Source organism: Lentzea alba (assembly GCF_011067745.1).
Taxonomy (GTDB): Bacteria; Actinomycetota; Actinomycetes; order Mycobacteriales; family Pseudonocardiaceae; genus Lentzea; species Lentzea alba.
In genome coordinates, this window is sequence record NZ_JAAMPJ010000003.1 from 565567 (window position 1) to 623237 (window position 57671).

The following is a 57671-nucleotide window of genomic DNA, read 5'->3' on the forward strand; positions in this document are numbered from 1 at the left end:
CCGCGTGGAACCGTTCCGCCACCCGCACGGCGTCGGCGTGCAGCAAGTCCAGCTGCCGCACCAGTTCCGCGCCCGAACCGCGCGCGGCGGCGTACCACCACGGCAGGTTCAGGTAGGTCTGGACGGACAGCGGCAGGTCGGTGCCGACGAGCCGGGTGACGGCGTGCAGGGCGTCCGGGTCGGCGCGCAGCTCGCGCGGGCGGTCCAGCATGCCGCGCAGGACCTCGGCGATCTCCGCGAGCTTCGGCGGGACCTCGGTGGGCACGTTGAGGCCGCGGACCCGCAGGACGAGCGCGTCCAGTTCGGTGCGGAGCAGGCTGGCTTCCTCCTCCGGGGCGGTCACCAGGATGATCCGCTCGGGCGACGCGGCGAGGGCGCCCACGCCGTAGAGGCCGACCACCACCAGCAGCCAGTAGGAACCGGCGAACCCGGCGAAGTGCAGCAGCAGGCCGATCAGCCCGCCGGTGCAGCCCGCCAGGTTCTTCCAGGACGCCAGGTAGCGCAGCACCGGGTTACTGGTAGCCACGGATCTCCTTGAAGGCAGCGGTGAGCGAGCGGCTGCGGGCGTCGAACACCTTGCCACCGCTCATCTTCGCCAGCTGTTCCATCTCGGTGGTCGCGCTCTCGCCGAACAGCACCGGGAAGATCGGGATGCCCTTGAGGTTCTGCGGCAGGCCCTGATGGAACACCTGGAAGTTGCCGATGTCCTCGCTGCCGGTGTTCTCACCGTCGGTCATCAGGACGATCGACGTGAACCGGTCCGGGTCCGCGCTGATCTGCTCGCGCAACACGTCGTACCCGCCGCGCAGGCTGCTGTAGATCGCCGTGCCGCCGGACGCGTTCAGCGAGGTCGCGGTGGTGCGGATCTGGTCGAGGATCGGGCGCGGGTCGTTCGTCGGCACCTCGTACTTCAACGCCGGTTGCGCGCTGCTGTTGAACGGCAGCAGCGTCACCTGCTCACGGCCGTGGAACCGGTTGAACTTGCCCGCGAGCGACTCGTCAGCGCCCGTCAGGCCCACCAGTGCCTGTCGAAGCCCTTCGATCCGGTCGCCCTGCATCGAACCGGACGTGTCGAGCACGTACAGCGTGCGGGACGGGCGGCGCAGCTGGTCGAAGTAGGAGGTGATCAGACCGTCCACAGCGGACTGGCTGCCGGGGAACGGCAGTTCGACGAGGTCCTTCACGGCGAACTTCGGGTCCAGCGGCACCTGCGGCACGACCGGGCGGCGGTGGGTGGTGTCCATGATCTTGCGCTGGACGTCCGCGTTCTTCAGGTGGTCGGAGAGTTTCCGGTGCGCCTCACGGGCTTCCGAGGTCGCGGACGTGAGCAGGGTGAGCGGGTAGTCCGCGGTCACCACGCCGTCGCTCGGGTAGACCAGCGTCAACGGCTCGGGCTGGTTCTGCGACAACAACACCGACTCGTAGTTGACCAGACCGTCCACTTTGGCGCCGGGGTCCTCGCCCCTGGCCCTGCGCTGGTACGCCTCGGACAGCCAGCCGGACGAGCCCGCGGACAGCGTCTGGGCCGAGAAGAACTGCTTGAGCTGCGGCGCGACCGCGTCGATCCTCGCCGCGTCGAGCGCCGAGCCCGAGCTGGACAGCGCCGCCGCGACCCCGACCAGCGCCGAGAAGCCCGAGTTGGACGCGGACGGGTCGGTCATGCCGTAGGTGAACTTCCGGGCGCCCGCGGCCGCGGCGATCTCCGCCCAGCCGACGCGCTTGGTGTCCCAGCCGAGCTCTTTGACCTTGGCCGCGGGCAGGCCCAGCACGACGGGGGAGGACATGACCTTGGTCGGGGTGCCGAGTCGTTTCTGGGCCTCGGGCACCAGCTCCAGGTAGCGGTTCGACGAGAACCAGACCGCGTCGAAACCCTGTTCGGCGGCGCCGCTCGCGACCTTCTCGGCGCCCTCGATGGTGCCGGTGAAGCTGAACTTCACGGAGACACCGGTGGCTTTGGCTGCGTCGTCGAGGACGGGCTGGAGGTCGGCGAGCTCGCTGCCGGCCAGAACGCGGAGAACTCCGGGGGTGGCGTCGCCGACGGGTCTGGACGGGTCGGCTTCGTCGGAACATCCCGCGAGCAGCGCCAGGACGGCGAGCGCGGGGACGAGGCGGCGGGTCATGGTTGCTCCTCAGCGCCGCGCACGCGGCTCAGGTGGTCGTGGGCGCGCCGGATCTCGGCGTCCAGCGCGGTGACCGTGCTGGACATCGAGTCGGCCGCGCGGGCCTTGTAGGTGTCGATCGCGTCGATCGCCGCGTAGATCTGGTCGAACGAGGTGCGAACCGCTTCGATGCCGACCGCCGGGGTCGAGGCGATGCGCTGGATGTCCTGGCCCTGCAACGACATCAGCGTCGCGTTCGACTTCAGGATCGAGTCGGTGAGGCCGCGCACGGCGTCGACCTGGTCGATCACCTCGCGCTGGCCGGCCAAGGCCGCCGCCACCGCCACGCCGATGCGCAGCGCCGTGACGGTGGTGCTGACGGCGCGTTCGATGCCCTTGATCAGCTCGTCGTTGTTGCGGCGCACCACGTCGAGCGCCAGGTACCCCTGCGCGCACACGGCCAGTTGGGTGAGCAGGTCCTGATGACGTTGCCGCAGACCGAACAGCACGTCGGCGCGCAACGCCTGAGCGCGGGCGGGATCGGACAGGTCGAGGATCGCCACCTGCCGTTGCACCGCCTCGTCCATCTCGGCGGCGAGCGCGGCGTCCCGGGACAGCTTGGTCATCAGGTCCCACAGCCGCTGCCGCTCGCCCTTGATGGCCGCGTTGTCGCGTTTCAGCGCGTCCTGGCCGGACCGGAGCTTCAGCACGATCCGGTTCACCGGCTCGTCGGCCGCCCGCAGCCGGGCCAGCAGTCCCTTGGCCGCGTTTCCTCCCGGGAGGAACCCGAGAATCTTGCGGCCGGTCAGCTTGGTGAGGTCCTGCGGGTCCAGTTCGCGCACCGAACGCCGCAACTCCGCCAAACTCGTCGACACCTGCGCCCCATGAGGTGACGAGACCGAGGCGAGCGTGCGGTCCAGCAGCCGGCCCGCGATCTGGGCCGCCACCCGCATCTCCGCCTCGCCGAGCACCAGCGCCTCGTCGACGATCCGGCTGAAGTCCGGCGACTGCGGGTCGACGGCGTTCAGCGCCTCGATGAACGCCACGGCCTGCGACGAAAGCTCGACCCTGGACTCGTCGGTGACCGGGATCAGCCCGGCCGCGCGGTCGACGAGCACGGGCTCGACCGGGTCCGGTGGCGTGAGCACGAAGTCGGTCATCGTCAGTACTGCTTCGCGATCGCTTCGAGCATCCGCTCCAGCGTCTCGTGCGCGGGCGGTTCGACGACGTCCACGATCGTCTGCGGCACGGCCAGGTTCTTCTCCTTGACGATGTCGTTGAAGTGCTTGGGATCGGCGGTCCGGAACCCGAACGTCGCCGCGAGCCTCCCCAGTTCGGCGTCGCTCGACAGCAACTGCCCGATCCGGTCGCCGGGCTCGCGCAACGGCACCAGCGTGTGCTTGGACAGCACGGTCGGCGCCGGGTAGAGCAGCTTCATGTCCGGCCGGATCGTCGAGTCACCGCGCGCCACCCGGTCGACGAACTGCGCCTCGTACGCCAGCACCAGCGGCGTCTTGCCCATCCCCGCGGACAGGTAGTCCTCGAACGGCCCCTCGCTGCTGCTCTGCGTGTAACCCTGGTCCAGGAACAGCTTCGACACCGCCGGCAGCACCTTGGCCTCGCCGTCGGGCGTGCTGACCACTCCGCCGTTCGCCACGAACGACGTGATCGCCAGGTACATCGCCGCCGAATTCGAGTCACGCGGGTCGGTCGTGGTGACCAGCAGGTTCTTGCGCGCCGCATAGGAGGTGTTGCCCGGCAACTGGTCCCAGCGCGTGCCTCTGGCCGCGAGGTCCAGGTACGCCTGCACGTCGAACGTCTGGTAGCCCGGCCCCGCCTTGACCACGCCGGCCTTGGTGAGCAGGTCGACGATCGGGTCGAACGTCGCGATCACCATCGGCGACGAGAACGGCGCGTACGTCCGCGCCGCCTTGCGGTCGCGCTGGATCTTCTCGGCCGCGGGCGCGCTCGACGGGAACGCGAAGTCGTACGAGCTCAGGTCGGTCGCCGTCGCGATCTGCCGCGACCCGGCCGGATCCACCTCGACCTTGAGCCCGTGCTTCGCGAACACGTCCTTGACCCGCTGATCGGCGAAGAAGGCGAGCTTCTCCGAACCGATCACGCCGCGCACCGTCTGCAGCTGGGCCGGCTCGCCGCCGCCCTGCCCGAGCACGACGGCCGTCACCACACCCACCAGCAGCACGACCGCAAGGCCGATGCCGAGCGTTCTCTTCACTGTCCACCTCTGCGGAAAGCCCTGTCGGAGAAGAGATCTTTCGTCACTTCGACGCAGTTTCGAGGTGGGTCGTGGCAATCGTGAGATGAACAGTCGATGAACGGGCCGATGAGTTCGCGGCGCTGCCCGAGTCGGTGTTGCTGAAGAGTCCGAGTCGAGGAGGTTCAGCGATGAAGTTCGTGACGATCGGGTACGGCGAACGCGAGGGCTACGACCGCACGGACCAGGCTGTCCGCGACGAAGCGCACGCCCACGACGAGCGTTTGCGCGAGGCCGGGGTCGAGATGGGCATCGCCGGGTCGCCCGTGCAGGTGCGCAACCCGGACAACGCCGGGACGACGGTGGAGGAAGGCGCGTTCCTGCGATCCGCCCTGCCGGTCGCCGGATTCGCGATCATCGAGGCGGCGTCCCTGGACGAGGCCGTCAAGCTGGTGGCGAACACTCCGTGCGCGGTCGCTCACGGAGTGGTGGAGGTGTGGCCGTTAGCGCAGGGGTGACCTGTCGCCCACAGACCACTTGTGGCCGAACGGATCCGTGAAACCGCCCTGGCGGTGCGTGCCCCACGGCATCTGGTGCTCGACGACTGCCGAGCCCTGGACAGCTCCGGCAGCGAGTGCACGTCCCACGAGCCCGTCGGGGTCGTCGCAGAACAGTTCGACGCGGACGCTCGTGACGCCGGCGGGACTGCTCTCCGCGGGGTTCGACGGGTTGACCTGGTGGACGAAGAAGGCCGCGCCACCGATCGACAGACCGGCGACGCCGCCCAGGTCCCACAGCTCCGTGGCGCCGAGGGCGGCCTTGTACCAGGTGATGGCCGCGTCCGCGTCCGGGACGATCAGCATCACCGAGATCATCGGAGGTTCGGTCATGTCGCACAGCCTGCCGGATCCGGCCGCTGATCGCCCGGCGGTCGACCAAGACTGTCCATTGTGGACTGAAGGCGACCGTTGACAGCCAAATGATGTCTCCGCTTTACTGGCAGGGCTTCAGCTGACCGCAAGACGGGCCACGGGGGACCGTTCTCGTCGGCTGGCATTCACGAGCCTGGGGGCTTGATGAAACTGATCAAGATCGTGCTGTCCGCGGTGCTCGCCACCGCCGCGCTGACCTCGGCGGGCACCTTCACCGCGGGAGCCGCCGAAGAGCCGGCGAGCATCATGACGAAGATCGAGCGGCAGATCGAGGACCAGCTCAAGGCCGGCGCGGCCGTGGCCGACTCGGACTGGTTCTACCTGCGGGTGGTGGGGCGTCCCGGCTACTGCCTGGACAACTTCGCCAGCGGCGGTGGTGCCAACAACTCCAAGGTCGGCCTGTGGACCTGCAACGGCGGCATCACCGAGAGATGGCGGCTCCGCGCCTGGAACAGCGGCACGTTCTACGGCTTGAACCTGGTGAGCGAGGCCAGCGGCCGGTGCCTGGACTACCCGGCCTCCGCGGGCAACAACATCGGCTGGCAGATCAACGTGTACGACTGCCTCAACGGGGGATCGGCAGGTCAGAACTTCCACCGCACCATCTGGACCGACACCGGAACCTGGACGTTGCAGTGGCAGGCCACGAGCTCGGTGGTCGCACTGGACGCTTTCGCCGACCACTGGGTCGGCAACGGCAGCCCGGTCGGGCTGTGGACGTACTCCAGCCCTGGCAACTCGCTGCAGCACTGGTACCCGACCGGGTCCTGAGACGTTGGACGGGAGCCGGACCCGACCGGCTCCCGTTCAGCCCAGCAACCAGGCGACGTCGCGGACCAGCGCGTGCCGCCACCCGACCCGGTCGTGCCCGGCAGGCGACCGGTTCACCCGCACGGTCGCACCTGCTGCGGCGGTGAGCTCTTCGACGGCCGCGCAGTGCCGATGCATGGCCGGTTCGTGTTCACCGACGTCGAACGCCACTCGCAGCCCGGAGAGGTCACGGCCGGCGAGACGAACCGCCGTGTCGCCACCGGCTGGGCCGTCCAGCGCGATCCCGTGGCCCGGCAGGTCGCGGGCGTACCAGAACGACCCCGACTGGCAGGCGACCCTCGACACCAGCGAAGGGAAGTCCAGCGCCGCCTGGAACGCGCTCAGCCCGCCCAGACTCTGCCCGGCGACCACGAACCGCGAGAGGTCCACGGGCACGCCGTTCTCCGCCAACAACGGCAGCAGCTCGTCCCGGATCGCCTCCCACAGCGCGGGAGAGCTGTACTCGGCATCTCGATCACGCGGCGTGGGCAGGAAAACCAGCGTGGCGGGCGGCATCTCGCCGTTCTTCACCGCCGACTCGAACGCGGCCACGGCGGGGTGCACGTACATCCAGTCGTCACCGTCGAGCAGCAGCACCACCGGCTCGCCGCCCTGGTGCACGCGAACGGTCTTGCGCCCCAACGATCCGTTCCACCGGATGCGCAGCGAAGGCACGTCCAGGACCTCGTCCGGCCCGACGACCGGCCAGTGCGGCTGCGGCTCCAGGCCGGGGGCCGAGTAGATCGACCTGTTCGGCCCCGCGCCCTCGGGGTTGAGCGGGTCGGCGTGCTCCTCGCCGTCGCAGAGGAAGTGATAGGTCACGCGAAGCCGGTCGGGCATGTCGACCTCGGCGACCCAGACGTCGCCTCGGCGTTGCAGCTCGACGGGTTCCAGCACGCTCTCGAACCGCAGGGTCGCCGGGCCACCACTCCACTGGAACAACGTCATCGGGCCACCGCCAACTGGTACGAGGAGTCACGGCCGAGCAGTTCGCGGTGCGTGCCCTCACCGGTCACCGCGCCGTCGGACAGCACGATCACGCGGTCGGCCACGTCGAGCAGCGCCGGGCTGCTGGTGATCACGATCGTGGTGCGGCCGCGGCGCAAGGCCGCGACGTTGCGGGCGATGAGCTGTTCGGTCACCGCGTCGACGGCCGTAGTCGGGTCGTGCAGCACCAGGATGTCCGGGTCGGCGGCCAGCGCGCGGGCCAGGGACAGGCGCTGTCGTTGCCCGCCGGAGAGGTTCGCGCCGCGGTCGCGCACGGCGTAGTCGAGGCCGTCGGAGTGCAACGCCACCACGTCGGTCAGCATCGCGGCGGCCACGGCTTCGTCCACCAACGCGCTGGAACCGGACGGATCCACGTTGTCCCGCAACGTTCCCGCGAACACCTCGTGGTGCGACGGGTTCACCAGCAGGCAGGCCCGCACGCTCTCGATGGACAGCGACGCGATCTCCTGCTTGCCCACCCGGACGACACCCGAGTACGCGGAAGGCGGCACGGCAACGGAAAGCAGGGAGGTCAGCTCGGCCGCCGCCTGGGGCTGGTAGGCCGCCACAGCCACGAACTCGCCCGGCCGCACCGAGAACGTCAAGTCCCGCAACGTTCCGCAAGAGACACCCGAGACCTCGAGACCGCTCGACGGTCCGGGCTCTTCGACCCCCGGAGTCATCAGGGGCGGAGCCGCGAGGATCAACGCCATCCGTTCGGCGGAGGCCCGCGCGATCATGACGTACTTCGGCATCTCCGAGAACATCTTCAGCGGCTCGATCAGGAACTGGGCCAGGCCGACGGCCATCACCAGCTGACCGACCGTGATCTCGCCCCGGAACGTCAGAAGTCCCGCCCACAACGTCACCGCCGCGGCCAGCAACGAGTTCAGCGCCAACGCCAGACCGGCGTAGACGCCGTTGACCCGCGCCACCACGATCGACTGCTTCTTGGCCTCGGTGCTCACCCGCCGGTACGCCTGGAAGGCCGCGTAGCTGCCGCCGAACCCGTGCAGTGGCCGCAGTCCCGCGATCAGGTCGGACACCTTCGCGCCGGCCCGCGCGACCTTCGCCTGCTGCACCTGGGTGTTCGCGCCGATCCTCCGTGACATCACGCTGAGCACGCTCAGGATCGCCGCCGTGCCGACGAACACCAGCACACCCAGCGGCACGCTGATCACCGCCAGCACCACGCCCGTGATCACCACCGACACCAGGGAGCTGATCAGCAGCGGCACCACCTCGATGATGTCCGCGGTCTGGTCGGCGTCCTCGGTGGCGATGGCGAGCACCTCGCCGGACTTCAGGTCGACGTCACGCGCCACCGGCTGCAGGCCGTGGTCCGCGACCGCGACCCGCCACCGGTGCGCTTCCGTCGTGTTCGCCTTCTGCAGGATCCGCATGCCGAACCGCCACGAGTACGACACCGTGGCCATCACGAGCCCGAGCGCCAGCAGCGCCAGGCCCAGCGAGCTGAGCTGACCGCCGCGCAACGCGAACTCGACGATCACGCCGAGCAGGATCGGCACCGCGGTCTCGGCGGCCTGGTACGAGCCCATCAGCAGGGTGCCGGAGGTCATGGCGCCGACGTTGCGGCGCAACGCGACCCCCAGGATCTCCCGGCCGGTGCGGACTTCAGTGTTCGTCAACGTGGCGCGCAATCGCTTCGGGGGTGGAAAGGGACAGCAGGTCGCGGATCGTGACCACGGGACCGAACTCGCGGCGGAGCAGGCCGATGAGCCGGACCGCGAGCATCGAGTGCCCGCCCAGGTCGGTGAAGCCGCTCGTCATGCCCACCTCGTCCTCGTCGAGGTCGAGCGCCTCGGCGAACATCTCCCTGACCACGGTCTCGGTCTCGGTCAGCTCCCGGACCTCCTGCTCGACCAGGGTGCCGAGCGGGCGGGCCTCGGGCAAGGCCGAGGTGTCGGCCTTGCCGTTGACCGTCAACGGGATCGCGTCCACCTCGGCGTAGTGCGAGGGCCGCAGGTAGTCCGGCATCCCGGCACCGACCTCCGCCGCGATCGACGGGATGTCCGCGCCCGGTTCCAGCACGAGGTAGGCCGCGAGCCGGTACGCGCCGTCGACCTGCGGGTCGGCCTGCGCGACGGCGGCGACGAACCGGACGCCCTCGTGCGCGGCGAACCTCGCCTCGACCTCGCCCAGCTCCACGCGGTGACCGCGGATCTTGACCTGCTTGTCCGTGCGGCCCAGGTAGAGCAGGTTGCCGTCGGGACGCCTGATCACCAGATCGCCCGTCCGGTACATCCGTTCACCGGGCACCCACGGGCACGCCACGAACCGTTCGGCGGACTGCCCCGGCTGACCGAGATACCCGCGCGCGATGCCCACGCCCGACACGTACAGCTCACCGGGAACGCCGTCCGGCACGTGCCGCAGCCACGGGTCGAGCACGTACACGTCGGTGTTGTCGATCGCCACGCCGACCACCGGGTCGACGCAGTCGAACGTGCCGACGCCCAGCGTGTTGATCGTGTACTCCGTTGGCCCGTAAAGGTTGTAGCCGATCGTGCCGGGAGTGTCGGCCAGCTGCTGCCAGAGCGTCGGCGTCACGGCCTCTCCGCCCAGCAACACCAGCGCCGGCTTGTGCTCCGCGCTCAGCAGCCCTTCCGCGACCAACTGCTGCGCGTAGGTCGGCGTCACGTTGATGACGTCGATCTCGTGCTGGAGGCAGTACTCGACCAGCCCGGTCGCGTCGCGGCGCAGTTCCTCGTCGCAGACGTGCACCTCGTGGCCGTCGGCGAGCCACAGCAGCTCCTCCCACGACATGTCGAACGCGAACGACACGGTGTGCGCGATCCGGAACGTCCGGTGCCCGTGCTCGGCCAGCACCGGCTCGAAGATCCGCCGCTGGTGGTTGACCAGCATGTTGGTCAGACCGGCGTACTCGGTCACCACGCCCTTGGGCTTGCCGGTCGAACCGGAGGTGTAGATCGTGTAGGCCGCGTGCTTGAGCCGGTTCGGGTCGGCGGCCGCGAACGTGATCACCGGCTCGGCGTCCGGCCACGGCGCGTCGAGCTCGAACACGTCGCCCTGGATCCTCGGCGCGACCGCGCTGGTCGTGATGATCAACGACGGCCGGGCGTCGTCGATGATCGCGGCGATCCGCTCGTCCGGGTGGTCCAGCTCCAACGGCACGTACGCCGCGCCACAGCGCAGGATTCCGAACAGCGCGACGACCCAGTCCATCGAGCGCGGCACCGCGATGGCGACCGACGTCTCGACGCCGATGCCCTTGTCGGACAGCACGCCCGCGAGGTGACGGCTGCGGTCGCGCAGTTCCGCGAACGTCATCGTCTTGCCGTGCGCGACCAATGCGATCCGGTCCGGGTTGCGGTCGGCCGCGGTGTCGAACAGGTCGACGACGGTCTGGTTGCCGAAGTCGTTGGCGGGGTTGAGCTCCGGCACCGGTCCGGTGCCGAGGATCGCCCCGACCGGGCCGTCGGTCGTGGTGAGGTCGGCGAGCACCCGCAGGTAGTCGTCGAACAGCCGCTCGGCCAGCGCGGGGTCGGTGACCTCCGGCCGGTACTCCAGCTTGACCGTGAGCTGCCTGCCCGGCGTCACGACCCAGGTGAACGGGTAGTGCGTCGAGTCCTCCGACTCGTGGTCGATGATCCCGTTCGCCGCGTTGAGCTCGTCGAACGTGCTGTCGTCCAGGAAGTTCTGCAGCACGAACAGGTTGTCGAACAGCTGGTCGTGACCGCTCGCGCGCTGGATCTCGCCGAGCCCGACGTGCTCGTGCTCCATCGCGTCGACCCGCGACGCCTGCACGTTCGCGAGGAACGTCGCCGCCGTGTCGCCCGGCCGGGCGGTGATCCGCATCGGCACGGTGTTCAGCAGCACGCCGACGATCCCGTCCGTGCCCTCTTCCTCACGACCGGACACCGTGACGCCGAAGGTCGCGTCGCCGCGGCCGGTCTCGCTGCCGAGCAACAACCCGAGCGCGCCGGTGACGACCGAGTTCAGCGTGACGCCGTGCTTGCGCGCGGCCTCCTTGACCCGATCGGAGTCCTCTGTGGACAGCGTCCGGACGATCTTGGCCGGCAAACTGTCCGAAGTGGACCCGTCGCCGAGCAGTGTCGGACCGGGCAGATCCGCGAGGTACCCGGCCCAGAACCGTTCCGCCGCTTGAGCGTCCTTGGCCTGGAGGGCACGGGTGTAGCTCTCGAAGCTCGGCGTGGCGGGGGAGGAGTCGACCGGCTCGTTCTGGAGGAACGCCCGGTAGGCGCCGAACAGGTCGCGCAGCACGATCTCGCGCGACCAGCCGTCCCACAGCAGCAGGTGGTAGCTGAACAGCAACGCGTCCCGGCCGTCGGGCAGTCGCAGCACGGTGAGCCGCACGAGCGGCGGCGCGCCGAGGTCGAAGCCCGTGCCGCGGTCCTCGACGCGCAGCGCCTCGACGGCGTCCTGGTTCAGCACGTCGACCGCGCGGACCTCGACCTCGCCGCTCGTGCCGAGGACCTGGACGGGCGACCCGTCCTCGTCCTCGAAGCCCGCGCCGACCACCGGGTGCCGGGCGATGACGTGCTGCAGGGCTTTGGCCAGCGCGGCGGTGTCGAGACGGCGGTCGAACGTGAAGTAGCTCTGCGCGACGTAATGCCCGGCCGCGCCCGCCAGTTCGGCTTGGAAGTACAGCCCGCGCTGCAACGGCGAAACGGGTGCGGTGCGACGAGCGTTCACCGAGGCGTCCGCGATCCGTTCCAGCGCGAGCAGCCACCGTGCGGCGATCTCGTCGGACACGTCCTCGCTCAGCGCGAACGTCGCCCGCAGACTGCCGGTCGACGTGTCGACCCACGAGTTGACCTCGACCGCGTACGGACTGGGCTGCGAGCCGGCGTCGACGTCGATCGCCTGCGACTCGCTGCCGCGGCCGAGGTAGTTGAACAGCACCTGCGGCCGGGGCAGGGCCGCCAGCACCGGCGCGGTCTGCGGGTTGAGGTACCGCAACTGGCCGAAACCGACGTGCTGCTGCTCGTCCGGCTGACGCTGGGCGAGTTCCCGCGCCGCCTGGACCGGATCGGTGTGCGGGCTGAGTTTCACCGGCGCGATGGACGTGAACCAGCCGACCGTGCGGGTGTAGTCGTGATCGTCTCGTACCGGCACGCGGCCGTGCCGTTCCAGCTCGATCACCAGATCCGTCGGCGTGCCCTGGATCTCCGTCAACGCCGTGCGGAGCGCACCGCAGAGGAGTTCGGTCAGGCCGACGCCGAGCGCGACCGGTGCGGCGTGCACGACGCGGTCGGTGATGTCGGCGGACAGGTTGACCGTGATCTCGCGCTGGTCGCCGATCTGCTGCGTCAGGACCGGGGAGTCGAGCACCTCGATCCAGCGGTGCAGGTCGGTGTTGGACTGCGCCTGGATCGCGAGCGCGCTGGTGTAGGTGCCGAACGGCGTGGTCGTCGGCGCCAGGTCTTCGCCGCGCATGGCGGTGGCGATGTCGTCGAGCAGGATCAGCCACGAGACCGCGTCGACGGCGAGGTGGTGGACCACGACGACGAGGGAGCGGGTGGACTCCAGCCAGGTGAACGCGGCCATGATCCCGGCCTCGGGGTCGAGGCGGCGCGCGGCCTCGTTGGCGGCGACCTGCGGATCGCCAGAATTGTCAGACCCGCTTGAGATGATTGGAGTGGGGACCCGACCCCCCCAAGGGGCCTGCGAATCGGGATCGATTCCGAACGACCAGACCCCGTGCTCGACCCGCAAACGCATCCGCAGGACCGCGTGAGCCTTCACCACGGCCTCAGCGGCGCGCTGTGCCTCAGCGAGACTGCCGCACCCCAGCTGCCGCGCCTGGGCGAACAGCTTCAGCTCCCCGCCCAGCTCCCGCTGCCGCAGCACGATCGGCGTCGGCACGACCGGCCCGTCCTCCTGCTGCTGAAGTGCACGCGGGGAGCTTTCGTTCACTTGGAGCGCACGAGAGGGCCCCGCGTGCGCGGCCAGGGCGCGCGGGGTTTTGTGGAGGAAGAGGTCTCGGGGCGCAATGGACAGGCCGAGCGCGCGCGCCCGGTTGACCACGCTGATGGCGATGATGCTGTCGCCACCCGAGACGAAGAAGTCGGAGTCGGCGTCGACGTCGGTACCGGGCAGAGCCTCGGCGAAGATGCTCACCAGCGAGGTCAGGACCGGAGCGTCGGCGGCGGCAGGAGCCGGTGCGTCCTCGGCACGAGCCCGCTCCTCCAACGCCTTGCGATCCAGCTTGCCGTTGACCGTCAACGGCAGCGCGTCCAGCGCCAGCACCCGCTGCGGCACCATGTGCACCGGCAGCTTCGACCCGAGCACCGCAGCGATGTCCGAGGCTGGCGTGCCCACGACGTGCGCGACCAGGTGGTCGGCGGTGTCCGCCACCGTCACGGCGACGTCCACGACGCCCGGAACCGAGCGGATCGCCGTCTCGACCTCGCCCAGCTCGATCCGGAAACCCTTGAGCTGCACCTGGTTGTCCGCACGGCCGACGAACTCCAACGAGCCGTCGAGGGTGCGGCGCGCGAGGTCGCCCGTGTTGTACATGCGCGCGCCGTCGCCGGAGAACGGGTCCGCCACGAAACGGCCCGCGGTCAGGCCCGGCCGGTTGTGGTAGCCCAGGGCGATTTGCGCGCCTGCCACGTAGATCGCGCCGACCTGCCCCGGCGGCACCGGACGCAACGTCGAGTCCAGCAGGTACGTGCGCAGTCCGGGAATCGGTCCGCCGATCGGGCTGACCTCACGGCCTGAAGCGAAGTCCGAAGAATCCAGCACGCGATGCGTCACGTGGATGGTGGTCTCGGTGATGCCGTACATGTTGACCAACGAGGGGCGGTCACACCCGTACCGCTCGACCCACGGACGCACCCGCGACAACTCGAGAGCCTCGCCGCCGAAGATGATGCGGCGCAACGCGGGCAACGGCGACGAAAGCCGGTCCGCCTCGATGAACTGGTAGAACGCCGAGGGTGTCTGGTTCAGCACGGTGACGCCACGCGAGCGGACCAACGCGTGGAAGTCGACCGGTGAACGGGTCAGGCCGTGGTCGGGCACCAGGAGCTCGCCGCCGTACACCAGCGCGCCCCACAGCTCCCACACCGCGAAGTCGAACGAGTACGAATGGAACTGCGTCCACACGTCGTCCGGCCCGAAGTTCATGTCCGGCTGGGTGTTCGCCAGCAACGTCACCACGCTGGCGTGCGGCACGACGACACCCTTGGGCCGGCCCGTCGAACCGGACGTGTAGATCACGTAGGCCGGGTTCTGCCAGTCGAAGGGAGGCAGCACAGCATCGCCCGGCACCTCGTCGCCGTAGACCAGGACGCGCGCCGCAACGCCGGCCTGGGACAGCAGCCGTTCGAAGCGCTCCCGGTGCTCGCGTTCCACCAGCACCACTTGGGGTGCGGAGTCGGCGAGGACGTACTCGAGGCGTTCGTCCGGGTACGCGAGGTCCAGCGGCACGTACGCACCACCGGCCGACACGATGCCGACCAGCGCGACGACCTGCTCCAACGACCGGCCGATCGCGACCGCGACCCGTTGCCGCGGACCGACACCCGCGTTGACGAGCGAACGCGCCAGACGGTTCTTGGCGTCGGCGAGCATTCCGTAGGTCAGGCTCTCGGAACTGCCGTCGAGATGGCACATCGTCACGGCGCGAGACGACGGCGAACGCTCGGCGGCGGCGTCGAACAGGCCGGCCAGCGTGACGGGCTCGACGTCGGCAGCGGCTCGCACCGATGTCAGCGAAGGCACCGGAATGCTCGAACCGCTCAACAAGGAAGTCAGCGTGTCGATGAACGCCCGCAGGATCGTGTGGGCGCCGGCCTCGCGCACGACCGTGGTGTCGTAGATGAGGTTGAACCGCAGCGCGCCGTCGTTCCCGCGCTCCGCCACCAACGTCAGCGGGTAGTGCGACGCGCCCTCGTTCACGATCTCGGTGATCTCGAACGGGCCGCTCAACGACGTCGCGTCCGTGGCGACGTCGAACACCACGATCGTGTCGAAGGCCGAGCCGTGCGGCGCCTGCCGTCCGATGCGAGTGAGCGACACGTGCTGGTGCGGCAGGACCGCGGTCTGGTGCGAACGCACCGAAGCCAGCAGATCGTGCGCGGACGCGGAGTCCGACCACTTGACGCGCACCGGAATCGTGTTGATGAACAGACCGACCATCTCGGCGATGCCGGGCACGTCTGCGTCACGACCGGAGACCGTCGAGCCGAACACGACGTCCTGGCTGCCCAGGATGCCACCGAGTGTCACACCCCACGCGCTGTGCACGGCGTTGCTCAGCGACACACCCGAAGCGCGCACAGACTCGTCCAGGTCAGCGGGCGCGTCGAGCACCATGTCGGCGAACTGGTCGGACGGCGTGTGCCCCTCGGCGACCAACGACGGCGCGGACAGCCCGGCGAGCTCGGCGGCCCAGACGCGGTCGCTCTCCTCAGCGTCACTGGTGACGAGCCAGCGCACGTAGTCCGCGTAACCGCCGCGCACGTGCACAGAACCCGGCGTCTCGTACTCGGCCAGCAGCGCGCGCAGCATCGGCGGCACCGACCAGCCGTCCGCGATGATGTGGTGCACGGTCTGCACCAGCACGTAACGGCCGGGCGCGGTCCGGATCAGCGTGAAGCGCATCAACGGCCCGCGAGCGAGGTCGAACCCGGCGACGCGGTCCTGCTCGGCGAACGCCCGCAGCTCCTCGTCGGTCATCCCCTGACCGTCCACAGTGGAGAACTCCGGCCGGACCCCGGACTCCAGCACGGAGACGACCCGCCCGTCCGGCAGGCCGACGAACCGCGCGGCGAGGTTCGGGAACAGCTCCAGCACGCGCACGGCGGCCGCTTCGAGCCTGCGCGCGTCCACGGAACCGGACAGCGTCAGCAGTTGCTGCTCGACGTACCGGTGCGCCGAGTCGTCGTCGAACACCGAGTGGAAGTACAGGCCCTCCTGCAACGGCGTCAGCGGTAGCACGTCCCGCAGCGCCGGGCTGTCCAGCGAGTCGACGTCGGCCTGGGTGAGCGGCACCAGGTCGAAGTCGCTGGGGGAGTGACCGCCCTCGGTCAACGCGGCCAGGCCCTCCAGCGCCGCCACGAAGTACTCGCCGATCTTCGTGATGTCGGCGTCGGTGAACACGCCAGAAGGCCACGAGATGACGGTGACCAGTTCGAGTTCGCCGTCAGCGCCCGGTTCGGCGGAGGCGTTGAACTCCAGCGCGCGCGGCAGGCGCATCGCCGGGTCGCGCTTCTCGCCGAGCTGGCCCGCGTTCTCCGCGAGCTGCCAGTCGCCGGTGGTGCCGCCGCTGAACCGGCCGAGGTAGTTGAACAGCACCTGCGGCCGAGGAGCCTCGAAAGTGTTGCGCCCCAAGTACTTCAGTGCGCCGTAGGACACGCCGTTCGAAGGCACCAGCGCGAGGTCTTCCTTGACCCGCTTCAACGCCGAAGCGAGGTCGTCCGAACCCGGATCCACGGTCACCGGGAACAGCGTCGTGAACCAGCCGACCGTGCGGGACAGGTCCGGGTCGAGCGGCACGAACCGGCCCTCACGGCCGTGGCCCTCCAGCTCGACGTGCGCGAACGTCTGGTCCTGGCCGTTGTCCCGCCGCCACCGGGCCAGCGCGACCGCGAGACCGGTCAGCAGCACGTCGTTGACCTTGGCGTGGAACAACGCGGGCACGTCGCCGAGCAGCGCGGCGGTGGCGGCGGAACCGACCGTGACCGTGCGAACCTGTTCGCCCGCGACAACATCGGAGTCGGTCAGCTCACGCCGGCCGAGCAGCTGGTCCACCCCCGGCAGCACACGCTGGAAGTACGAGCGGTCCGCCTCGAAGGAAGCCTGCTCCAGCAACTGGGTCCAGCGGCGGAACGACGTCCCGACCGGACGGAGCTCCACCGGCGCACCGGAAGAAACCTGCTGCCACGCCAGGGCGAGATCGTCGAACAGGATCCGCCACGACACGCCGTCGATCACCACGTGGTGGATCACGATCACGAGCTGCCGGGCCGCGGACCGCCACACGGCCCGCAGCATGATGCCCGCGTCCGGGTTGAGCCCCTCGGTCGCGGCGACCACGCACTCGTCGAGCGGCGCGTTGCTCTCGTCCCACAACGCGTGGCCGTCGGCCGGGATGTCGAACGACCAGCGCTCGCCCCGGACCAGCTTGGCGCGCAACATGTCGTGCCGTTCGACCACGGCGTTCAGGATCTGCGTCAGCGCATCGGCGGTGAGGTCCGGGGGAGTGTTGAGCACGACCGACTGCACGAACCCGTCGATCGCGTCCGTGGTCTCACCGAGCCACTGCACGATCGGCAGACCCGCCACCGGACCGGTCGGCACGTCGTCGTGGTCCACCGTCGAGGCACCGTCCCGCGACGCGACGGCGGCCAGGGCGCGCGGCGTGCGGTTGAGAAAGATCTGGGTGGCCGTGACGAACACGCCCTCGGCGCGCAGCGCGGACAGCAGCGAGATCGCCAGGATGCTGTCGCCGCCCAGCTCGAAGAAGTCCTGGTCGGCACCGACCTGCTCGACCCGCAGCACCGCCGCGATCGCGGCGCAGATCACGGCCTCGTCATCGGTCTCGGCGGCGGTGACCGGACCGGTCTCCACGGTGGGCTCCGGCAACGCGCGGCGGTCCAGCTTTCCGTTGGCGGTCAACGGGAACTCGGCCATCACGACGATGTGCGCGGGCACCATGTACTCGACGAGGTGCTCAACGGCCCACTGCTTCACGGCGTCCGCGGTCAGGCTGTCCACTGAAGGGACGACGTATCCGACGAGGTAGTTGCCGCCCGCCGAGTTCTTCCGGACCACGACACAGGTGTGCCGGACCTGAGGGTGTTCGGCCAGCGCGACCTCGACGTCCTCCAGTTCCAGCCGCATGCCGCGGATCTTGACCTGGTTGTCGACGCGGCCGAGGAAGTCGAGCGACCCGTCGGGTGCGAACCGCGCCAGGTCGCCGGTGCGGTAGAGGCGCGAACCGTCGGTGGCGAACGGGTTCGCGACGAACCGCGACGCCGTCAGGCCGGGAGCGTTCACATAACCGCGGCCCAGCAGGAAACCGCCGATGTACAGCTCGCCACCGACACCGGGAGGGCACGGTCGCAGCTGGTCGTCCAGCACGTAGAGGTCCGTGTTCGGGTTGGCCTTGCCGATCGACGTCGACAGCCGCTCCGCCTCGCCGCGGTAGATCACGTGCGAGACGCCGATCGTGGCCTCGGCTGGGCCGTAACCGTGGTACATCGGGATGTCGAGCTGCGTGCGGAACCGGTCGTACAGCTCGGGGGTCAGCACCTCGCCGCCGCACCAGACGTGCCGCAGGCTGTCGAGCTCACCGTCGCCGGCGATGTTCAGCAGCACGTCCAGCATCGACGACACGAGGTACACGAACGTCACGCGGTGCCGGTCGATCGTGCGCAGCAGGTGGTGCGGGTCGCGCTCGCCACCGGACCGCACGACGACGGTCCGGCCGCCGCACACCAGCGGCAGGAAGATCTCGTTGATCGAGATGTCGAACGACAGCGGCGCCTTGAACAGCGACGCGTCGGAGTGTCCGAAGTGGAGGATCTGGTGCACCTGCCACAGCAGGCGTTCGCTGATCGCCTCGTGGCGGATCATCGCGCCCTTGGGGCGGCCGGTCGAGCCGGACGTGAACATCACGTACGCGAGTTGCGCGCCCTGGATCGTGACATCGGTGGGGTCGCCGGAGTGGTCTGAGAAACCCCAGCCGTCGAGGTCAACGGCGACAGCTTCGGGCTCGCCTTCCTGGCCGGTGCCGAGAAGTAAGACGACCTGGGCGTCGGTGATCACGGACTCGCGCCGCGACGCCGGCCACTGCGGGTCCAGCGGTACGAACGCGGCCCCGGCCTGCAGCACGGCGAGGAGGCTGATCACCATCTCGGCCGAGCGGTCCAGGGAGATGCCGACGACCTGTTCGGTCCGCAAGCCGCGTTCGATCAGGTGGCGGGCCAGCTGGTTGGAACGGGTGAGCGCCTCGCCGTAGGTGAACGCGCGCTCGCCGTCGTTGATCGCCACGGCGTCCGGGCGCTGCCGGGCCTGCTCGCGGAACAGCTCGACGATGCTCGGCCGGTCGCGCGGGAACTCGTTGTCGTTCCACCGCGCCAGGTCCGCCAGTCGTTCCTCGACCGTCTGGGAGGTCAGCGTGCCGATGGCGCGGTTCGGGAACTCGGCGAGGTCGTCCAGCGCTCGCTGGGCCGCACCGGAGTCGACGCCCTCGGGCAGCGGGATCACCCAGCCGTCAGGGCGTTCCGTGACGTCCCACCGCTGGCCCTTGTCGGCCCAGACCAGCAGGTCGCCGAAAAGCGTTGCAGGCGTGAGGTCGAGTCCGTCGATCTGCAGGTCCGGGTTCGCCCACCGGGTCAGCGCGACGGCGCTCGCGACGGCGATGGTCCGCTGAGGGTACTCACCGGCACGGCGCCGAATGGAGGCGATCCGGGCGGTCGAAAGAAGTACGTCACGCTCGGCCATCAGTTCCATCGACGACTCAGCCATCCCTTCACGATCGGTGAAGGTAGCCTAACCTAAGTAGTTGCCGATCCGAATCGCCAAGCGGCCCAAAGTGCCGCGTAACGCCCGTCACGCGCGACCAGTTCCTCGTGGGTGCCCTGCTCGATGACCCGGCCCGCGTCGAGGACCGCGATCCGATCCGCCGCCATCGCCTGGGTGAGCCGGTGCGCGACCAGAAGCGTGGTGCGGCCCCGGCAGGCCGCGAGCGCGGCACGTTCGAGCGCGGCGGCACCCTGGCTGCCCGCCTCGGCCGTCGACTCGTCGAGCACGACGACGGGGGACCGGCCGAGCACGAGCCTGGCCAGCGCGATCTGGGCGATCTTGGTCACGTCGAGGCGTTCGCCACCCTCGCCGACGTCGGTCTGCAGGCCCTGCGGAAGCGCTTCGACCCACGAATCCGCGCCGACGGTGCGCAGTGCGTCCATCAACTCGTCGTCGGTGGCGTCGGGAGCGGCCAGCCGCAGGTCCTCGGCGAGCGGACCGGCGAAGACGTGCGCCTCCTGGGTCAGGATGCTGACCAACGCGCGCGCGCCTGCCTCGTCCAGTTCGGCGAGGTCCGACGGTCCGATGTGGACGGACCCGGTCTGCGGCGTGCCGGTACCGGCGACCAGCGCCGCCAGCGTCGTCTTGCCCGCACCGGTCGCGCCGACCAGCGCGAGCGAGGTGCCGGCGGGGATCTCCAGGTCGATGTCCCGCAGCACGTCGTGCTCGGATTCGGGGTAGCGGAAGGAAAGCCCGCGCACCGTGACCGCAAGCGGCTCGGCGTTCTGGTCCACCGCGACCGCGCTGCGGACGAGCTCGTCGCCGTCGGATTCCGTGAGAACACCGACGAGCCTGGTCAGTCCGGCGCCGGACTTCTGCGCCTCGTCGAAGAACGCCATGATCAAACCGAGCGGTACGAACAACTTGTGGAACAACAGTGCCGCGACCGACACCTGGCCGAGCGACGATTGTCCGTTCGTCACCAGGAAGTAGCCGACCACGATGATCAGCCCGAGGCCGATGAACTCGGCGCGGTTCTCCCGGCCGATGAACCGGCCGAAGAACCGGAAGACCTCGATGCCGATGTTGCGCACCCGCCACGACTCGGCGGTCACCTTGTCCCGGAAGGCGTTCTCGAGACGGTAGGCGCGCACCGTTTCGATGCCGTCCAGCGCGCTGATGAACGCCTGGGCGCGATCGGCCTGGGCTTCGGAACGAGCGCGGTAGAGCGGCTGCGAACGCGGCAGGTACCAGCGCAACGCCAGCCAGTAGGCGGGCAGCGCGCACGCACCGGCGAGCCCGAGCCGCCAGTCGAGCCCGAACATGCCCGCGGTGGCGATGACCACCAGCACGACCGCCGAGAAGATCGTCGGAATCGCCGTGCGGAAACCCTTGGAGATGACCGCGACGTCGTCACCGACCCGGGAGAGCACGTCACCGCGGCCGACCTGCTCGATCCGCGCGCTCGGCATGCCGAGCACCGCGCGGACCGCGCCTTCCCGCAACCGCGCCAGCATCTCCGCGCCGACCCTGCCGATGAGGTACGTCGAGACCGCGGTCATGACCGCGCCGAACAACGCGGACACGACCGTGGCGATGCCGATCGTCCAGAGGATCGAAGCGTTTCGCCCGCCGACGATCCCGTCCACCACGGTGCCCAGCAGGAACACCGGGATGATCTGCAGCACCGCCCCGGCCACCGTCGCCAGCACGGTGGCGATCGGCAGGCCGGGGGCGTTGCGGCAGTGGTCCAGCACCCACCGCAAGGCCTCGCGTCCGGTGGCCGTGCGCAGGATGTTCGCGGGCACGGCGGAGACACTCGTGGTCACGAGAGGACCTTTCAATGGTCGCGGGCTGGCCATGAACGGCGCTTTTGTGGACCTCAGGTCCACAAAAGCGCCGTTCATGGCAGTTGGAGCCAGGGCTGGGTCAGCCGACCGACTTGGCGGCCTTGACCAGCTCGTCGATCGCGTACGGCATGGACGCCAGGGTGGCCTGCGAGATCGCGGCACCCACGGCGGGACCCTCGCTGTCGAGGATCCAGTGGACCTTGCCGGCCTTGACCGCGGGCAGGTTCGCGAAGAGCTGGAAGCCCTTGAGCGACTTCTGGTCCGCCTCGTCGGCGATGACGAAGATGCGGTCGACGTTCATCAGGTCGATGCGCTCGGGGGACAGCGTCGTGTAGAACTTGCCGCCCGCGATCTCGTCGATCTTCGTGTTGCCCTTGAAGCCGATGCCCGTGACGACCTGGCCGCGCACGTCGGTGGTGGTGAACGGCGCGACGGCGTCCTTGTACCAGGACGTGACGACCGCGGTCTCGTTCGCCCAGGCCGGGTTCGCCTTCTTGGCGTCGGCGATCTTGTCGTCGATGCCCTTGATCAGCTTCGCGCCCTCGTCACCCTTGCCGACCGCCTTCGCGACCTGCAGCGCGTTGTCCTGCCACTTGGCGGAGAAGGGCTCCTTCTCCTCCTTGGTCCGGCCGACCGTCGGAGCGATCTTGCTCAGCTTGTCGTACCAGGCCTGGTCGGCCTCGGAGTACACCGCGACGATCAGGTCGGGGCGCAGCTGGGCGATCTTCTCGTAGTTCGGCTCGGTGTCGCCGTTCTTCATGACGACCTCGGGCGTCGTCGAGCCCCACTTGTCCTTCACCCAGGCCCACTGGGTGTTGATGTCGGGCTTCTTGCCCTCGGGGTTCGGGTACTGGTCGACCATGCCGACCGGGACGACGCCCAGCGCGAGCAGCGTCTGGTCGTCGGTGTAGCCGAGGGAGACGACGCGCTTGGGCGCTTCCTTGATCTCCGTCGTGCCGAAGAAGTGCTCGACCTTGGTCGGGAACGTGCCACCGGAGGCGTTGTTCGCGTCAGTCGTCGTCGCAGGCGTGGAAGAACCGCACCCGGCGAGGACGCTGGCACCGACCACCACGGCTGCTGCCACAGCGGTCAGTCGCTTCCAGGTCATGGTCGTTCTCTGGCCCATTCGGCACCTCGTTCGTTCGCTGCCCACGCGGCGGGGGAAATTAGGACAGCCGAACCTTATCACTCGGTTAGGGCAGGCTAACCTAGTTCTTGGTCACTCTTCGATACCACGTGGGTCCGGCCGATGGGGACGATCAACGGACGCTCGCTGACCGGGTCGTCGATGACCTTCGCCTGCAGGCCGAACGTGTCCAGCAACAGGTCGCTGGTGATCACCTGGCTCGGATGTCCCTGCGCGACGATCGATCCGGACTTCATCACGATCAGGTTGTCGCTGTAGCGCACGGCCAGGTTCAGATCGTGCAGGACCATGACGATCGTGCAGCCGCCCTCGTGCAGGTCGTCGACGAGGTCGATCACGTCGATCGCGTGCGCGAGGTCCAGGTATGTCGTCGGCTCGTCGAGCAACAGCAGGTCGGTGCCCTGGGCGAGCGTCATGGAGATCCACACCCGCTGCCGCTGGCCGCCCGAGAGCGAGTCGACCGGCCGGTGGGCGAGATCGGCCACGCCGGTCATCTCGAGTGCCTTGGCGACGATTCCCGCGTCGTCGCTCGACCACTGGCGGACCCAGCTCTGGTGCGGGTGCCGGCCGCGCGCGACCAGGTCGGCGACCGTGAGGCCCTCCGGCGCGATCGGGGTCTGCGGGAGCAGGCCCATCTTCTTCGCGACGTCCTTGGTCTTGAGCCGCGCGATGTCGTGGCCGTCCAGCAGCACGGTTCCCCGGCGCGGTTTGAGCAGCCTGGACAGCGTCCGCAGCAGGGTCGACTTGCCGCAGCCGTTGGGCCCGATGACCGTGGTGATGACGCCCGTCGGGATGGAGACGTCCAGGTTGTCGAGCACGACCCGGTCGGCGTACCCGACCGTGACGCCCTCGGCACCCAGTCGGGCGGCATCGTTGCGCAGCGCGGTCATAGGGCAACCTTACTTAACGCAGGCTCACCTCAGTGAACGGACGGGCCCCGCAAGCGGGTGGGCGGGCCCGTCCGCGCCCGGATCTCTACGCGAAACCGACTACCCAGCGCTGCGCGAGCGTCCCGTTGCAGCGGAACAGCTGCATCTGCAGTCCGTTGGTCGCCGCTCCGCCCGGTACGTCGAGGCAGAAGCCGGTGTCCCGGAAGCCCGACCGCGACTCCAGGCTCACGACGTTGGGCAGTGACGTTCCGGCGTTGAACTCCTCATTGCTGACGTCCCGGCACGTGTTCAGCCCCATGGGATCGCCGTTGCTGGCAGGAGCACTGAAAGCGAACAGGCACAGGCCGCTGAGCTGGTTGAGGAACCGGAAGTGGTTGGTGCCGACCTGGACGAACTGCCAGCCCTGCGCCACGCTCCCGTCACAGGTCTGCTGGACGACCGCCGAGCTCACGACCGGCACCACCGGCTGCAGGCACTTGTTGTTGCCGACGTTCCTGATCGGATTGAAGACACCGGCACGGGGCGTGCTCTGCTCGACCGGAGCTGGCGCGGCCTGCGCGGCACCTCCGCCGTACCCGAGGATGCTGACGGCCGCGGACATGGCCACGGCAGCCAGCATCGAGACAACTCTGAATTTGGACATCGAATCTCCATCGTCGACCGTCGATTGATCGAGACCCGAACGTAACCGTGGCCGTCTGCAACCCGTCGACAATCCGTCGACATCGGACGGTGGGGAATCGCCTCAGGCCGCGCGCTTCATGTTCGCGCGCACCAGGAGGTAGACGAGGAACGGTCCGCCGATGATCGCCGTGACGATGCCGACCGGCATGTCGTTGGGCAGCACCAGCCGCGCGACGAGGTCGGAGCCGATCAACAACAGCGCCCCGAACAACCCGGACGCGATCAACGGCGGCACCGGGCTCTTGAGCAACCGCATGGTGATCTGCGGCGCGACCAGCGCGACGAACGGAACCGGGCCCGCGGCGGAGACCGCGACACCGGCGAGCAGGACGGCGCACAACAGCAGAACGGCCCGCACAGCGCTGTACCTGACGCCCAAACCGGCGGCCACGTCGTCACCGAAGTGCATCGGCCGGAGCTGGAACGAGATCACCAGCACCACGACGACGAGCGCGATGGTGACCCACAGCGTCGTCCACACCTGGGTCCACGACCGCGCGTCGAGCGACCCGACGAGCCAGGACTGCGCGCGGGCGACGTCGCGGATGTCCGCCAGCACCAGCAGCCACGTCGTGAGCGCCTGCATGACCGCGCTGACCGAGACGCCGATGAGGATCAGCCGGAAGCCGTCGATGCCCTTGCGCCACGCCAGGAAGTAGACGAGCAACCCGGTCAGCAGCCCGCCGGTGAGCGCGGCCGCGGGCAGCCCGATCGAGCTGGTGATCGCCGCGCCGCCGGACGCCGTCACGAGGAACACCGCGGTGGCGCTGGCGCCGCCGGTGATGCCGAGAACGTCCGGGCTCGCCAACGGGTTGCGCGCGATCGACTGGGTGAGCGCGCCGGAGATCCCCAGTGCGGCACCCACGATCAGGCCGACGAGCGCGCGCGGCATCCGCAGGTCCATGATCACGAACTCGTCGACCCGCTCGCCCTGTCCGATCAACGTCCGGAAGACGGCGTCGAGCCCGATGGTGAAGTCACCCACCGAGATCGACACGCAGAAGATCAGGAACGTCAGCGCGGCCAGAACCGTCGTGACGAGCACGATCCACGGCCGCCAGACCCAGGACCACGCGCCGATTCGGACGCCGGAATGCATCTCGGTGGTCATGCCTGCCTGAACTTTCCGAGCCAGACCAGCGCCGCGAAGAACGGTGCGCCGATGAGAGCGATGACGATGCCGGCCTGCAGTTCGGCGGGTCGCACGACGAGCCGTCCGAGGATGTCGCAGACGAGCAGCACGACCGCGCCGAGCAACCCGGCGTACGGCACCAGCCAGCGGTAGTCCGGGCCGGTCAGCCACCGCGCGAGGTGCGCGACCATCAGCCCCAGGAACGCGATCGGCCCGCACGCCGCCGTCGCCGCGCCCGCGAGCAACGTGACGGCCACGACCCCGACCGTCCGGCTCGCCGCGATGTTCACGCCGAGCCCGCGCGCCACGTCGTCGCCGAGGTTGAGCAGGTTGAGCGCGGGGGAGTTGAGCACCGCCAGCACCACCCCGACCGCCACGAACGCCGCCGCGACCCCGATGACGTCGAACCCGACGCCCTGCACCGACCCGGCGTTCCAGAACCGCAGCACGTCCAGCGACTGCTTGTTCCCCAGCGCGACCGCGGTGGTCATCGCGGCGAGGAACACCGTGACGCCCTGCCCGGCCAGGGCGAGGGTGAGCGGGTTGCCCGACCCCCGGCCCAGACTCGACAGCCCGAACACGAGCACCCCGGCCGCGGCGGCGCCGACGAACGCGAACCACATGTACTGGATCGGGTTCTGCAACCCGAACAGGTACACGGCGAGCACCACCGTGAACGACGCCCCGGCGTTGACGCCGAGCAGTCCGGTGTCCGCGATGGGGTTGCGGGTGTGCCCCTGGATCAACGCACCCGCGATGCCGAGCGCGGCGCCCGCCACGACCGCGAGCACCGTCCGCGGGATGCGCAGGGTGTGCACGATGAGCGTGATCTCGGTGAGCCGCTGGTCCGTGCCGGGATCGCCGAACAGCCCCTGCCACACCTCGGCCGGGCTGAGCGACCGCGCGCCGATGACCAGCGACAGCACCGCCGCCCCGGCGAGCAGCACCACCAGGCACGCCAGCCCGAGCAGCCGCCGCTGCCGCGGCCCCGCCTCGGCCGGTGCGGACTCCTGCCCGCGTTGCTCCACCACGATGCTCACGACGGGCTACGTTATCTGCCGCCGGTCGGTCGGACCTAGGGCACCCTTACCTAACCCTCGCTTCGACCGCTCGCAGGGTCTTGGTGAACGCGCCGCCCAGGACCTGCTTGCCGACCAGCGCGAGCACGCCGGCGAGCAGACGCCCCTTCAGGTTTTTGCCGTCACGCACGATCTCGGCGTGCACGACGGTCGTGCCGTCGGTCTGCTGGGAGAACGTGTAGGTGTGACCTGATCGCCCGCCCCACAGGTTGGAGTCGATCGTGGTGAGCACGACGTGGTCAGGATCGGACCAGTCGTAGCGCAGACGTTCCCAGATGCCGCCGTTGCCCTCGGTGACATCGGCGAACGTCTCGCCGCGTTCGTGGACCCGCAGGGAGTCGTCACTGCTGTTGGGGAAGAGCTGCTTGCGGCCGGGGCCGAAGTCGGTCAGCGCGGCGACGAACTGCTCCGGTGTGGCAGTGGTCTGCTGGGTCAGGGTGATGGTGGCCATGTCCTCGCTCCTCGTTGTGCTGTTGGAGCAAGGTTCGCCGGTCGGGGCACTCGTTCGCGCCAGTGGATCACCCTGGTCGTTCAGTCCCTGGGCACGGCCGCGAGCTTCTTGCGCATGCGGTCCGCCTCGTCCTCCCGGCCCTGCCGCTCGAACATGTCCAGTGCCCGCTCCCAGACCGCGGTGGCCTGGTCGCGCTGCTCCAGGGCGAGGTGTGGATGGCCGAGGTTCGTCAGCATGTTGGCGGTGGTGTAGTCGTCGTTCTCGGCCTGGCACAGCTCGATGGCGTGCTCGTACAGGGCGACCGCCGCGGTGTGGTTGCCGACCTGGTGCTCGATGCGGGCGAGCGTGTCGACGGCGGTCGCCTCGCCCTGCCGGTCGCGGAGCTCGTGCAGCAGTGTGAGCGCTTTCCTGGCGTGTTCACGGCCGTGATCGGTGTCGCCGACTTCGCTGGCGCAGTGGCCGATGTTGTTGTGCGCCAACGCGATCAGCATCTGGTTGCCGGTCTTCTGGTAGTGCGGCAACGCGGCCTTGGCGTGCTCGAAGGCCTTGCCGTACTCCGAGCGGCTCGCCCACAGCCAGGCGAGCGTGCCGTGCGCGTCGGCGAGCTGCAGCGGTTCGCCGACCTGTTCCGCGAGGGCGAGAGACCGGGCGAGGTGGTGCTGGGCCTCGTCGAAGCGCTGCACCTGGCCGAGGCTGCTGCCCATGATCCGGTGCGCGACCACCCTTTCCTCCGGGTCGTCGGCGGCGTCGATGGCCGTCTGCCACATGGCCAGCTCGTCGTCGAGATGGCCCCGCAGCTGGTGGTAGGCGTGCGACACCCTGGCCAGCAGCACGACCCGGTCGTTCCAGCCGTGCCACGCGGCGGCCTGCTGCACGGCCCGGCGCGTCCCCCGTTCCGCGTCGAACCACGCCAGCGCGCCCGCCTTGTCGGCGGCGGGGGTGACGACGGTGCCGGCCGCGGCCGCGTCGAGGTCGATCAACGGGCGGTGCGGGTCGATCAGCCTGTCGTTGGCGTGTGCGGTGTGCGCGTGGTGGTCGACGAGCCGTCGAAGCGCTTCTTCGCGGTGGCCGGGTCGCTCGGCCGCGTAGGCCCGGACCAGGTCGTGCATCCGGACGCGGAACCCGCTGCCGATCGAGATCAGCGACGCCTGTTCCAGTGCCCGCAACGTGCTGCAGGTGTCCTCTGTGGACAGACCGGCGAGGCTGGCCGCCGCGCCCGGCCCGATGTCCTCGCCCGGTGCCATGCCCAGGAGCGCGAACAGTTCCTTCTGCCGGTCCGTCAGCGCGCGGTACGACCACGACAGCACGACCGGCACGCTGACGCTCGGGTCGGCGTCGAGCGCGCCGAGGCCGAGTTCCTCGAGCTGCCGGGCGATCGCGGCCAGCGACAGGTCCGGCTCGGTCAGCACCCGCGCGCCGACGATGCTCAACGCGAGCGGCAGCCCGCCGCACAGGTCGATCAGCCGTGCCACGGCGAGAGGTTCCGCGGTCAGCCTGGTAGCGCCGATGCGGCCGGCCAGCACCGTGCTCGCGTCGCTGTCGGCGAGCACGTCCAGCCCGACCGCGCGAGCGGTGACGAGGCCGGGCAACCGGTTGCGGCTCGTCACCAGCACGCGGCAGGTGTCACCAACGGGCAGGAGCGGGAGGACCTGGGCGGCGTCGGCGGCGTTGTCGATCACCACCAGCAGGCGCCGCTGCGCGGTCAGGCCGCGGAACAACGCGGCGCGCGCCTGCGGGTCGGCCGGGACCCGGCTCGCGTCCAGCCCGAGCGCGTGCAGGAACCCGCGGACGGCGACGTCCGGTTCCATCGGCGTCTCGTCGGGGCTGAACCCGCGCAGGTCGACGAACAGCTGGCCGTCCGGGAAGCGGTGCAGGTTGCGGTGCGCCCAGTGCAGCGCGAGCCACGTCTTGCCCATGCCGCCCGCACCCGCGATCGCCGCGACGCCCTGCGTCCGCATCGCGTCGTCCAGCTCCGCCAGGTCTTCCTCGCGGCCGACGAACTGCGCGGGTGCGGAGGGCAGTTGCCGGGGCACCTCGGCAGCGGGCCCCGCGTCGCCGAGGAGGAGTTTCTCGTGGAGTTCGCGCAGTTCCGCGCCTGGCTCGGTGCCGAACTCCTCGACGAGCAGGGCGCGGACGGCCCGGAACCGGTCGAGCGCCTCGGTGCTCCGACCCGCCTGCGCGAGCGCCCGCATGTGCTGTGCCGCAACGCGTTCGTCGAGCGGACTGGCCGCCGCCCGCGCGGAGATCGTCGCGAGCAGTTCGGGTCCCTGGCCGAGCCGCAGCCGGGCGTCGACGAGATCCAGTTCGGCGGCGTCGCGTTCCCCGGCGAGCAGGTCGCGGGTGTGTCCGGCCCACTCGCCGCCGACGCCGGTCAGCGGTTCACCCCGCCACAGCGCCGCCGCTTCGGTGAGGACGCGTGCGACGGCTTCGTCGTCACGCTGCCGGCGTGCTTCGTCGCGGAGTGCGCGGAACCGCATCAGGTCCACAGCGGACTCATCGGTGACGAGCGCGTATCCGTCGGCCCTGCTGGCCAGGGTGACGGCGGTGGTCCCCGCGAACGCCTGCCGCAGCCGGGAGAGGTAGCTGTGCAGCGTCGCCCGTGACCGCGGCGGCGGCTCCGCGCCCCAGACGCGTTCGGTCAGCCGGCTCATCGACACGGCCTGGTTCACGTCGACCGCCAGCGCCGCGAGCACGCACCGCTGCCGCGCCGGCCCCAGTTCGACGTCGAGGCCGTCGACCCGGGCGCTCACCTCTCCGAGCAGGGCGATCTCGATCGCCGATCCCACCGAACCTCCCGTCCACGGCATCCACGAGCCTATAGACACAGAGACGGGAGGGCCGGGCGGAATACCTCTCGCGATGTTGATGAGGGGAGCTTTCCCAAACCTCAGGTTTGGGAAAGCTCCCCTCATCAACATCCCGGACCGGACCGAAGCGGGCTGGTCAGCGGCGAGCCGCGACCGCCTGCTGCAACAGGGCCAGCGCCTGCTTGGCCGCGACGTTGAACATGCCCATGGTGGTGTCGCGCTCGCCGAGCACCACCAGCAGGGTGTCGGCGTCGACCCCGAACACGCCGACCTGACCGGAGTCACCCTCGAAGAACACCGCTTTCGGACTGCCGACACCGGCCTGGGTGGTGAACTGGGCCGCGAGCCCCGCGGCCGCCGCCGCCATCGCGGCGACACCGTCGTCCTGGACCGCACGCGTGGCACTGCACAGCACCAGGCCGTCCCGCGTCGCGACCAGCACCCCGTTGATCGCGATGGAGTCGATGCCGTCCTGGATCTCCAGTAGCGCCTCGGTCATCGTCCGCGCGTTGGTGCCGGCCTCGGGCCGCGAGACCGTCGCCGCGGCGTCCTGCGTCACCGATCCACGTCTTCGCATGGGAAGCACGTCCGGCGTGGACGCCGGCTGGAAGGACATCGCGGTCACACCGTCAGGTCGGCTTCGATGGCCTTGAGGTGGTGCCGCGCCAGCGCGAGGTTGGACCGCTCCCGGTCGAGCACGAGGTAGAGGAACAGCATCGAGTCGCCCCGCTTGGTGGGCTTCAGCAGGCGGATGAGGTGGTACTGGCGGTGCAGGGTGATCAGGATGTCCTCGATCTCGTCGTTCAGCTTGAGCGCCGAGATCACCCGTTGCTTGGACCGCACGACCTCGGTGTTGCCGGCCGCGGCCACCTCCAGGTTCAGCCAGTCACCACCGCCGATCGAGCCGAGCGACATCCCGCTGTCGTAGTCGACGAGCGCCGCCCCCACGGCACCCGCGATCGTCATTGCTTCCTTCAACGCCGTGTCGATGTCCATCCGAAACACGTCTCCTCGCGGCCAGTCACACGGTTTTCCTGTGTTGCCAACGACTTTGTCGGCAGAATCGCGTGATCAAGGCACCCTACGTCGCGGTGACCGTGGGTGACATGCCCGTTCGGAGCAACGTGGACGGTCCATTTGGGACCGCGTCAGGCCGGAAGGCGAGTCAGCCGTCCTTCTTCGACGCGACGAGCGACACGACGGCGAGCCCGGTGTTGACCGCCGAGATGATCGTGGTGAGCTTCGCCGCCCTGCCGGTCAGCTCCCCGCGCCTTGCCGCGTACAGCGCGGCCGCCGTGTCGGTGGCGTGAATGAGCACGGCCTGCCGCAGCACGCGCGGGGCCGACGCGTCATCGGCCTTCAGCGTCAGCAGGTCCACGCCGAGAACGAGCGTTCGGATGCCGAACATGCGCGCGGGGTAGACGAACCTCTTGTCGTCACCCAACTCGCCGCCGAGGCTCTTGGCCATCCGGCCGGCCGCGAACAACCCCAGCGCGCCGTTGAAGATCCGGACGCAGGCCAGGGCGATCCGCGTGACCTCACCGAGCTTCATCAAGCCACCTCTTCACCCGGCGGTTGACAGCCGGCCCGTCACTTCGGGTCGAGCACGAAGACCGGGATCTGCCGGTCGGTCTTCTCCTGGTACTCGGCGTAGGAAGGGTAGGCCGCGACGGCCCGCTCCCACCACTCGGCCCGTTCGGCGCCGTCGACCTCGCGGGCGACGTACTCCTTCGTCACCGTCGCGTCCTGCAGCACGATCTCCGGGTGCGCCTTGATGTTGTGATACCACGTGGGGTGCTCGGGAGCGCCGCCCTTGGACGCCACGACCGCGTAGCTGCCGTCGTGCTCCACCCGCATGACCGGGGTGTAGCGCAGCTTGCCGCTCTTCGCCCCGCGCACGGTCAGCAGCACGATCGGCTTGCCGAGGACCTTGATGCCCTCCGTGGTGCCGGTCTCGAGGATCTTCTTCGTCTGGTTCTGCACCCACTCGGTGGGGCTGAGCTCCACGTCTGCCATGTCCACGACCAACAGATTCCGCGCCGCCCGCATTCCCGGGCGGCGCGGAACCCGACGATCAGGACGTCAGCGTCTGCCGTCGTCGTGGGCCGCGGGCCAGGCCCCGCTGCACCGCGATGAAGACCAGCAGCAGAGCGCCGATCACGATCTTGGTCCACCACGAGCTCAGCGTGCCCTGGAACGAGATCAGCGTCTGGATCGTGCCGAGGACCAGCACGCCGACCAGCGAGCCGAGGACGTAACCGACGCCGCCCGCGAGCAGGGTGCCGCCGATGACGACGGCCGCGATCGCCTCGAGCTCCATGCCGACGGCGTGCAGGCCGTAGCCGGACAGCATGTAGAGGCTGAACAGCAGCCCGGCCAGCGCCGAGCAGAAGCCGCTGATCACGTACACGCCGACCTTGGCCCGCGAGGTCTTGAGGCCCATCAGCAGTGCTGACTGCTCGTTGCCGCCCACCGCGTAGACGGACCGGCCGAACCTGGTGCGGTGCAGGACGTAGAGCGCGACGAGCACGACCACGAGCGCGATCACGACGTTGTAGGTGATCGTGACGCCGCCGGGCAGCTCGATCACGGCGGTGGCGATGTCGCGGAACGTGCTGTCCTTGATGGACACCGACTCCACGCTGATCAGGAAGCACAGGCCGCGGGCGAGGAACATGCCGGCGAGCGTCACGATGAACGGCTGGATGTCGAACTTGTGGATCACCAGCCCCATCAGCAGGCCGAGGGTGCTGCCGATGACCAGCACCGCGACGACCACGAGCGGGACCGGCCAGCCCGCGCGCAGACCGGCCGCGGTGACCATGGTGGACAGCGCGACGACCGATCCGACGGACAGGTCGATGCCGCCGCTGAGGATCACGAACGTCATGCCGGTGGCGAGCACGATCAGGAACGCGTTGTCGATGAACAGGTTCGCGATGATCTGCCCGGACGCGAAGCCGTCGTAGCTCGCCGAGCCGACGCCGAACGTGAGCACGAACAGCACGACGGTCGCGAGGACGGGGAGGAACCGCGCCGGCACCCGCTGGGACACCCGCTGGGTGAGAGCGGTCATGAGACTGCCACCTTTCGGGAGCGGAAGCTGAGCGCGGCACGGGCCTTCGGCGCCTGGACCAGGCACACGGTGATCACGACGATCGCCTTGAACACCAGCGTGACCTCGGGTGCCACGCCGATCGTGTAGACGGTCGTGGTGAGGGTCTGGATGATCAGCGCGCCGAGCAGCGTGCCGGTGAGGGAGTAGCGGCCGCCGGCGAGCGAGGTGCCGCCGATGACCACGGCCAGGATCGCGTCCATCTCGATCCACAGCCCGGCGTTGTTGGCGTCGGCGGCGCTGACGTTCGAGCTGATCATCAGACCCGCGATGCCCGCGCACACCGCGGCGAACACGTACACGGTCCAGATGATCGTCCGGGACCGCACGCCGGCCAGCCTGGACGCCTCGGGGTTCACGCCCACCGCTTCGATGAGCATGCCCAGCGCGGTCTTGCGGGTGGCGAGAGCCACCAGACCGAGCACGGCGAGGCTGATCAGGATGGAGATCGGCAGGATCAGGAACCCGGCGCCGACCTGCCGGAAGGGGTCGTTGTTGACCGTGATGATCTGGCCCTCGGTCACCAGCATGGCGACACCGCGACCGGCGGTCATCAGCACCAGCGTGGCGACGATGGGCTGGATGCCGAGGCCGGCGACGAGGAAACCGTTCCACAGGCCCAGCACCGCGCACAGCACCAGCGCGATCGCCATGCCGGCGAACGCCGTGCCCGCGTCCCCGGACGTTCCGATGTGGACACACGTGACCGCACCGGCGATGGCCGCGACCGCGCCGACCGAGAGGTCGATGCCGCGGGTGGCGATGACCAGGGTCATGCCCAGCGCGATCAGCAGGGTCGGCGCGCCGTTCTTGAGCACGTCGACCAGGCCGCCGTAGAGGTGGCCGTCCTGGATGCGCAGCGCGAAGAACGACGGGGTGACGACGAGGTTGAGCACCAGCAGCGCGGCGAGCGCGATCAGTGGCCAGAGCAGGCGGTTCTTCACGACGCCGTCCTCTCCGCGACCTGTTCGCCGGCGATGAGCCCGACGACCTCGTCGATGCTCGCGCCACCGTCCAGTTCGGCGATCTTGTGCCGGTCGCGCAGCACGACGATCCGGTCGGCGATGCGCACGACCTCCTCCAGTTCCGCCGAGATGAACAGCACCGCTGTTCCTTCCGCGGCGAGGTTCGTGACGAGCTGCTGGATCTGCGCCTTCGCGCCGATGTCGATGCCGCGCGTCGGTTCGTCCAGGATCAGCAGCCGCGGTTCGGTCACCAGCCAGCGGGCCAGCAACACCTTCTGCTGGTTGCCGCCCGACAGGGTGCGCACCAGGGCGTCCGGGTTCGCGGGCCGGATGTCCAGCGCCGCCAGGTACTTCTCGACCAGGCTGTCCTTGACCTTGCGCGGCACCGGGCGGCTCCACCCGCGGGCGGCCTGCATGGCCAGCACCAGGTTGTCGCGGATGCTCAGGTCCGCGACGAGCCCTTCGCCCTTGCGGTCCTCCGAGCAGAACGCGATCCCGGCCGCGATCGCCGATCGCGGTCCGCGCAGGTGCAGCGGTGTGCCGTCGACGAGCAACCGGCCGGAGTCGGCCTTGTCGGCGCCGAACAGCAGCCGCGCCATCTCGGTGCGGCCGGACCCGAGCAGGCCTGCCAGCCCGACCACCTCACCCGCGCGGATGTCGAGGTCGAACGGCGCGATGGCGCCACGCCGGCCGAGGCCCTCCGCGTGCACGAGCACCGGTCCGGAAGCGTCTCGACGCTCGCTCGCGTCCTCGATCGCCTCCAGCGTGCCCAGCTCGCGGCCGATCATGGCGGAGATCAGCGCCCGCCGGTCCATCTCCGCGGTCAGGTGCTCGCCGACCAGGGCTCCGTTGCGCAGCACCGTCATCCGGTCGGAGATCTCGTAGATCTGGTCCAGGAAGTGCGAGACGAACAGGATCGCGACGCCCTCGTCGCGCAGCACGCGCATGATCCGGAACAGCTCGGCGACCTCGCCCGCGTCCAGGCTGGACGTCGGTTCGTCGAGCACCAGGACGCGGCAGTCGACGGCGATCGCGCGCGCGATCGCGACGAGCTGCTGCACGGCGATCGGGTGCGACTCCAGCACGGACGCGGGGTCGATGTGCACGCCGATGCGGGCCAGCACCTCGGCGGCCTTCGCGCGCATCGCCCGGAAGTCGATGCCGCCGAACTTGCGGGGTTCACGGCCCAGCAGGATGTTCTCCGCGACCGTGAGGTTCGCGCAGAGGTTGACCTCCTGGTACACCGTGCTGATGCCCGCCTGCTGGGCTTCGCCGGGGGAGGAGAACGCGACGGCGTCTCCCGCCAGCAGCACCGAGCCGCTGTCGGGGGTGTGCACGCCGGTCAGCGTCTTGATCAGGGTGGACTTGCCGGCGCCGTTCTCGCCCATCAGAGCGTGCACTTCGCCGGGGAACAGCCGGAAGTCGACGTCCTGCAACGCCTTCACGCCAGGAAATGCGAGGCTGATGCCTCGCATTTCGACGACAGGCGGCGGTGACTCGGTCATGGCGGGAGCCTTCGTCGCTTGGGGTGCGGGACCCGTCACCGGTATGGGTGAGAGGGTGACGGGCCCCGCAGTCTGTGAACGGAATCAGTACTGACGGTTGGGGAGTGCGGCCTTGGCCTGCTCCTGCGTGAACGTGCCCTCTTCGGTCACGACCCGCGCCGGCACCTGCTCGCCCTTGACGACCTTCTTCGCGAGGTCCATCAACTGCTTGCCCAGCAACGGGTTGCACTCGACGATGAAGTTGATCTCACCGTTGGCCAGCGCCGTCATGCCGTCCTTCACCGCGTCCACGGTGATGATCTTGATGTCCTTGCCGGGCACCTTGCCGGCGGCCTTGATCGCCTCGATCGCACCCAGACCCATGTCGTCGTTGTGCGCGTAGACGACGTCGATCTTCGGCTGGGACTTGAGGAAGGCCTCCATGACCTGCTTGCCGCCGGACCGGGTGAAGTCGCCGGTCTGCGAGGCGACGATCTTGATGTCCGGCTTGGAGGCGATCTTCTCCTCGAAGCCCTTCTTGCGGTCGATCGCGGGCGCGGCGCCGGTGGTGCCCTGCAGCTCCACGACGTTCGTCGGACCGGTGGCGTTGGCGACCATCCAGTCGCCGGCCTTGCGGCCCTCTTCGACGAAGTCCGAACCGAGGAACGTCTTGTACAGCGACGTGTCGTCCGAGTCGATCGCGCGGTCGGTGAGGATGACCGGGATGTTGGCGCGCTTGGCCTCCAGCAGCACGGTGTCCCAGCCGGTCTCGACGACCGGGCTGAACGCGATCACGCTGACCTTCTGCTGGATGTAGGTGCGGATCGCCTTGATCTGGTTCTCCTGCTTCTGCTGAGCGTCGGAGAACTTCAGGTCGATCCCGGCGGCCTTGGCCTCGTCCTGGACCGACTTGGTGTTCGCGGTGCGCCAACCGCTCTCGGCGCCCACCTGGGCGAAGCCCATGGTGATGGTGTCGCCGGACGTGGCGGTGCCACCGCCCGAGCCAGAGCCACAAGCAGTCAGCGCGAACAGCGCGATCACGCTGGCGGCTGTCGTGATCTTCTTCAGCACAGGAGTTCCTCCGAGGTGACTACGGTGTCGCGGAGCTTGGCCGCGAGTCCGCGGCTGTCAGGTGGACAAGAGTGAACGCTCACAACAGCCCCGTCAAGGCTTCAACCATAACGACTTGTGAGCGTTGACCTGATCTGGTGGCGGCCGTATGTTAGCGCTCACTTTTGCTGCGAACACCTGCGAACGCCGGGAGCTCAACCCCATGTCCCCGAGGCACGTTCTGTTGTCCGCCGCACTCGCGGCCTCCCTGCTCGCCGCCGTTCCCGGTTCGGGAGCGGCGGCTGAGACCGACTACACCCTGAAGGTCGACGCCTCGAAGAAGGGCGCGTCGATCGACGACACCATGTACGGCGTCTTCTTCGAGGACATCAACCGGGCCGCCGACGGTGGCCTCTACGCCGAGCTCGTCCAGAACCGCTCGTTCGAGTACGACAAGGCCGACAACGCGGCCTACACCGGCCTGACTGCGTGGGCGCCGCACAGCGGCACCGTAGACGTGATCGACGACGACGGCCGGATGAACGAGCGCAACCGCCGTTACCTCAAGCTCGGCCTGCCCGCCGGCGTCATCAATTCGGGCTACAACAGCGGCATCGCCGTCAAGGAGGGGCAGCGTTACGACTTCTCCGTCTGGGCGCGCACCGACCAGAGCGGCGTCCCCCTCACCGCCACCATCACCGACCCCGCCGGGAACCCGCTCGGCGACGCGGTGAAGGTCCAGGTCAAGGGTGACGGCTGGACCCGCTACACCGGCAGCGTCCGGGCGAAGAAGTCCACCACCACCGGCCGGCTGCTGGTCACCGGCGGCGGCACCGGAACCCTGCGCCTCGACATGATCTCGCTGATGCCGCAGGACACCTACAAAGGCCACGGCCTGCGCCGCGACCTCGCCGAGAAGATCGCCGCCCTGAAGCCCGGCTTCGTCCGCTTCCCCGGCGGCTGCCTGGTCAACACCGGCAGCCACTACGGCTACGACGCGCCGAACTACGAGCGCCGCCGTTCGTACCAGTGGAAGGACACGATCGGCCCGGTCGAGCAGCGCGCCACGAACTGGAACTTCTGGGGCTACAACCAGTCCTACGGCCTCGGCTACTACGAGTACTTCCAGTTCAGCGAGGACATGGGCGCCATGCCGCTGCCCGTCGTGCCCGCGCTGGTCACCGGCTGCGGCCAGAACCGCGCCACGAACGACCCCGCGTTGCTGCAGCGGCACATCCAGGACACGCTCGACCTGATCGAGTTCGCCAACGGGCCCGCCGATTCCACCTGGGGCCGCAAGCGCGCCGAGATGGGCCACCCCAAGCCGTTCAAGCTGACCCACCTCGCCGTCGGCAACGAGGAGAACCTGCCGGACGAGTACTTCGCCCGCTTCACCGAGTTCCGCAAGGCGATCAACGCCAAGTACCCGGACATCACCGTCGTCGGCAACTCCGGCCCGGACGACACCGGCGGCACGTTCGACCGGCTGTGGCAGCTCAACAAGCAGGCCGGCGTGAAGATGGTCGACGAGCACTACTACAACAGCCCGTCGTGGTTCCTGGAGAACAACAACCGATACGACTCCTACGACCGCAACGGTCCCAAGGTGTTCCTCGGTGAGTACGCCTCTCTGGACAACAAGTACTTCAACGCGCTCAGCGAAGCCGCGTACATGACCGGCCTCGAACGCAACGCCGACGTCGTGAAGCTCGCCTCCTACGCGCCGCTGCTGTCCAACGAGGACTACGTGCAGTGGAAGCCGGACATGATCTGGTTCAACAACCACGCGTCGTGGGGCTCGGCGAGCTACGAGACGCAGAAGCTGTTCATGAACAACGTGGGTGACCAGGTCGTGCCCAGCACCGCCTCGGCCACGCCGTCCACCCAGGGCCCGATCACGGGTGCGATCGGCCTCTCGACGTGGGCCACCGCGGCTTCGTACGACGACGTGAAGGTCACCAGCGCGGCCGGTCAGCAGCTGTTCAGCGACGACTTCTCCGGCACCGACGCCCAGTGGACCAAGGGCGACAAGGGTGTCTGGAACGTCGTGAACGGCGCCTACGTCCAGTCCGACGCCGCCGCCGAGAACACCCTCGTCACCGCGGGCTCGAAGGACTGGCGCGACTACACGCTCAACCTCAAGGCGACCAAGCAGTCCGGGCGGGAGGGCTTCCTCGTCGCGTTCGGCCTGAAGGACACCGGCAACTTCTACTGGTGGAACCTCGGCGGCTGGAACAACACCCAGTCGGCCGTGGAGAAGGCCGTGGCGGGCGGCAAGAGCACGCTGATGAGCAACAACACCAGCATCGAAACGGGCCGCACCTACGACGTGCGCGTCGACGTGCGCGGACGTCACGTGGAGCTGTTCCTCGACGGCCAGAAGTGGGGCGAGTTCACCGACGACTCGCGCGTTGAACCGTTTCGACAGGTCGTGACCAGGGACAACGCGACGGGCGAGCTGATCGTCAAGGTCGTCAACGCCCAGGACAACGCCGCCCGCACCAGCATCGACCTGGGCCTGCCGGTGGCGTCGACCGCCAAGGTCACCGTGCTGCAGGGACGTCCCGACGACGTGAACACCGAGTTCACCCAGCCGATCAAGCCGCGCACGTCGCAGATCAGCGTGCGCACCGCGTTCACCCACACGTTCCCGCCGAACTCCATCACGGTCTTCCGCGTCAAGGACAGGAGCCGCAAGTGATCGACCGCAGATCCCTGCTGCTGGGCGCGGGCGGCGTGCTCGCCGCCACCGGCACGATGTCCCTCGCGGCCTCCGCCCCTGTCGTGGCCGCGCCGGAACCGTCTGCCGAACTGCCGACCCGCAGCCCGCTCGTCGAGCAGCGCGCCGACCCGTTCATCACGCCGCCGACCGACGGCATGTACTACCTGACCGGGTCCGTGCCGGAGTACGACCGGATCGTCGTGCGCGGCGCGTCCACGCTGGACGGTCTGAGCGCCGCGCGGGAACGGACGATCTGGCGCCGGCCCACCTCGGGCAAGATGGGCGGCTACATCTGGGCGCCCGAACTGCACCGCATCGACGGCAAGTGGTACGTCTACTTCGCCGCCGGGGACAAGGACGAGCCGTTCCGCATCCGCACCTACGTCCTGGAGTCGTCCAACGCCGACCCGCGGGCGGACGGCTGGGTGTTGCGGGGCCAGATCGTGACGCACCTGGACACCTTCACGCTCGACGCGACGACGTTCGCGCACCGCGGGAAGCGCTACTTCTTGTGGGCGCAGAACGATCCCGCGGTCGGGTCCGGCACCAACCTCTACATCGCGGAGATGGCCTCGCCGCTCGCGTTGAAGACCGCGCCCGTCCGCATCGCGACGCCCACCGCGTCGTGGGAGGTGCAGGGTTTCCGGGTGAACGAGGGGCCGGCGGTGCTGATCCGCAACGGCCGGGTGTTCGTCACGTTCTCCGCGAGCGCCACCGACGCCCGGTACTGCATGGGTCTGCTGACGGCCGACGAGAACGCGAACCTGCTCGACGCCCGGTCGTGGACCAAGTCGCCGAACCCGATCTTCACGACGAACGCGCCGACGTCGCAGTACGGGCCGGGACACAACTCGTTCACCACGGTCGGTTCGGTGGACGTGCTCGTCTACCACGCCCGCGACTACCGCGACATCAGCGGTGATCCGCTGTTCGACCCGAACCGGCACACCCGCGTGCAGCGGTTGTACTGGAACGACGACGGCACACCGAGTTTCGGCGTCCCGGTCGGCAAGGGCGGACCGATCGTGCGGCTGGCCACGTTGGACGGCCTTTATGTACGGCACTACGAGTACCGGCTGCGGGTCGACGGCAACGTCCGCGAGCTGGCCGACTCGCAGTTCCGCTTCGTGCCGGGCTTTCTGGGGTCCGGCACGGTCGCGCTGCAGTCGGTGAACTTCCCCGACCGTTACGTGCGGGTGGACGGTGACGCGATCCGTATCGACCCGTACGAGGACACGGACGCCTATGGCCGTGCGACGAGCTTCAACCGGGTGCCGGGACTCGCTGACAACAAGGCGATTTCGTTGAATGTTGGAGCAAACTCTTATCTCATCCACGATCGGGGCAGACTGGTGATCGCCAGCCCGGGCAATGACCGCGACGCGCGCCGACGTGCGACGTTCCGGCTCGAATAGCCGTCACAATGGGTGCGCTGCAACGAGGCCGACACATGTGATCGCTAACATCTCGGTCTAGACCAAAGGATCGGAGCCCGTCAGTGGATCAGAAGACCCAGCGCGACCCCGCGATGACCGACGTCGCCCGCCTCGCCGGGGTGTCCCACCAGACGGTTTCGCGTGTCCTCAACGACCACCCGAACGTCCGTGAGCAGACCCGCCTGCGGGTCCGCGCCGCCATCAAGGAACTGGGCTACCGGCCCAACCGGGCGGCACGGGCGTTGGTCACCGGCAAGACGCAGCTGATCGGCGTGGTGGCGCAGAACTCCACGCTGTACGGCCCGGCCTCCCTGCTGTCCGCCTTCGAGGAGGCGGCGGGCGAGGCCGGGTTCGCGGTGAGCGTCGGCCGGGTGAAGGTGCTCGATCGCGAGTCGATAGCGGCCGCCGTCGAACGCCATCGGGACCAACGCGTGGCCGGGATCGTGGTGATAGCGCCGAACGCCTCGGCCGCCGACGCGCTCGCCGACGTGCCCGCCGGTCTGCCGCTGGTGACTGTGGACGGTGACCCGGACCGCCGGACGCCACTGGTCACCGTCGACCAGGCTGCCGGCGCGTACGAGGCCACCACCCACCTGCTGGAGGCGGGGCACCAGACCGTCTGGCACGTCTCGGGCCCGCAGGACTGGTTCGACGCGGCCGGTCGCGTCGAGGGCTGGCGGCGGGCACTGGAAGCGGTGAGCGCCGAGGTGCCGCCGGTGGTGGCAGCTGATTGGAGTGCCGCCGCCGGGTACAAGGCCGGGCAGATGCTGGCCCGGATGCCCGAGGTAACGGCCGTGTTCGCATCCAACGACCACCTCGCGCTCGGCGTGCTGCGCGCCATGCACGAGCGGGGCCGCCGGGTGCCGCACGACGTCAGCGTGGTCGGGTTCGACGACGTGCCGGAGGCGGCCTACTTCATCCCGCCGCTCACCACGGTCCGCCCGGACTTCGCCGCGGTGGCGCGGGAAACGCTCGGGCTGCTGCTCGAACAGGTCGTCGAGGGCGAGTCCACCACGTCGAGAAGGACCGTCGCGCCGGTGCTGGTGCGACGGGAGAGCGTGGCGTTCCCGGCCTGACCCGCGAACACCCCGGACCCCGGGCGGCACGCCGCCGACCGGGGTCCGGTGCGTTCGCGGAGACGGGCGCGGGTCGTGTCGTGTCGCTCGCGGCGGTGCTGGGCCTGTGTGGACGGTGGCGCTCGTTCACTCACACAAACCCCACCAGCCTCTTTTTTGGGTACGCGGGGACCCCGCGTACTACTGGAGCGGACGAAAGGGCCCCGCGTACCCGTCGGCAGGCGGGGTGGGGACTGCGGAGCGTGCTGGGGGCGGCGGCGCCTCACTCGAACGGTGATCTGGCGGGCGGCGGCCCAGGGGCCGTGAGGCGATCCGCCGACCGGGTGTTTTGTCGTGCGTTCACTCTGCTGCGCATCACGCGGTTCATCACGGGTTTCACGACGTTCGGCGCGCATCTTGACGGGCGGAATGTTAGCGATAACACTCAGGGCGTGACTGACAAGACGATCCATCCCGACGCCTGTGTGGTGGGCGTCGACTTCGGCACCCTGTCCGGTCGCGCGGTGGTCGTCCGCGTGCGGGACGGCGCCGAGCTCGGCACCGCGGTGCACGACTACAGCCACGGTGTAGTGGACCGTGCGCTGCCCAGGTCGGGCAAGGCCCTGCCACCCGAGTGGGCGCTGCAGGTGCCGTCCGACTACGTCGACGTGCTGCGGACCGCTGTCCCGCAGGCAGTCGAGGCGGCCGGGGTCGCGCCCGAGCTGGTGATCGGGATCGGCACCGACTTCACCGCGTGCACGATGGTGCCGGTGACCACCGACGGCACGCCGTTGTGCGAGCTGCCGGAGTTCGCGGACAACCCGCACGCCTACATCAAGCTGTGGCGCCACCACGCTGCCCAACCTCAGGCCGACCGCATCAACGACCTTGCGGCGCAACGCAAGGAGGCGTGGCTGCCGCGCTACGGCGGGCTGATCTCGTCGGAGTGGGAGTTCGCCAAGGGCCTGCAGGTCCTGGAGGAGGCGCCCGAGGTCTACGAGGCGATGGCCCACTGGGTCGAGGCCGCCGACTGGATCGTCTGGCAGCTCACCGGCGAGTACACCCGCAACGCGTGCACCGCCGGCTACAAGGGCATCCACCAGGACGGCGCGTATCCGAGCGAGGAGTTCCTCGCCGCGCTCAACCCGGCGTTCGCGAAGTTCGTCGCCGACAAGCTCGACCACCCGCTGTCGCCGCTCGCCGGCTCGGCTGGCACCCTCACCGCGGAAGCCGCGGCGTGGACCGGGCTGCCGCAGGGGATCGCGGTGAGCGTCGGCAACGTCGACGCGCACGTCACCGCCCCGGCCGCGCAGGCTGTGGAGCCCGGCCAGATGGTCGCGATCATGGGCACCTCCACGTGCCACGTGATGAGCGGCGACGTGCTGCGCGAGGTGCCGGGCATGTGCGGCGTCGTCGACGGCGGGATCGTCGCCGGCCTCTGGGGTTACGAGGCCGGGCAGAGCGGTGTCGGTGACATCTTCGCGTGGTTCGTGAAGAACCAGGTGCCGCCCGCCTACCACGAGCAGGCGCGCGAACGTGGGCTCACCGTGCACGAGCTGCTCACCGAACTGTCGGCCACGCAGGCGGTGGGGGAGCACGGGCTGATCGCGCTCGACTGGCACAGCGGCAACAGGTCCGTGCTGGTCGACCACGAACTGTCCGGTGTGGTCCTCGGCCAGACGCTCGCCACTCGCGCCGAGGACGTCTACCGCGCGCTGCTGGAGGCCACCGCGTTCGGCACCAGGGTGATCGTGGACGCGTTCACCGACTCGGGCGTGCCGGTGACCGAGCTGGTGATCGCGGGCGGGCTCATCAAGAACAAGCTGCTGATGCAGATCTACTCCGACGTCACCAACCTCCCGTTGTCCGTCATCGGTTCCGCGCAGGGACCGGCGCTCGGCTCGGCGATGCACGCGGCGGTCGCGGCAGGCGCGTTCGCCGACATCCGCGAGGCCGCCGGTGCCATGGGATCGGTGCAGCGGCACGTCTTCCAGCCGATTCCGGAGAACGTCGACGCCTACGAACGGCTGTTCCTCGAGTACCAGGAGCTGCACGATCACTTCGGTCGGGGTGGCAACGATGTCATGCGCCGGCTGCGCAAGTTCCGTCGTGACGCGCTGGAAGGGAAGAAGAACTGATGTCCGCCACGGCAGAGCTGCGCCGCACGGTCGCCGACCTGCACCGCGAGCTGACCAAGTACGAGCTGGTGATCTGGACCGCGGGCAACGTCTCCGCACGGGTGCCCGGTCACGACCTGATGGTCATCAAACCGTCCGGTGTGTCCTACGACGAGCTCGGTCCGGAAGCGATGGTCGTGACCGACCTGCACGGCAACCTGGTGGAGGGCGACTTCGCGCCCTCGTCGGACACCGCCGCGCACGCCTACGTGTACCGGCACATGCCCGAGGTGAACGGTGTCGTGCACACGCATTCCCCTTACGCCACAGCGTGGGCGGCGCGTGGTGAGCCGATCCCGTGCGTGCTGACGATGATCGCGGACGAGTTCGGCGGGGACATCCCGGTCGGCCCGTTCGCGTTGATCGGTGACGACTCGATCGGCCAGGGCATCGTGGAGACGCTCAAGTCCAGCAGGTCCCGCGCGGTGCTGATGCGCAACCACGGACCGTTCACGGTCGGCCCGACCGCGAAGTCGGCGGTGAAGTCCGCCGTGATGCTGGAGGACGTGGCGCGGACCGTCCACTTCGCACTCCAGCTCGGCAAGGCCGAAGTGATCGACCAGCAGCACGTCGACGCGCTGTACGAGCGCTACCAGAACGTTTACGGCCAGTGAGCCAAGAAGGTAGGGAACACATGGCGGACAAGCCCCAGATCTGGTTCCTCACGGGCAGCCAGCACCTCTACGGGCCGGAGACCCTCGACCAGGTCGCGGCTCAGTCCCAGCAGATCCAGCGGATGCTCACCGACTCCGGCCGGATCAGCACGGAGATCGTCTGGAAGCCGGTGCTGACCGACGCGGGCGCGATCCGCGCCGTCATGCAGGAGGCCAACGTCGACCCGTCGTGCGTCGGCGTGATCGCGTGGATGCACACGTTCTCGCCGGCGAAGATGTGGATCACCGGGCTCGACCTGCTGCGCAAGCCGTTGCTGCACCTGCACACGCAGCTCAACGAGGCACTGCCGTGGTCCACGATCGACATGGACTTCATGAACCTCAACCAGGCAGCGCACGGCGACCGCGAGTTCGCCTACGTGCAGACGCGGATCGGGGTGGCGCGCAAGACGGTCGCGGGCCACGCGAGCGACCCGCACCTGGCCGAGCGCATCGACGGCTGGGCTCGCGCGGCGGCCGGCTTCGCACACCTGCGTTCGCTGAAGCTGGCCCGGTTCGGCGACAACATGCGGGACGTCGCGGTGACCGAGGGCGACAAGGTCGAGGCGGAACTGCGGTTCGGCGTCTCGGTCAACACCTACGGCGTCAACGACCTCGTCGAGGCCGTGGACGCGGTGGCGGACGCCGACGTCGACCTGCTGGTCGCCGACTACGCGGAGGCCTACCGGCTCGCGCCCGAACTGGCGCGCGGCGCGGAACGGCACGACTCACTGCGCTACGCCGCCCGCATCGAGATCGGCCTGCGGTCCTTCCTGGACACCGGTGGGTTCGGCGCGTTCACGACGAACTTCCAGGACCTGGGCGGGTTGCGGCAGCTGCCGGGCCTCGCGGTGCAGCGGCTGATGGCCGACGGCTACGGCTTCGGCGGCGAGGGCGACTGGAAGACCTCCGCGCTGCTCGCCGCGGTGAAGGTGATGGGCGCCGGAACGGGCCGCGGCACGTCGTTCATGGAGGACTACACCTACCACTTCGGACCGGGCACGCCGAAGGTGCTGGGCGCGCACATGCTGGAGGTGTGCCCGACGATCGCGGACGGCGTGCCGTCGTGCGAGATCCACCGGCTCGACATCGGCGACCGGGAGGACCCGGTGCGCCTGGTGTTCGACGCGGCCCCCGGTGACGCGGTGGTGATCGGCCTGGCCGACCTGGGCGACCGCTTCCGGTTGGTGGCCAACGAGATCGAGGTGGTCGGTCCGGACGAGCCGCTGCCGAAGCTGCCCGTCGCACGGGCGGTGTGGAAGCCGGCGCCGTCGCTCTCGACGTCGGCGGAGTGCTGGCTCACCGCGGGCGGCCCGCACCACACGGTGCTGACGCAGGCGGTCGCGCCGGAGACGTTGCGGGACTTCGCCACCATGGCGGCCACCGAACTGGTGCTGATCGACTCGGCGACCACCCCCGACCAGTTCGGTGACCGGTTGCGCTGGAACGCCGCCTACCACCGCCTGGCAGCGGGAATGCGCTGACTGAGGTCGCCCGCGTAGAACGCGGCGATCCGCTTCCAGGTCGCGACGGGGTTGGAGTAGAGCGGAAGGTGCCCGCTGTGCGGGATCTCCGCGAGCTCCACCCCGTTCGCGTCCAGCGACGGCAGATAGGACAGTGACGCGCACTCCTCCCCGTAGAGGTACATCTTCGGGAAGGGGAGTGCGAGGAACTTGTGCAGCAGGTTTCCGTGGTCGGCGAGCTCGACCACGGACCGGAAGATGCCGTGCACGGCGCCGCGGCGGACCTTGTACGGCATGTTCGCCATGTAGAGGCCGCTCGAGTAGCCCTGCACGTGGCGGAGGTTCGCGACGAACCGGTCGAAGACGTCGCCGGGTCCCTGGTGGGCCAGCAACTGCCTGGTCGGCGCGCAGTCCTCGGGCGCGAGCGTGCCCTTGATGTTGACGAAGCTGAGCACCCGGCCCGGTTCGCGGTGTGCGAGCAGGAGCGCGGTCAGTCCTCCGAGCGAGTGCCCGACGAGGTGGTAGCGGCCGATGCCCGCTCGATCGAGCACCGTCCGTGCGGTGTCCACCAGGAACGGCACGTCGATCGCCCCGAGATCGGCGCACTCCGTGGCGCCGCACCCCGGTGCGTCGTAGGCGAGGAATGCGCGCCCGGTGAACTCGTGACGCTGCGTGATGTCGGTGAAGTCCTCCTTGCTCGTGCCGAAACCGTGCAGGAACACGATCGGCTCGCCGTCACCGTCGCGGCGGATCGCGGCGACGTCGAGGTTCACTCCCTGGACTCTCAAACGAAGTTGTTCGTGCACGACTCTGTGCCCCGATGGCATGGCTGTCCCCAAAATCTGCGCAGGTGCGGGTCTGCGTGACGAGACGGCCAGCATGCCACCCGCTGTGAACGCTCACAAGTAGTTGAACCCTTGACCGTCCCGGTCCGTATCCCGCTGTGCCGGCACATTTTGGTCCACCGATTCGTGAGGGTTCGAACATGTCGAGAGCACATGCAAAACCGGAGCGGCGCAAGCGGGTGCTCGTCGCCGGAGTCGCCATCGCCGCGACCTTGACGACCGGGGGCGCGATCGCCGCGTTCGCTGCCGGGGAGAACAACAACACCGCTGGTCAGTCGATCGCCTGCCCGACGCCGGTCATAGGCGTCGCGGTGCCTGCTCAGGCGCAGGCCGAGGTGCAGCGCGAACTGGCCAATCTGGACAAGCAGATCGCCGAGGCGAACAACCGGCTGCGCACGTCGGCGGGTCAGGGCGGCCCGAACTTCGTGCAGAACGCGATCGTCGGTCCGCTGAAGGACAAGCGGGTCGCGGCGCTGAACCGGATCGAGACCGCGATCGGGCGGGTTGCCGCGAAACCTGAAGGTTTGGAAAGGTTCGCGCCCTGCGGCGTCGGCACGGCACCCGCAGTGGCCGCGGCGCCCGCGCAAGGATCTGGCAACAACGGCAACAACAACGCCAACGCCGGCAACAACAACGGCAACGCCGGAAACAACAACGGCAACGCCGGAAACAACGCCGGCAACAACAACGGTGCCGGCACCGGGTCGTCGGCGTCGGGGAAGACGATCGAGTGCCCGCTGCCCGTGGTGCAGAACGTGCCCGCGCAGGCCAAGGCCGAAGTGGACAGGGAGCTCGCGAACCTCGGCAAGCAGCAGGCCGAGGCGAACGAGCGGCTGCGCACGTCGGCCGGTCAGGGTGGACCGAACTTCGTTCAGAACGCGATTCTCGGCCCGCTGAAGGACAAGCGCGTCGCGGCGCTGAACCGGATCGAAACGGCGATCGGCCGCGTTGCGGCCAAGCCGGAAGGACTGGAACGTTTCGCCACCTGCTCGCTCAAGTAACTCTCCTCGGGTTCGAGCGATCGGGGCCCGCCTCTCCTCGGGGGTGAGCGTCCCAGGGGCCTGCCGAGCGGACGCGCCACCGCTCGGCAGGCCTTGACGCACCTGTACGGTCCTCGGTAGTTGTTAGCGTGAACATCGCCCGTTCAACGGAGAACCGATGACCAGATTCCCTGCCTTTCTCGCCGCTTCGGCGCTCACGCTGTCCACAGTGGTCTTCGGAGGCGTCCCTGTCGCCGCCGCTGTGGAGTCCGTGACCGTGCGGCCGGATCCGACCTATCAGCAAGAACCGTTTCAGGGCTGGGGCACGAGCCTGGTGTGGTTCGCGCACGCCACGGGTGGCTACCCCGACGAGATCCGCAACCAGCTCGCGGAGCTGCTGTTCGGAGAGGACGGGCTGAACCTCAACATCGCCCGCTACAACATCGGCGGCGGCAACGCGCCGGACGTGCCGGAGTACCTGCGCGCCGGTGCCGATGTGCCCGGCTGGTGGAAGGCGCCCGCGGGCACCAAGCGCACCGACACCGACTGGTGGAAGGCCGGCGACCCGCGGTACTTCGACCCCTCGGCGGACCCGAACCAGCGCTGGTGGGTCGACCGGATCAAGTCCGACGTCACCAAGTGGGAGGCGTTCAGCAACTCGCCGCCGTGGTTCCAGACCGTCAGCGGTTACGTGTCCGGTGGTTTCGACGCCACCGCGGACCAGCTGCGCGAGGACCGCATCAAGGACTTCGCCGCGTACCTGACGCAGGCGACCGCGGAGATGGAGCGCGCGCACGGCATCAAGTTCGCGACGCTCGACCCGTTCAACGAGCCCAACACCCCGTACTGGAGCACCAAGCTCGGCCCGGACGGCAACCCGACGGGTGGCCGGCAGGAGGGCGCGCACATGAGCCCGGCGCTGCAGGCCAAGGTCGTGCCCGCGGTGGCGGAAGCGTTGCGCGCCAAGCGGTTGAAGGCGGTCGTCTCCGCGCCGGACGAGACCAACCCCGGCATCTTCGCCGACGACTGGGCGGGCTACCCGGCCTCGGTGCGCGGGCAGGTCGGCCAGCTGAACGTGCACACCTACGGCCAGGACCGCCGCACGTCCGCCCGGGACATCGCCAAGGCCGCGGACAAGCCGCTGTGGATGAGCGAGGTCGACGGCTCGTGGGGCAACTCGCAGGACTTCACCGCGATGGACTCCGGGCTGGGCATCGCCGCGCGGGTGATCGACGACGTCCGTGAGCTCGAGCCGCGCGCGTGGCTGCTGTGGCAGGCGATCGAGGACTACGACAACATGAAGCCCGGCGGCGAGACGCCGAACGGCATGAACTGGGGCGTCGTCCAGATCCCGTTCAACTGCGGCCCGCAGGACACGCTCGCGACCTGCCCCGCGCGGGTCAACTCCAAGTTCCACACGCTGCGGAACTTCACCCACTTCGTCAAGCCGGGCGACCGGATGATCAAGGTCAACACCAAGACGGACCTGGCGGCGGTGCGCAACACCGAGCTGAAGACCGTGGTGCACCTGAACCAGTCCGAGCAGCCGCAGGCCGTGACGCTGGACCTCTCCGCGTTCGGGTCGGTGCGGCCGAACGCCTCGGTGCGCCCGATCGTGACCGACAAGTTCGGTGCGCTGGTCAAGGGCGCCCCGGTGAAGGTGAAGGACCGCAAGGCCACGCTCTCCGTGCCCGCCAAGTCCGTGGTGACGTTCGACGTGTCCGGCGTGAGCGGCCTGAACCGCGCCGAGGCGCTGAACGGCACCTACCGGCTGACCGGTGCGCAGAGCGACAAGTCCCTCGCGCCGTCCGGCACCTCGCTGGTGCAGCGCACGACCGACGCACAGGCGAAGAACCAGGTGTGGCGGCTGGAGCGCAAGACCGGCGGCTACGGCAACGACGTGCAGTTCGCCGTGGTGAACACCGCCACCGGACAGCGGATCGCCGCCGTGGACGGTAACGCGACGCTGATCTCCACCGACAGTCCAGCAGCCAGGTGGGTGCTGTCGTCCACCGGCGACGGCAGCTGGACGTTCGTCAACGCCGCCACCGGAGCGCTGCTCGACGTGGTCGGCGAATCGCGTGAGGACGGTGCGCGAATCGGTTTGTACCACGCGACTTCCGGTGCGAACCAGCGCTGGACCGCGGTTTCTGTTTCAGGTAGATAGTCGGGAGTGACGGTGGCGCGCAAGCACCTTGTGGTGATGTTGGTTCTGCTCAGCGGAGCCTGCTCGGCTGACCCGCCGGACGCGCCACCGTCCACTCGAACCCCGGTGAAACCACCCTCGTTGATCAACGAGGTGGTGCCGCCGCAGAACGTGATCACCGTCGTCCGGGACGTGATCGACGGCCGCACGATCGAGCTGGCCGACGGGTCGAAGGTCCGCGTCGCATCGCTCGCCGCACCCGCTCCCTGCTGGTCGGACACCGCGCTCGCGTTCGCGCGGAAGACCCTGCTGGCCAGCTCGGTCCGGTTCTCGGGCCTCGCGCCCGGCGAGATCACCCTGGAGCTCGAGGACGGCACGGACTACGCGGTGCTGGCCGTCCAACAGGGCGCGATGCGGCCGGAAGGCGTCGACGGCGGACCGCTGATCGCCGCCCAGGCCGAGGCCACCGCGGCCAAGCGCGGGATGTGGGGCCCGCCGTGCAACGGCTCCGACACCTCGGCGCCCGCTCCGGCTCCGACGACCACGCCTCCCGCCCAGGCTCCGCAGCCGCCGGCGCCTCCCGCACCGACGACGACCACCACGCCGCCGCAACCTGCCAAGCCGTGCGCGGTCTCCTACGAGGTCACCCAGCAGTGGCCGGGCGGCTTCCAGGCGAACGTGACCCTGCGCAACACCGGCACGAAGGCGACGAACGGCTGGGTGCTGCGCTGGAACTTCGCAGGCGGCGAGGTGGTCCGGGAGATGTGGAACGCCACGGCCCGGCAGGCCGGCCCGACGATGAACGCCCTGAACGCCGACTACAACCCGCAGATCGCACCTGGTGGGTCGGTGGTGATCGGCTTCAACGCGAACTCGCAGCGCCCCGGCTCGGAGCCCTCCTCGTTCACGCTCAACGGGGCGCAGTGCTCGGTGGAGTAGCGGCTCACCCGCTGGGCACGAGGTCGCCGCGATCACGGCGCTCGAAGAAGTCCGTGAGGATCGCGTTGTCCTCGTAGCCCAGCTCGTGCGCGTCGACCTCGGCCCTGGTGAACCACCTCAGCCGTTGTCCCTCGGTGAGCACGACCCGGTCGAGGTCCAGGTCGACCTCGGTCCAGAACGTGTGCTCGACGCCGTACGAGCGCGTGGCCGAGACCAGGGGGCGCACCGCCTGCTCGGCGAGCAGCACGCCCATCTCCTCGTCGATCTCGCGCCTGATGCACTCGTGCGGCTGTTCGCCCTCCTCGACGTACCCGCCGGGCAGGCACCACGTGTTCGGGAACTTGATGGTCGGCTTGTCGTCACGGAGGTACAGCAGCACCTCGCCGGCCGAGTTGATCATCACGATGTTGGTGCCCTCGTCCATGCACCGATCCTGTCAGAGCTGGCCATGAACGGCGCTTTCGTGGACCTGAGGTCCACGAAAGCGCCGTTCATGGCCAGCGGTGGCCGGCTCAGCCGCGTGGCGGTTTCGGGACCGTGTCGCCGACGCCGACCGTGCAGGTGAGGGAACGCGTGGCGGTGGGATCGCTCTCGGACTTCGCGGTCAGCGTCACCGTGGTGGTGCGTGCCGCACCGGAGTTCCGCAGGACGTACACGGGAACGGTGACGGTCCTACCGGCCGCGGCGGTGGTCAGCGCGTTGTCCAGGTGCGCGGTCCAGCCCTGGCCGCTGGACGTCACCGCGAGCCGGTAGACGTCGTTGTCCAGTTTGGCCGTCGCGCCCGGACTCGGATGGCCGCCGGTGTTCGTGGCGGCCTGACCGGTGTTGGTGAGCGGGAACGAGCACTTCGCCGCCTGGCCGGACTGCAGGCCGCTGATCGTCGGAGTGCCCAGCCTGACGTTGCGGCGTTGGGGGCCGGAGCCGTCGAGGGAGCGCACCGCGAGGGTGTAGGAGAGGACGCCGCGGCTGTCGCGCTGGACGCCGATGACGTAGAAGTGCAGCCGGTTCGCCCGGTCGACCCACTCGTAGGCCGAGCCGGAGTTCAGGCCGGCGTGGAAGGCGGCGTCGTTGAGCTGCCGGTGGTCGGCGACGGACGCCATGACCGCGGTGCCGTCCGGGCGGTGGAAGTCGACCAGCCCGATGTCGCGCGGGTTGGCGTCGACGACCCAGTTGAAGCAGTTGTAACCGCAGGTGTTGCCCTCGCCGGTCTTGTTCTTGGCGATGACGACGCCGTTGTCCGGGGTGAACGAGTCGAACCCCATCCGGCCGACGACTTCGAGCGTGTAGTGGTCCCAGCCGGTGTTGCCGTGGCAGAACGGGTCGGTGCCGAGGTCGCAGTCCGGTGTGCGGTCGGGCCGTCCCGCTCCGTCGAGGCGGATCTTGATGCCGGACGTCCGGCCGGGACCCGGATCGACGGCGCGGGCGGTGACGGTGTCGACGACGAGTCCGGTGCGGGCGAGGGCTTCGCGGCTGAGGTCCAGGACGTTGCCTGCGGGCACGATGCCGGCGTGGATCCTGTTGCGCAGCATCAGTCCGGCGGGTGCCCAGCCACCCATGTTCGGCGGGATGACCCAGCGCATGTGGTGGCCACCGGGACCGTTGAACGAGCCGCGGTCCATCATGTCCCACGGCGCGGAGCCCGCCCGGTGGAACGGGCTGGGAGGGTTCTGCCGGTCGGAGAACGGATTGTTGTTGTTGTCCCCGATGTTGAAGAAGTAGTGGGCCATCTCGTGGGTGATGGTCCCCGAGCTCTCCGCCTGCCGGATGGACGACAGTCCCCACTGCTGCGCCGCGGCCCGCCAGGAGGTCCACTCGACGTAACGGGTGGGCGCCCAGTTGGGCATCGTGTTGTCCGGGTCGATCGACGCGGGCGGGCCCCACTCGTCGGGGATGTCCTCCTTGCGGTTGAACTTCATCTCGCCGAACTCCTGCCAGATGCTGGTCTCGTCGTAACCGGCGTAGACCCGCAGCACGACGTCGTAGCCGCACTTGCTGTCCGGGCAGGGGATGCCGCGCGACGCGAGGTCGGCCTTCCACGCCGTGTCCGCGTCGTTGTCGAGATTTCCGTTGCAGGTGGCGGTTTTCGGGCAGGCCGCGGTCTGGCCCCACTCGTTCAGGCCGTACTCGAAGAGCGAGCGGGGGAGCCGGTAGGCGCCGAAGGTGTCCATCTGGCCGACGCCGAGTCGGCCGCGGCTCTGCTCCATCCAGTACTCGTGGATCGTGCGGCCGTGGTTGTGCTGGTTCGGGACCGTGTAGTAGTCGCGGTAGAAGCGCGGCACGTCCGACCGCGGGATCGGGTCGATCTGCGGGTTGCCGAACCGGTCGCTGCCGCGAGGCTGGGTGATCACGAACGACTGGTCGGGGAAGTCGACCGCGACGAGGGCGATCCGCAGGCCGCGCTGAGTCGGCCGGGCGTTCGGGTCGTTCCACTTCGTGCCGGGGATGTCCGTCCAGTCCGCCCACGTCATGTCGTACTGGTTCTGCCAGCGCTGGGGATCGATCGGAGTGACCTCGAAGCGAGGGGCGCTCGCGGCGGCGGTGCCCGGCACCGATCCGGCGACGAGCGCGAGGACGGCGAGAACCCTGATCAACCGCATCACGCACACGCTCCTTCGGGGCAGGCCGACGGACGGTGACATGTAAAATACGACACCCGACTTGGCCGTGTCACGGCAAAGCAGGCCGTACGATTCGAGGTTCGGGAGTTGAGTCGCACCTGGGAGGACCGGATGGCGGAACCGCGGCACCTCGCTCTGCCGTCCTTCGCGCGCCGCCCGAGCGTCCGCGAAGAGGTCGCGAACGTGTTGCGCGGGGCCATCGTCTCCGGCGAGATGAGGCCGGGGGAGCTGTACTCCGCCGCCGGTCTGGCCGAGCGGTTCGGCATCTCCGCCACCCCCGTCCGCGAGGCGATGCTCGACCTGGGTCAGCAGGGGCTCGTGGAAGTGGTCCGCAACAAGGGTTACCGGGTCACCGTCCTGTCCGAGGCCGACCTCGACCAGATCACCCAGATCCGCCAGCTGCTCGAACCGACCGCGACCGCCGAGGCGGTCCCGCACGTCACGGACGAGGAACTGGTCGCGTTGCGCGGACTCGCCGCCGCCATCGTGGACGCCGCGGCCGAGGGAGACCTCGTCAGCTACATCAACGCCGACCGCGAGTTCCACCTGCGGTTGCTCACGGCCGCCGGGAATCCCAGGCTGGTGCGGATCGTCGCCGACCTCCGCGCGCAGACCCGGCTCTACGGGCTCTCCGCGCTCGTCGCGTCCGGCCGGCTGGTGGACAGCGCCCAGGAGCACGTCGAGATGTGCGACCTGATCGCCGCGGGGGACGCGAAGAAGCTGAAGAAGCTCATGACCACCCACCTCGGCCACACCCGCCGCGAGTGGGCGGGGCGTCCGCCGGAGTAGCCGCCTGCCCTGATCGGCGTCGTTGACGGCCGATTCCGGCCGTCAGTAAAATTGCACACCTCACATGGCATCTGACGCCGACGGTGGTGGGGGACTGCATGGACAAGGATCTCTCCCGGCGGCGCGTCCTGCAGATCGGTGCGCTGGCCGCCGCCGCTCCGCTGGTTCCCGGTCCGGCGCACGCCGCTCCCGCGCAGGCGGACTCGGCCACGCCGCAGGGGTTTCCCAGTCCGCGCAGCTGGGCCGTGCGGCCGTTCGAGCTGGATCAGGTGACCCTCGGCGACAGCGTGTTCCGGGAGAAACGGGACCGGCTGCTGCACTTCGCCCGCGAGTACGGGCCGAGCGTCGCAGGCGGCGTTCGCGACGACCGGCGCGGCCCCGACCGGATGTTGCGCAGTTTCCGCGTCAACGCGGGCCTGGACCACCGGGGCGCCGAACCGATCGGCAGCTGGGAGAGCCCGGACGGAAACCTGCGCGGCCACTACACCGGCCACTTCCTGACGCTGCTGGCGCAGTCCTACGCCTCCACCGGTGAGCGGATCTTCAAGGACAAGCTCGACTACGTGGTCACCGCGCTGGGCGAGTGCCAGGACGCGCTGGCCGAGGCAGCCCGCAAGCCGACCCCCAGGGTGCCCGGCCGGTCGGGCACCGCGCTGCGGCTGACCGGCACCCCGAACGGGCACCTCACCGGCGACGCGGACCGCGTCGCCGTGCCCGCCGGCGTCACGAAGGGCCTGACCGACTTCACCGTGGCCACCTGGGTCAACCTGGCGGTGCGGGACGCGGACGCGCGGATCTTCGACTTCGGCCGGCCCGGTGACAGCACCGCCGACGCACAGGTCCGGATGTACCTCACCGCCCACACGTCGACCGGTGGGCCGCGATTCGCGATCACCACCAGCGGCAGCGCCGGTGAGCAACGCGTCGACGCCACGACACAGCTGGTCGCCGGCCGGTGGACGCACATTGCCGTCACCAAGGCGGGCAACACAGGCACCATCTACGTCGACGGAGTGGCGGCCGGTACCGGCACTCTCGGCCTCGGACCGGCCGACCTGGGCGACACCACCGCGAACTGGCTCGGCCGGGCCCAGTTCCCGCAGGCCAACATCAAGTTCCTCAACGCGACCATCGACGAGTTCCAGCTCTTCGGTCGTGCTCTCACCGCCGCCGAGGTGGCGGCTGTGGCGCAGAACGCCGGCGCGGCGGGCACCGCGGACCTGGTGGCGTGGTACCGGTTCGACGAGAACCCCGGTCCGTCCGTCGTGGACTCGTCGGGACGGGGCAACCACGCCGAGTTCTTCGGCGCCACCGACGGGCGGCGGCACCCCGGCTTCCTCTCGGCGTACACCGAGGCCCAGTTCATCCGGCTGGAGGAGTTCACGAACTACAGCGGGGCCGGCATCTGGGCGCCCTACTACACCCTGCACAAGATCGTGCGAGGTCTGCTCGACGCGTACCACCTGGCGGGCAACGCGCAGGCGTTGGAGATCGCTCGCAAGGTGGGCGACTGGGTGCGCAGCCGTTTGTCCACAGTGGAGCGGGACCGGCTGAACCGGATGTGGTCGCTGCACATCGCCGGCGAGTACGGCGGCATGAACGAGAACATGGCCCATCTCGCCGCCCTCGAACCCGACCGCGACCGCAGGGCCGGCTATCTCGCGACGGCCAAGTGCTTCGACAACCGCCGCACGGTGTTCCCCGCGGCGGTGGAGAACCGCGATGTGCTGCGAGGTATCCACGTCAACCAGCACGTGCCGCAGTTCATCGGCTATCTGCGCGTCTTCGAGCAGAACACCGCCGAACGCGACTACTTCACGGCGGCGGAGAACTTCTGGCACATGGTGGTGCCGCACCGCATGTTCAGCCACGGCTCGGCCGGCGGCCAGTACGCGGCGGGCGACGGCTATCCCGCCAACACCAACGCGGAGCTCTTCCAGCCGCGCGGCGACATCGCGCGCTCGCTGACCTATCAGACCCGGCCCGAGACGGAACCGGACAGCGGCGGCGGCGAGACCTGCTCCACCTACAACCTCCTGAAGCTGACCAGGAACCTGTTCTGCCACCAGCCGGACGCCGCGTTCATGGACTACTACGAACGCGGTCTGGTGAACCACGTCCTCGGTTCGCGGCAGGACGCGGACAGCGACGCCGAGCCGCTGGTGACCTACTTCCTGCCGGCGCATCCCGGCGCCACCAGGGGGTTCGGCAACCTCGGCACCTGCTGCGGCGGCACCGGGCTGGAGAACCACACCAAGTACCAGGACACGATCTACTTCCGGTCGGCCGGCGGCGGGACCCTTTACGTCAACCTCTACATCGCGTCCACCCTGAAGTGGGACGCCTTCACGATCACCCAGCAGACGGACTTCCCGCGTGAGCAGAAGAGCACGCTGACCGTCTCCGGGCGCGGCCGGCTGGAGATCAAGCTCAGGGTGCCGGGCTGGGCCCGCAAGGGCTTCACCGTGCGGATCAACGGTGTCGTGCAGCAGGCGAAGGCCGTGCCCGGCACGTATCTCAGCCTGAACCGGTTCTGGTGGCCGGGCGACCGGATCGAGATCACGATGCCGTTCAGCCTCCGGGTCGAACGGGCACTGGACGACCCGGCCGTGCAGAGCCTGCTGTACGGCCCGCTGGTGCTGCCCGCGTTGAACGACTCGCGGACCTGGCGGACGTTCTCGTTCTACCGGCACCTCAAGCTCGACGGCGACCTGCGCACGGCGGTCAGCCCGCTGGGGCAGCCCAACTTCTTCACCACGCACGGCCACACGTTGCGGCCGCTCTACATCGGCGTGGACGACGCGCACCACCTCTACTTCAAGCGGCTGGAGCCGACCGTGGTGTTCGGGTCGGCCGACTCCGCGGTGTCCAACGAGACGGTGGACGACGAAGGCTTCTCGTTCCTCGACCGCGTCTGGCAGGCGGCGCCGTTCCCGAACCACGACCGGTTCGTCCGGCGGGTCCGGGACGTGTCGGCGGAGTGGCAGCGGCGCGGCAGGTTCACCCGGCACGACCGCGAGGCCGTGATCGACGCCGCCGTGCGGGCCGAGGAAAGCCTGCGCCCCTGAACCGTCCATTGGACTGGCGCGGACGGACCAATGTTCGATTGATTTGAATGCTCGATCTTTTGCTGTTCTCCCCGGTGTGCCTAAGATCGGGAGAGTGGCCGACGATTCGAATGACAGTTCGCCGTCCGGAAAACCTGAAAAACTGACCGCGGTATTGGCAATTCGAGTCGCAACGGAGCAGTTCAGTGCTCTGATCGGCAGGACCCCTGAAGCCGTTTCGGGGATTCGAGCCGTGCCGGACGGCGGGTGGTCGGTGTTGGTCGACGTCGTCGAACTCGAACGAATTCCGGCCACCACCAGCATCATTGCGACCTATCGCGTCGACGTCGACGCCGCCGGTGAGCTGTGCGGTTGTGAACGGCTCCGGCGCTACACCCGTGGAACGACCGACATGTGACGGGATGGGTTCTTCGTGGACAACAGATCCGGTTCGCTCGCCGACACGTTGGAACGCGTCCTGGACAAAGGTGTGGTGATCGTCGGGGACATCGCCGTCTGCGTGGTGGACATCGAGCTGCTCACACTGCGGGTGCGGTTGTTCATCGCTTCCGCGCAGACCGCGCGTGAGATGGGAATGGACTGGTGGACCAACGATCCGTT

The 57671-nt window shown here is 69.2% G+C and carries 42 protein-coding genes (2 of these 42 only partly in view); 15 read left to right on the forward strand and 27 right to left on the reverse strand.

Annotated elements, in window-relative coordinates; genetic code table 11:
* The 4 genes in view from G7043_RS15085 to G7043_RS15100 are tightly spaced (at most 2 nt apart) and all read right to left on the reverse strand, a layout consistent with a single transcriptional unit that may run on beyond the window.
* Nucleotides 1-526 carry the 5' portion of a hypothetical protein gene (locus G7043_RS15085; protein ID WP_313887886.1) on the reverse strand. It extends 53 nt beyond the left edge of the window, so 526 of the gene's 579 nt are visible here — the first part of the coding sequence; the start codon lies at nt 524-526; its stop codon lies off the left edge, out of view.
* Nucleotides 513-2120: a VWA domain-containing protein gene (locus G7043_RS15090; protein ID WP_166046231.1), complete on the reverse strand. Its 1608-nt coding sequence runs from the start codon at nt 2118-2120 to the stop codon at nt 513-515. The genes G7043_RS15085 and G7043_RS15090 overlap by 14 nt, the downstream gene beginning before the upstream one ends.
* Nucleotides 2117-3259, reverse strand: coding sequence for a toxic anion resistance protein (locus tag G7043_RS15095; RefSeq protein WP_166046232.1), 1143 nt, complete (start codon nt 3257-3259; stop codon nt 2117-2119). The genes G7043_RS15090 and G7043_RS15095 overlap by 4 nt, the downstream gene beginning before the upstream one ends.
* Nucleotides 3260-3261: 2 nt before the next feature.
* Nucleotides 3262-4335 (reverse strand): hypothetical protein, encoded by a 1074-nt coding sequence (locus G7043_RS15100; RefSeq protein WP_166046233.1) that lies wholly within the window; start codon nt 4333-4335, stop codon nt 3262-3264.
* Nucleotides 4336-4505: 170 nt separating this feature from the next.
* Here G7043_RS15100 and G7043_RS15105 point away from each other — a divergent pair, with 170 nt between their 5' ends.
* Nucleotides 4506-4832 (forward strand): YciI family protein, encoded by a 327-nt coding sequence (locus G7043_RS15105; RefSeq protein ID WP_166046234.1) that lies wholly within the window; start codon nt 4506-4508, stop codon nt 4830-4832.
* Here G7043_RS15105 and G7043_RS15110 read toward each other — a convergent pair.
* Nucleotides 4818-5204, reverse strand: coding sequence for a VOC family protein (locus G7043_RS15110; RefSeq protein ID WP_166046235.1), 387 nt, complete (start codon nt 5202-5204; stop codon nt 4818-4820). The genes G7043_RS15105 and G7043_RS15110 overlap by 15 nt on opposite strands.
* 186 nt (nt 5205-5390) lie before the next feature.
* On the opposite strand from G7043_RS15110, the gene G7043_RS15115 reads away from it, so the two are divergent.
* On the forward strand, nt 5391-6017 hold the full coding sequence (locus tag G7043_RS15115) for an RICIN domain-containing protein (protein ID WP_242642336.1): 627 nt from the start codon (nt 5391-5393) through the stop codon (nt 6015-6017).
* A gap of 36 nt (nt 6018-6053) precedes the next feature.
* Here the strand turns inward: G7043_RS15115 and G7043_RS15120 are convergent, their stop codons facing one another.
* The 19 genes from G7043_RS15120 to G7043_RS15210 form a co-directional block, all read right to left on the reverse strand.
* Entirely contained in the window at nt 6054-7004 is a 951-nt protein-coding gene (locus G7043_RS15120) for an alpha/beta hydrolase-fold protein (protein ID WP_166046237.1), read from the reverse strand.
* Entirely contained in the window at nt 7001-8692 is a 1692-nt protein-coding gene (locus G7043_RS15125) for an ABC transporter ATP-binding protein (protein ID WP_207311149.1), read from the reverse strand. The genes G7043_RS15120 and G7043_RS15125 overlap by 4 nt, the downstream gene beginning before the upstream one ends.
* Entirely contained in the window at nt 8679-19529 is a 10851-nt protein-coding gene (locus tag G7043_RS15130; protein WP_207311150.1) for a non-ribosomal peptide synthetase, read from the reverse strand. The genes G7043_RS15125 and G7043_RS15130 overlap by 14 nt, the downstream gene beginning before the upstream one ends.
* 29 nt (nt 19530-19558) lie before the next feature.
* Nucleotides 19559-21355, reverse strand: coding sequence for an ABC transporter ATP-binding protein (locus G7043_RS15135; RefSeq protein ID WP_207311151.1), 1797 nt, complete (start codon nt 21353-21355; stop codon nt 19559-19561).
* Between the two features lie 100 nt (nt 21356-21455).
* On the reverse strand, nt 21456-22484 hold the full coding sequence (locus G7043_RS15140; RefSeq protein WP_207311152.1) for an iron-siderophore ABC transporter substrate-binding protein: 1029 nt from the start codon (nt 22482-22484) through the stop codon (nt 21456-21458).
* A gap of 95 nt (nt 22485-22579) precedes the next feature.
* Complete coding sequence (locus G7043_RS15145; protein WP_166046240.1) at nt 22580-23413, reverse strand: ABC transporter ATP-binding protein; 834 nt, start codon at nt 23411-23413, stop codon at nt 22580-22582.
* An 85-nt stretch (nt 23414-23498) separates the two neighbouring features.
* Entirely contained in the window at nt 23499-24056 is a 558-nt protein-coding gene (locus G7043_RS15150) for an RICIN domain-containing protein (protein WP_166046241.1), read from the reverse strand.
* A gap of 102 nt (nt 24057-24158) precedes the next feature.
* Nucleotides 24159-25208 (reverse strand): FecCD family ABC transporter permease, encoded by a 1050-nt coding sequence (locus G7043_RS15155; protein ID WP_207311153.1) that lies wholly within the window; start codon nt 25206-25208, stop codon nt 24159-24161.
* Nucleotides 25205-26269, reverse strand: a complete 1065-nt coding sequence (locus tag G7043_RS15160; protein WP_313887887.1) for a FecCD family ABC transporter permease — start codon at nt 26267-26269, stop codon at nt 25205-25207. Before G7043_RS15160 ends, G7043_RS15155 begins: the two co-directional genes overlap by 4 nt.
* 46 nt (nt 26270-26315) lie before the next feature.
* Nucleotides 26316-26759 carry a hypothetical protein gene (locus G7043_RS15165; RefSeq protein WP_166046242.1) on the reverse strand — a complete coding sequence of 148 codons (444 nt, stop codon included), beginning with the start codon at nt 26757-26759 and terminating at the stop codon, nt 26316-26318.
* Between the two features lie 80 nt (nt 26760-26839).
* Entirely contained in the window at nt 26840-29545 is a 2706-nt protein-coding gene (locus G7043_RS15170; protein WP_313887888.1) for an AfsR/SARP family transcriptional regulator, read from the reverse strand.
* Between the two features lie 157 nt (nt 29546-29702).
* On the reverse strand, nt 29703-30143 hold the full coding sequence (locus G7043_RS15175; RefSeq protein ID WP_166046244.1) for a roadblock/LC7 domain-containing protein: 441 nt from the start codon (nt 30141-30143) through the stop codon (nt 29703-29705).
* 44 nt (nt 30144-30187) lie between these two features.
* Nucleotides 30188-30562, reverse strand: a complete 375-nt coding sequence (locus tag G7043_RS15180) for a hypothetical protein (protein WP_166046245.1) — start codon at nt 30560-30562, stop codon at nt 30188-30190.
* 169 nt (nt 30563-30731) lie between these two features.
* A complete protein-coding gene (locus tag G7043_RS15185) occupies nt 30732-31118 on the reverse strand; it encodes a hypothetical protein (RefSeq protein WP_166046246.1) in 387 nt (128 codons plus the stop codon).
* A gap of 38 nt (nt 31119-31156) precedes the next feature.
* On the reverse strand, nt 31157-31582 hold the full coding sequence (locus G7043_RS15190) for a nitroreductase family deazaflavin-dependent oxidoreductase (protein ID WP_166046401.1): 426 nt from the start codon (nt 31580-31582) through the stop codon (nt 31157-31159).
* Between the two features lie 58 nt (nt 31583-31640).
* A complete protein-coding gene (yjfF, locus tag G7043_RS15195) occupies nt 31641-32642 on the reverse strand; it encodes a galactofuranose ABC transporter, permease protein YjfF (protein ID WP_166046247.1) in 1002 nt (333 codons plus the stop codon).
* Nucleotides 32639-33625 carry an ABC transporter permease gene (locus G7043_RS15200; RefSeq protein WP_166046248.1) on the reverse strand — a complete coding sequence of 329 codons (987 nt, stop codon included), beginning with the start codon at nt 33623-33625 and terminating at the stop codon, nt 32639-32641. Before G7043_RS15200 ends, yjfF begins: the two co-directional genes overlap by 4 nt.
* Nucleotides 33622-35151 (reverse strand): sugar ABC transporter ATP-binding protein, encoded by a 1530-nt coding sequence (locus G7043_RS15205; protein ID WP_166046249.1) that lies wholly within the window; start codon nt 35149-35151, stop codon nt 33622-33624. The genes G7043_RS15200 and G7043_RS15205 overlap by 4 nt, the downstream gene beginning before the upstream one ends.
* A gap of 84 nt (nt 35152-35235) precedes the next feature.
* Nucleotides 35236-36201 carry an ABC transporter substrate-binding protein gene (locus G7043_RS15210; RefSeq protein WP_166046250.1) on the reverse strand — a complete coding sequence of 322 codons (966 nt, stop codon included), beginning with the start codon at nt 36199-36201 and terminating at the stop codon, nt 35236-35238.
* 202 nt (nt 36202-36403) lie between these two features.
* On the opposite strand from G7043_RS15210, the gene G7043_RS15215 reads away from it, so the two are divergent.
* The 6 genes from G7043_RS15215 to araA all read left to right on the forward strand — a co-directional run bounded on the left by G7043_RS15215 (nt 36404) and on the right by araA (nt 45707).
* A complete protein-coding gene (locus G7043_RS15215) occupies nt 36404-38881 on the forward strand; it encodes an alpha-L-arabinofuranosidase C-terminal domain-containing protein (RefSeq protein ID WP_166046251.1) in 2478 nt (825 codons plus the stop codon).
* On the forward strand, nt 38878-40317 hold the full coding sequence (locus G7043_RS15220) for a family 43 glycosylhydrolase (RefSeq protein WP_313887889.1): 1440 nt from the start codon (nt 38878-38880) through the stop codon (nt 40315-40317). The genes G7043_RS15215 and G7043_RS15220 overlap by 4 nt, the downstream gene beginning before the upstream one ends.
* Nucleotides 40318-40400: 83 nt before the next feature.
* A complete protein-coding gene (locus tag G7043_RS15225) occupies nt 40401-41414 on the forward strand; it encodes a LacI family DNA-binding transcriptional regulator (RefSeq protein WP_313887890.1) in 1014 nt (337 codons plus the stop codon).
* Between the two features lie 431 nt (nt 41415-41845).
* Complete coding sequence (araB, locus tag G7043_RS15230; protein WP_166046252.1) at nt 41846-43531, forward strand: ribulokinase; 1686 nt, start codon at nt 41846-41848, stop codon at nt 43529-43531.
* Nucleotides 43531-44184 (forward strand): L-ribulose-5-phosphate 4-epimerase, encoded by a 654-nt coding sequence (locus G7043_RS15235; RefSeq protein WP_166046253.1) that lies wholly within the window; start codon nt 43531-43533, stop codon nt 44182-44184. Before araB ends, G7043_RS15235 begins: the two co-directional genes overlap by 1 nt.
* 20 nt (nt 44185-44204) lie before the next feature.
* Entirely contained in the window at nt 44205-45707 is a 1503-nt protein-coding gene (araA, locus tag G7043_RS15240) for an L-arabinose isomerase (protein ID WP_166046254.1), read from the forward strand.
* Here araA and G7043_RS15245 read toward each other — a convergent pair.
* Nucleotides 45677-46459 (reverse strand): alpha/beta fold hydrolase, encoded by a 783-nt coding sequence (locus tag G7043_RS15245; RefSeq protein WP_207311154.1) that lies wholly within the window; start codon nt 46457-46459, stop codon nt 45677-45679. The genes araA and G7043_RS15245 overlap by 31 nt on opposite strands.
* 212 nt (nt 46460-46671) lie before the next feature.
* Between G7043_RS15245 and G7043_RS15250 the strand changes: the two genes are divergently transcribed.
* The 3 genes from G7043_RS15250 (at nt 46672) to G7043_RS15260 (ending at nt 50596) form a co-directional block, all read left to right on the forward strand.
* On the forward strand, nt 46672-47532 hold the full coding sequence (locus tag G7043_RS15250; RefSeq protein WP_166046256.1) for a hypothetical protein: 861 nt from the start codon (nt 46672-46674) through the stop codon (nt 47530-47532).
* A gap of 157 nt (nt 47533-47689) precedes the next feature.
* A complete protein-coding gene (locus G7043_RS15255) occupies nt 47690-49678 on the forward strand; it encodes an RICIN domain-containing protein (protein WP_166046257.1) in 1989 nt (662 codons plus the stop codon).
* A gap of 36 nt (nt 49679-49714) precedes the next feature.
* Complete coding sequence (locus tag G7043_RS15260) at nt 49715-50596, forward strand: cellulose-binding domain-containing protein (protein WP_166046258.1); 882 nt, start codon at nt 49715-49717, stop codon at nt 50594-50596.
* Between the two features lie 4 nt (nt 50597-50600).
* On the opposite strand, the gene G7043_RS15265 is transcribed toward G7043_RS15260, so the two are convergent.
* Complete coding sequence (locus G7043_RS15265; RefSeq protein WP_166046259.1) at nt 50601-51020, reverse strand: NUDIX hydrolase; 420 nt, start codon at nt 51018-51020, stop codon at nt 50601-50603.
* 88 nt (nt 51021-51108) lie between these two features.
* The gene (locus tag G7043_RS15270; protein WP_242642340.1) at nt 51109-53193 is read right to left on the reverse strand and encodes a peptidase M6; all 2085 of its coding nucleotides are present in this window, start codon (nt 53191-53193) and stop codon (nt 51109-51111) included.
* Nucleotides 53194-53301: 108 nt separating this feature from the next.
* Here G7043_RS15270 and G7043_RS15275 point away from each other — a divergent pair, with 108 nt between their 5' ends.
* The 4 genes from G7043_RS15275 to G7043_RS15290 all read left to right on the forward strand — a co-directional run.
* A complete protein-coding gene (locus G7043_RS15275) occupies nt 53302-54003 on the forward strand; it encodes a GntR family transcriptional regulator (protein ID WP_242642251.1) in 702 nt (233 codons plus the stop codon).
* A gap of 98 nt (nt 54004-54101) precedes the next feature.
* A complete protein-coding gene (locus G7043_RS15280) occupies nt 54102-57071 on the forward strand; it encodes a beta-L-arabinofuranosidase domain-containing protein (protein ID WP_166046261.1) in 2970 nt (989 codons plus the stop codon).
* A gap of 94 nt (nt 57072-57165) precedes the next feature.
* On the forward strand, nt 57166-57468 hold the full coding sequence (locus G7043_RS15285) for a gas vesicle protein GvpO (protein ID WP_166046262.1): 303 nt from the start codon (nt 57166-57168) through the stop codon (nt 57466-57468).
* Between the two features lie 15 nt (nt 57469-57483).
* Nucleotides 57484-57671 carry the 5' portion of a gas vesicle protein gene (locus G7043_RS15290; RefSeq protein ID WP_166046263.1) on the forward strand. It continues 130 nt past the right edge of the window, so the window shows 188 of its 318 coding nt (coding positions 1-188); its start codon is at nt 57484-57486; its stop codon lies beyond the right edge, outside the window.

Bases quoted from the DNA above. Each gene is read 5' to 3' on its own strand.
- G7043_RS15090 (WP_166046231.1), bottom strand. From the start codon at position 2,120: ATGACCCGCCGCCTCGTCCCCGCGCTCGCCGTCCTGGCGCTGCTCGCG.
- G7043_RS15095 (WP_166046232.1), bottom strand. From the start codon at position 3,259: ATGACCGACTTCGTGCTCACGCCACCGGACCCGGTCGAGCCCGTGCTC.
- G7043_RS15105 (WP_166046234.1), top strand. From the start codon at position 4,506: ATGAAGTTCGTGACGATCGGGTACGGCGAACGCGAGGGCTACGACCGC.
- G7043_RS15110 (WP_166046235.1), bottom strand. From the start codon at position 5,204: ATGACCGAACCTCCGATGATCTCGGTGATGCTGATCGTCCCGGACGCG.
- G7043_RS15115 (WP_242642336.1), top strand. From the start codon at position 5,391: ATGAAACTGATCAAGATCGTGCTGTCCGCGGTGCTCGCCACCGCCGCG.
- G7043_RS15120 (WP_166046237.1), bottom strand. From the start codon at position 7,004: ATGACGTTGTTCCAGTGGAGTGGTGGCCCGGCGACCCTGCGGTTCGAG.
- G7043_RS15130 (WP_207311150.1), bottom strand. From the start codon at position 19,529: ATGGCTGAGTCGTCGATGGAACTGATGGCCGAGCGTGACGTACTTCTT.
- G7043_RS15140 (WP_207311152.1), bottom strand. From the start codon at position 22,484: ATGACCTGGAAGCGACTGACCGCTGTGGCAGCAGCCGTGGTGGTCGGT.
- G7043_RS15145 (WP_166046240.1), bottom strand. From the start codon at position 23,413: ATGACCGCGCTGCGCAACGATGCCGCCCGACTGGGTGCCGAGGGCGTC.
- G7043_RS15150 (WP_166046241.1), bottom strand. From the start codon at position 24,056: ATGTCCAAATTCAGAGTTGTCTCGATGCTGGCTGCCGTGGCCATGTCC.
- G7043_RS15155 (WP_207311153.1), bottom strand. From the start codon at position 25,208: ATGACCACCGAGATGCATTCCGGCGTCCGAATCGGCGCGTGGTCCTGG.
- G7043_RS15165 (WP_166046242.1), bottom strand. From the start codon at position 26,759: ATGGCCACCATCACCCTGACCCAGCAGACCACTGCCACACCGGAGCAG.
- G7043_RS15175 (WP_166046244.1), bottom strand. From the start codon at position 30,143: ATGCGAAGACGTGGATCGGTGACGCAGGACGCCGCGGCGACGGTCTCG.
- G7043_RS15180 (WP_166046245.1), bottom strand. From the start codon at position 30,562: ATGGACATCGACACGGCGTTGAAGGAAGCAATGACGATCGCGGGTGCC.
- G7043_RS15185 (WP_166046246.1), bottom strand. From the start codon at position 31,118: ATGAAGCTCGGTGAGGTCACGCGGATCGCCCTGGCCTGCGTCCGGATC.
- G7043_RS15190 (WP_166046401.1), bottom strand. From the start codon at position 31,582: ATGGCAGACGTGGAGCTCAGCCCCACCGAGTGGGTGCAGAACCAGACG.
- yjfF (WP_166046247.1), bottom strand. From the start codon at position 32,642: ATGACCGCTCTCACCCAGCGGGTGTCCCAGCGGGTGCCGGCGCGGTTC.
- G7043_RS15205 (WP_166046249.1), bottom strand. From the start codon at position 35,151: ATGACCGAGTCACCGCCGCCTGTCGTCGAAATGCGAGGCATCAGCCTC.
- G7043_RS15215 (WP_166046251.1), top strand. From the start codon at position 36,404: ATGTCCCCGAGGCACGTTCTGTTGTCCGCCGCACTCGCGGCCTCCCTG.
- G7043_RS15235 (WP_166046253.1), top strand. From the start codon at position 43,531: ATGTCCGCCACGGCAGAGCTGCGCCGCACGGTCGCCGACCTGCACCGC.
- araA (WP_166046254.1), top strand. From the start codon at position 44,205: ATGGCGGACAAGCCCCAGATCTGGTTCCTCACGGGCAGCCAGCACCTC.
- G7043_RS15250 (WP_166046256.1), top strand. From the start codon at position 46,672: ATGTCGAGAGCACATGCAAAACCGGAGCGGCGCAAGCGGGTGCTCGTC.
- G7043_RS15255 (WP_166046257.1), top strand. From the start codon at position 47,690: ATGACCAGATTCCCTGCCTTTCTCGCCGCTTCGGCGCTCACGCTGTCC.
- G7043_RS15260 (WP_166046258.1), top strand. From the start codon at position 49,715: ATGTTGGTTCTGCTCAGCGGAGCCTGCTCGGCTGACCCGCCGGACGCG.
- G7043_RS15265 (WP_166046259.1), bottom strand. From the start codon at position 51,020: ATGGACGAGGGCACCAACATCGTGATGATCAACTCGGCCGGCGAGGTG.
- G7043_RS15270 (WP_242642340.1), bottom strand. From the start codon at position 53,193: ATGCGGTTGATCAGGGTTCTCGCCGTCCTCGCGCTCGTCGCCGGATCG.
- G7043_RS15280 (WP_166046261.1), top strand. From the start codon at position 54,102: ATGGACAAGGATCTCTCCCGGCGGCGCGTCCTGCAGATCGGTGCGCTG.